Origin of the sequence: Paracoccus aminophilus JCM 7686, from assembly GCF_000444995.1 — a bacterium.
In the GTDB taxonomy this organism is placed as follows: domain Bacteria; phylum Pseudomonadota; class Alphaproteobacteria; order Rhodobacterales; family Rhodobacteraceae; genus Paracoccus; species Paracoccus aminophilus.
This window is the reverse complement of the sequence record NC_022050.1, coordinates 1-56073: the sequence shown is the minus strand read 5'-3', so window position 1 is coordinate 56073 and position 56073 is coordinate 1. Positions and strand designations below refer to the sequence as shown.

At 61.9% G+C, this 56073-nt stretch carries 55 protein-coding genes and 5 pseudogenes (1 of these 60 only partly in view); 28 read left to right on the top strand and 32 right to left on the bottom strand.

Annotated elements, in window-relative coordinates; genetic code table 11:
• From JCM7686_RS22540 to JCM7686_RS22510, 7 genes are all read left to right on the top strand, one after another.
• Positions 1–318 carry the final stretch of a hypothetical protein gene (locus JCM7686_RS22540; RefSeq protein WP_020952604.1) on the top strand. Its footprint begins 1023 nt before the window's first position, so 318 of the gene's 1341 nt are visible here — the last part of the coding sequence; its start codon lies beyond the left edge, outside the window; it ends in the stop codon at positions 316–318.
• On the top strand, positions 315–1970 hold the full coding sequence (locus JCM7686_RS22535; RefSeq protein ID WP_020952603.1) for a DUF6119 family protein: 1656 nt from the start codon (positions 315–317) through the stop codon (positions 1968–1970). The genes JCM7686_RS22540 and JCM7686_RS22535 overlap by 4 nt, the downstream gene beginning before the upstream one ends.
• Positions 1971–2491: 521 nt before the next feature.
• Positions 2492–2824: an EF-hand domain-containing protein gene (locus tag JCM7686_RS22530; protein WP_020952601.1), complete on the top strand. Its 333-nt coding sequence runs from the start codon at positions 2492–2494 to the stop codon at positions 2822–2824.
• 67 nt (positions 2825–2891) lie between these two features.
• The gene (locus JCM7686_RS22525; protein ID WP_041528415.1) at positions 2892–3383 is read left to right on the top strand and encodes a cytochrome b; all 492 of its coding nucleotides are present in this window, start codon (positions 2892–2894) and stop codon (positions 3381–3383) included.
• A 28-nt stretch (positions 3384–3411) separates the two neighbouring features.
• Entirely contained in the window at positions 3412–4629 is a 1218-nt protein-coding gene (locus JCM7686_RS22520; RefSeq protein WP_020952599.1) for an HlyD family efflux transporter periplasmic adaptor subunit, read from the top strand.
• Positions 4626–5798 carry an FtsX-like permease family protein gene (locus JCM7686_RS22515; protein ID WP_020952598.1) on the top strand — a complete coding sequence of 391 codons (1173 nt, stop codon included), beginning with the start codon at positions 4626–4628 and terminating at the stop codon, positions 5796–5798. The genes JCM7686_RS22520 and JCM7686_RS22515 overlap by 4 nt, the downstream gene beginning before the upstream one ends.
• A 12-nt stretch (positions 5799–5810) precedes the next feature.
• Entirely contained in the window at positions 5811–6506 is a 696-nt protein-coding gene (locus tag JCM7686_RS22510) for an ATP-binding cassette domain-containing protein (RefSeq protein ID WP_020952597.1), read from the top strand.
• Between the two features lie 404 nt (positions 6507–6910).
• On the opposite strand, the gene JCM7686_RS22505 is transcribed toward JCM7686_RS22510, so the two are convergent.
• The 4 genes from JCM7686_RS22505 to JCM7686_RS22490 are packed head-to-tail and all read right to left on the bottom strand — an operon-like array spanning position 6911 to position 12037.
• Positions 6911–7411: a GIY-YIG nuclease family protein gene (locus JCM7686_RS22505; protein ID WP_020952596.1), complete on the bottom strand. Its 501-nt coding sequence runs from the start codon at positions 7409–7411 to the stop codon at positions 6911–6913.
• Positions 7412–7446: 35 nt separating this feature from the next.
• Positions 7447–8385 carry a hypothetical protein gene (locus JCM7686_RS22500; RefSeq protein WP_020952595.1) on the bottom strand — a complete coding sequence of 313 codons (939 nt, stop codon included), beginning with the start codon at positions 8383–8385 and terminating at the stop codon, positions 7447–7449.
• On the bottom strand, positions 8378–9064 hold the full coding sequence (locus JCM7686_RS22495; RefSeq protein WP_020952594.1) for a TauD/TfdA family dioxygenase: 687 nt from the start codon (positions 9062–9064) through the stop codon (positions 8378–8380). Before JCM7686_RS22495 ends, JCM7686_RS22500 begins: the two co-directional genes overlap by 8 nt.
• A gap of 9 nt (positions 9065–9073) precedes the next feature.
• On the bottom strand, positions 9074–12037 hold the full coding sequence (locus tag JCM7686_RS22490) for a TrlF family AAA-like ATPase (protein ID WP_020952593.1): 2964 nt from the start codon (positions 12035–12037) through the stop codon (positions 9074–9076).
• Positions 12038–12539: 502 nt separating this feature from the next.
• On the opposite strand from JCM7686_RS22490, the gene JCM7686_RS22485 reads away from it, so the two are divergent.
• Complete coding sequence (locus JCM7686_RS22485) at positions 12540–12794, top strand: type II toxin-antitoxin system Phd/YefM family antitoxin (RefSeq protein WP_020952592.1); 255 nt, start codon at positions 12540–12542, stop codon at positions 12792–12794.
• Positions 12791–13216 (top strand): type II toxin-antitoxin system VapC family toxin, encoded by a 426-nt coding sequence (locus JCM7686_RS22480; RefSeq protein WP_084621310.1) that lies wholly within the window; start codon positions 12791–12793, stop codon positions 13214–13216. Before JCM7686_RS22485 ends, JCM7686_RS22480 begins: the two co-directional genes overlap by 4 nt.
• A gap of 296 nt (positions 13217–13512) precedes the next feature.
• Here the strand turns inward: JCM7686_RS22480 and JCM7686_RS22470 are convergent, their stop codons facing one another.
• From JCM7686_RS22470 to JCM7686_RS22405, 15 genes and pseudogenes are all read right to left on the bottom strand, one after another.
• On the bottom strand, positions 13513–13854 hold the full coding sequence (locus JCM7686_RS22470) for a single-stranded DNA-binding protein (RefSeq protein WP_020952590.1): 342 nt from the start codon (positions 13852–13854) through the stop codon (positions 13513–13515).
• A gap of 54 nt (positions 13855–13908) precedes the next feature.
• Positions 13909–14934 carry a type IV secretion system protein gene (locus JCM7686_RS22465; protein WP_020952589.1) on the bottom strand — a complete coding sequence of 342 codons (1026 nt, stop codon included), beginning with the start codon at positions 14932–14934 and terminating at the stop codon, positions 13909–13911.
• Positions 14934–15347 (bottom strand): hypothetical protein, encoded by a 414-nt coding sequence (locus tag JCM7686_RS22460; protein WP_041528413.1) that lies wholly within the window; start codon positions 15345–15347, stop codon positions 14934–14936. Before JCM7686_RS22460 ends, JCM7686_RS22465 begins: the two co-directional genes overlap by 1 nt.
• A 14-nt stretch (positions 15348–15361) precedes the next feature.
• Positions 15362–16366: an ATPase, T2SS/T4P/T4SS family gene (locus JCM7686_RS22455; RefSeq protein ID WP_020952587.1), complete on the bottom strand. Its 1005-nt coding sequence runs from the start codon at positions 16364–16366 to the stop codon at positions 15362–15364.
• Positions 16366–17678: pseudogene (locus JCM7686_RS22450) on the bottom strand (TrbI/VirB10 family protein). The gene JCM7686_RS22455 and the pseudogene JCM7686_RS22450 overlap by 1 nt, the downstream one beginning before the upstream one ends.
• The gene (locus tag JCM7686_RS22445) at positions 17675–18400 is read right to left on the bottom strand and encodes a TrbG/VirB9 family P-type conjugative transfer protein (RefSeq protein WP_020952584.1); all 726 of its coding nucleotides are present in this window, start codon (positions 18398–18400) and stop codon (positions 17675–17677) included. Before JCM7686_RS22445 ends, JCM7686_RS22450 begins: the two are co-directional and overlap by 4 nt.
• Positions 18397–19044, bottom strand: coding sequence for a type IV secretion system protein (locus tag JCM7686_RS22440; protein ID WP_041528445.1), 648 nt, complete (start codon positions 19042–19044; stop codon positions 18397–18399). Before JCM7686_RS22440 ends, JCM7686_RS22445 begins: the two co-directional genes overlap by 4 nt.
• Positions 19045–19058: 14 nt before the next feature.
• Entirely contained in the window at positions 19059–19829 is a 771-nt protein-coding gene (locus JCM7686_RS22435; RefSeq protein WP_020952582.1) for a type IV secretion system protein, read from the bottom strand.
• Positions 19826–20971, bottom strand: a complete 1146-nt coding sequence (locus tag JCM7686_RS22430) for a lytic transglycosylase domain-containing protein (RefSeq protein ID WP_020952581.1) — start codon at positions 20969–20971, stop codon at positions 19826–19828. Before JCM7686_RS22430 ends, JCM7686_RS22435 begins: the two co-directional genes overlap by 4 nt.
• A 4-nt stretch (positions 20972–20975) precedes the next feature.
• Positions 20976–21185, bottom strand: a complete 210-nt coding sequence (locus tag JCM7686_RS24580; protein WP_148292721.1) for a hypothetical protein — start codon at positions 21183–21185, stop codon at positions 20976–20978.
• The gene (locus tag JCM7686_RS22425) at positions 21185–23581 is read right to left on the bottom strand and encodes a VirB4 family type IV secretion/conjugal transfer ATPase (protein WP_020952579.1); all 2397 of its coding nucleotides are present in this window, start codon (positions 23579–23581) and stop codon (positions 21185–21187) included. The genes JCM7686_RS24580 and JCM7686_RS22425 overlap by 1 nt, the downstream gene beginning before the upstream one ends.
• Positions 23571–23849 (bottom strand): type IV secretion system protein VirB3, encoded by a 279-nt coding sequence (locus tag JCM7686_RS22420; RefSeq protein ID WP_020952578.1) that lies wholly within the window; start codon positions 23847–23849, stop codon positions 23571–23573. The genes JCM7686_RS22425 and JCM7686_RS22420 overlap by 11 nt, the downstream gene beginning before the upstream one ends.
• A gap of 12 nt (positions 23850–23861) precedes the next feature.
• Complete coding sequence (locus tag JCM7686_RS22415) at positions 23862–24149, bottom strand: TrbC/VirB2 family protein (RefSeq protein WP_020952577.1); 288 nt, start codon at positions 24147–24149, stop codon at positions 23862–23864.
• Entirely contained in the window at positions 24149–24730 is a 582-nt protein-coding gene (locus JCM7686_RS22410) for a lytic transglycosylase domain-containing protein (RefSeq protein WP_041528412.1), read from the bottom strand. The genes JCM7686_RS22415 and JCM7686_RS22410 overlap by 1 nt, the downstream gene beginning before the upstream one ends.
• A gap of 82 nt (positions 24731–24812) precedes the next feature.
• Positions 24813–25148, bottom strand: coding sequence for a hypothetical protein (locus JCM7686_RS22405; protein ID WP_020952575.1), 336 nt, complete (start codon positions 25146–25148; stop codon positions 24813–24815).
• 187 nt (positions 25149–25335) lie between these two features.
• On the opposite strand from JCM7686_RS22405, the gene JCM7686_RS22400 reads away from it, so the two are divergent.
• The 7 genes and pseudogenes from JCM7686_RS22400 (at position 25336) to JCM7686_RS25215 (ending at position 30056) form a co-directional block, all read left to right on the top strand.
• Positions 25336–25611 carry a hypothetical protein gene (locus JCM7686_RS22400; RefSeq protein WP_020952574.1) on the top strand — a complete coding sequence of 92 codons (276 nt, stop codon included), beginning with the start codon at positions 25336–25338 and terminating at the stop codon, positions 25609–25611.
• Positions 25612–25713: 102 nt separating this feature from the next.
• Positions 25714–26382: a hypothetical protein gene (locus JCM7686_RS22395; protein ID WP_020952573.1), complete on the top strand. Its 669-nt coding sequence runs from the start codon at positions 25714–25716 to the stop codon at positions 26380–26382.
• A 229-nt stretch (positions 26383–26611) separates the two neighbouring features.
• Positions 26612–27448: a hypothetical protein gene (locus tag JCM7686_RS22390; RefSeq protein WP_020952572.1), complete on the top strand. Its 837-nt coding sequence runs from the start codon at positions 26612–26614 to the stop codon at positions 27446–27448.
• Between the two features lie 339 nt (positions 27449–27787).
• Positions 27788–28096: a transposase gene (locus JCM7686_RS25090; RefSeq protein WP_407946447.1), complete on the top strand. Its 309-nt coding sequence runs from the start codon at positions 27788–27790 to the stop codon at positions 28094–28096.
• Positions 28093–28446, top strand: coding sequence for an IS66 family insertion sequence element accessory protein TnpB (tnpB, locus tag JCM7686_RS22380; RefSeq protein ID WP_020952570.1), 354 nt, complete (start codon positions 28093–28095; stop codon positions 28444–28446). Before JCM7686_RS25090 ends, tnpB begins: the two co-directional genes overlap by 4 nt.
• Before the next feature lie 222 nt (positions 28447–28668).
• A pseudogene (gene tnpC / locus JCM7686_RS22375) lies at positions 28669–29927 on the top strand (IS66 family transposase); the annotation flags it as partial.
• Positions 29922–30056, top strand: coding sequence for a transposase domain-containing protein (locus JCM7686_RS25215; RefSeq protein WP_407946448.1), 135 nt, complete (start codon positions 29922–29924; stop codon positions 30054–30056). The pseudogene tnpC and the gene JCM7686_RS25215, both read left to right, overlap by 6 nt.
• Positions 30057–30086: 30 nt before the next feature.
• On the opposite strand, the pseudogene JCM7686_RS22370 reads toward JCM7686_RS25215, so the two are convergent.
• Positions 30087–31061, bottom strand: a pseudogene (locus JCM7686_RS22370) (ISL3 family transposase); the annotation flags it as partial.
• 320 nt (positions 31062–31381) lie between these two features.
• Here JCM7686_RS22370 and JCM7686_RS22360 point away from each other — a divergent pair.
• Positions 31382–32571, top strand: a protein-coding gene (locus JCM7686_RS22360; protein ID WP_148292720.1) for an IS3 family transposase whose coding sequence is annotated in 2 segments (ribosomal slippage) — positions 31382–31634 and positions 31634–32571 — 1191 coding nt in all. Because the reading frame shifts where the segments join, the coding sequence is not laid out codon by codon here.
• Positions 32572–32737: 166 nt separating this feature from the next.
• Here JCM7686_RS22360 and JCM7686_RS22355 read toward each other — a convergent pair.
• The 9 genes from JCM7686_RS22355 to glpD all read right to left on the bottom strand — a co-directional run bounded on the left by JCM7686_RS22355 (position 32738) and on the right by glpD (position 43143).
• Positions 32738–33871 (bottom strand): iron-containing alcohol dehydrogenase, encoded by a 1134-nt coding sequence (locus tag JCM7686_RS22355; RefSeq protein ID WP_041528442.1) that lies wholly within the window; start codon positions 33869–33871, stop codon positions 32738–32740.
• The gene (gene glpK / locus JCM7686_RS22350) at positions 33871–35358 is read right to left on the bottom strand and encodes a glycerol kinase GlpK (protein ID WP_020952563.1); all 1488 of its coding nucleotides are present in this window, start codon (positions 35356–35358) and stop codon (positions 33871–33873) included. The genes JCM7686_RS22355 and glpK overlap by 1 nt, the downstream gene beginning before the upstream one ends.
• A gap of 68 nt (positions 35359–35426) precedes the next feature.
• Entirely contained in the window at positions 35427–37148 is a 1722-nt protein-coding gene (locus JCM7686_RS22345) for an ABC transporter substrate-binding protein (RefSeq protein WP_020952562.1), read from the bottom strand.
• A gap of 64 nt (positions 37149–37212) precedes the next feature.
• Positions 37213–37638, bottom strand: a complete 426-nt coding sequence (locus JCM7686_RS22340) for a DUF2160 domain-containing protein (RefSeq protein WP_020952561.1) — start codon at positions 37636–37638, stop codon at positions 37213–37215.
• The gene (locus tag JCM7686_RS22335) at positions 37638–38441 is read right to left on the bottom strand and encodes a carbohydrate ABC transporter permease (protein ID WP_020952560.1); all 804 of its coding nucleotides are present in this window, start codon (positions 38439–38441) and stop codon (positions 37638–37640) included. The genes JCM7686_RS22340 and JCM7686_RS22335 overlap by 1 nt, the downstream gene beginning before the upstream one ends.
• On the bottom strand, positions 38441–39310 hold the full coding sequence (locus tag JCM7686_RS22330) for a carbohydrate ABC transporter permease (RefSeq protein ID WP_020952559.1): 870 nt from the start codon (positions 39308–39310) through the stop codon (positions 38441–38443). The genes JCM7686_RS22335 and JCM7686_RS22330 overlap by 1 nt, the downstream gene beginning before the upstream one ends.
• A complete protein-coding gene (locus JCM7686_RS22325) occupies positions 39310–40395 on the bottom strand; it encodes an ABC transporter ATP-binding protein (protein ID WP_020952558.1) in 1086 nt (361 codons plus the stop codon). The genes JCM7686_RS22330 and JCM7686_RS22325 overlap by 1 nt, the downstream gene beginning before the upstream one ends.
• 3 nt (positions 40396–40398) lie before the next feature.
• The gene (locus JCM7686_RS22320) at positions 40399–41487 is read right to left on the bottom strand and encodes an ABC transporter ATP-binding protein (RefSeq protein ID WP_020952557.1); all 1089 of its coding nucleotides are present in this window, start codon (positions 41485–41487) and stop codon (positions 40399–40401) included.
• Between the two features lie 60 nt (positions 41488–41547).
• Entirely contained in the window at positions 41548–43143 is a 1596-nt protein-coding gene (gene glpD, locus JCM7686_RS22315; protein ID WP_020952556.1) for a glycerol-3-phosphate dehydrogenase, read from the bottom strand.
• A 257-nt stretch (positions 43144–43400) separates the two neighbouring features.
• Here glpD and JCM7686_RS22310 point away from each other — a divergent pair, with 257 nt between their 5' ends.
• From JCM7686_RS22310 to JCM7686_RS24210, 5 genes and pseudogenes are all read left to right on the top strand, one after another.
• On the top strand, positions 43401–44168 hold the full coding sequence (locus JCM7686_RS22310) for a DeoR/GlpR family DNA-binding transcription regulator (RefSeq protein ID WP_020952555.1): 768 nt from the start codon (positions 43401–43403) through the stop codon (positions 44166–44168).
• A 57-nt stretch (positions 44169–44225) separates the two neighbouring features.
• A pseudogene (locus JCM7686_RS24570) lies at positions 44226–44351 on the top strand (IS481 family transposase); the annotation flags it as partial.
• 51 nt (positions 44352–44402) lie between these two features.
• Positions 44403–45335 carry an IS5-like element ISPam2 family transposase gene (locus tag JCM7686_RS22305; protein WP_020952554.1) on the top strand — a complete coding sequence of 311 codons (933 nt, stop codon included), beginning with the start codon at positions 44403–44405 and terminating at the stop codon, positions 45333–45335.
• A gap of 56 nt (positions 45336–45391) precedes the next feature.
• A pseudogene (locus JCM7686_RS24215) lies at positions 45392–45514 on the top strand (transposase domain-containing protein); the annotation flags it as partial.
• Positions 45487–47235 carry a C-terminal helicase domain-containing protein gene (locus tag JCM7686_RS24210; protein WP_020952553.1) on the top strand — a complete coding sequence of 583 codons (1749 nt, stop codon included), beginning with the start codon at positions 45487–45489 and terminating at the stop codon, positions 47233–47235. The pseudogene JCM7686_RS24215 and the gene JCM7686_RS24210, both read left to right, overlap by 28 nt.
• Positions 47236–47264: 29 nt before the next feature.
• Here JCM7686_RS24210 and JCM7686_RS22295 read toward each other — a convergent pair whose 3' ends face one another.
• From JCM7686_RS22295 to JCM7686_RS22285, 3 genes are all read right to left on the bottom strand, one after another.
• Positions 47265–48368: a Fic family protein gene (locus JCM7686_RS22295; RefSeq protein WP_020952552.1), complete on the bottom strand. Its 1104-nt coding sequence runs from the start codon at positions 48366–48368 to the stop codon at positions 47265–47267.
• Between the two features lie 260 nt (positions 48369–48628).
• The gene (gene scpB / locus JCM7686_RS22290) at positions 48629–49264 is read right to left on the bottom strand and encodes an SMC-Scp complex subunit ScpB (RefSeq protein WP_020952551.1); all 636 of its coding nucleotides are present in this window, start codon (positions 49262–49264) and stop codon (positions 48629–48631) included.
• A gap of 2 nt (positions 49265–49266) precedes the next feature.
• Entirely contained in the window at positions 49267–50184 is a 918-nt protein-coding gene (locus tag JCM7686_RS22285) for a DUF1403 family protein (protein WP_020952550.1), read from the bottom strand.
• A gap of 264 nt (positions 50185–50448) precedes the next feature.
• Between JCM7686_RS22285 and JCM7686_RS22280 the strand changes: the two genes are divergently transcribed.
• The 6 genes from JCM7686_RS22280 to repC all read left to right on the top strand — a co-directional run bounded on the left by JCM7686_RS22280 (position 50449) and on the right by repC (position 56073).
• Entirely contained in the window at positions 50449–50721 is a 273-nt protein-coding gene (locus tag JCM7686_RS22280; RefSeq protein ID WP_020952549.1) for a ribbon-helix-helix domain-containing protein, read from the top strand.
• The gene (locus JCM7686_RS22275) at positions 50718–51077 is read left to right on the top strand and encodes a type II toxin-antitoxin system RelE/ParE family toxin (RefSeq protein ID WP_020952548.1); all 360 of its coding nucleotides are present in this window, start codon (positions 50718–50720) and stop codon (positions 51075–51077) included. The genes JCM7686_RS22280 and JCM7686_RS22275 overlap by 4 nt, the downstream gene beginning before the upstream one ends.
• Entirely contained in the window at positions 51067–52110 is a 1044-nt protein-coding gene (locus JCM7686_RS22270; protein WP_020952547.1) for a tyrosine-type recombinase/integrase, read from the top strand. The genes JCM7686_RS22275 and JCM7686_RS22270 overlap by 11 nt, the downstream gene beginning before the upstream one ends.
• 382 nt (positions 52111–52492) lie before the next feature.
• Entirely contained in the window at positions 52493–53677 is a 1185-nt protein-coding gene (gene repA, locus JCM7686_RS22265; RefSeq protein WP_020952546.1) for a plasmid partitioning protein RepA, read from the top strand.
• Entirely contained in the window at positions 53677–54660 is a 984-nt protein-coding gene (gene repB / locus JCM7686_RS22260) for a plasmid partitioning protein RepB (protein ID WP_020952545.1), read from the top strand. Before repA ends, repB begins: the two co-directional genes overlap by 1 nt.
• A 243-nt stretch (positions 54661–54903) precedes the next feature.
• Positions 54904–56073, top strand: coding sequence for a plasmid replication protein RepC (gene repC, locus JCM7686_RS22255; RefSeq protein WP_020952544.1), 1170 nt, complete (start codon positions 54904–54906; stop codon positions 56071–56073).

Genomic DNA, 56073 nt, shown 5'->3' with positions numbered 1-56073 from the left:
GTTGTCTTCAACCCGGACGACAAAGGGCTCTTCAAGGGTATCTATCTGCCTCTCGATTTATGGAAGCGGGCAGATGTCGCTGGTCTGTTCACGGGGCCGCGCGGGGGCAAGGTTCTGACCTTCAAGAACGTCGGTCGTCGAATCAACAATTCGGAGTTTGTCGGGCTCGTGGCCGGATCGTGGGTAGGCACTTCGATTGAGCAATCCGCTGTACTCAGCGAGATTGTCCGGCAGGTGCTGGAAACCGGGAAGACAGTCACGATCGCCATCAAGCACACCCCACCTCCCCATGTGACCGAAATGGAGGCCGCTAAATGAGCAATATCCAGAAGCTTTCGATTCGCCTCTTGAGAGATGGTCTCGCCCCCGCTGACGCAGTTCGCGACGGTGTTGATCTCGCATCGTGGGACAAGCTGGAAGGCGCTCTCATTTCATTGGCAACGCTTGGCGGCGGCGCGCCAAAATGGGCGCGCTTCCTCGAACTGTCGGAAGACGACAAGAAGAAAGTCTTCAACCATACAGCCTTCGGGCTCGTGTTCGTCCCAGCGTCAGGGCGATGGTTCGCCGTGTCTTTTGGCATGGGTCACGTCAAGCTCGATCCTGCGGCGTTCGAGCAGGATTTTGGGCTGCGCGTCGTCCTCAATGCTGTTGACCCGAAGCAATTGAAAAGCGCGGACGTTCGGACACCCGATGAGAATACTTTGTCCCGCCGCACGCAGACCAGCCGGGGCTCCGATCAGACTGCCTTCGCCATCGACATCGAGCGCGACCTCGTCCGCGGGTTGGCAGGGACACCCAAAGATGACGCGTTCGGTTCCTATGTGGCAGGGACCGACGGCCTAACGCTCAACCGAAAGCTTGAGATTGCGAAACTCGCCCAGGCCTGTGCGGACACGTATGCAATCTACCAGAAGACCAGCTACAAAGCCGACTTCGGCTGGATCGACCAGATTCGACACATCCGTGAGCAAGAATTGATCGACAAGCTGGACGCCAAGCTGGTCGGAGCTTTGGCGAAGGCGGTTGACGAAGGCGAGACAGACGGTATTCACCTCGCATTTCCGGTCATTTACGACCCTGAGAAGTCAAGCCTCATCCGCTACAAGGGTTTTCGAAGCTGGCAGCTCTATGCCGACCTCGACTTGCCCGGTTACCTGGACGCATTGAAGGAGCGCGAGAAAGCCGGTTACTCGGACGAGGACCTCCGCAATCACACTGTCCACGAAGTCGATGATGATGGTCACGACTGTGGTGGGAAGTGGAAGTTACGGGAATGCATAGTGTTCGAAACAGAATTCGATGGCCTGACCTACGTTTTCTCTGGAGGCCGCTGGTATCAGATTGACCAGGACCTAGCTAAAGCTGTGCAAGAGTTTTTCGACACGACAAGCAAGGTCGATATGCCTGCCGCTGAGGCTGACGAGACAGAAGAGACCTACAACAAGCGCGTCGCGGGCCTTGATGCGGACATGGTCTGCCTAGATCGTCGGCTTATCAAGCCGACAGGTGCTGCAAGTAAGATTGAAGCCTGCGACTTTCTAGGCCGTGGGCGTCAACTGATCCATGTTAAGGACAAGACGTCCTCCTCTCGACTCAGTCACCTTTTCAGTCAAGGAACCGTCTCCGCGCGTGTCCTTGCCACCGACCCGCCGTCACGCGACAGCGTTCGAAACGAAGTGATCGCGGTCCAGGCTGAAACCGGACAGACCGGTTACGAGGAGATCATCCCAAATTCCGGGACTGACTTCACCCGTGGTGATTTCACCGTCGTCTACAGCGTCATTGTTGCATCGGATAAGCCGAAACTTCCCTTCTTCAGCTTGGTGTCGTTCCGACAGGCAGCGCGCGAATTGCATGCTCTCGGCTACAAATGGGCTTTCGCATGGATCGAGAAGCCAAAGTCTGGCGCGAAGGCGAAAGCTAAACGATCCGCGAAGGGCGCTGGAGATGGTGCGGAGGTCATTGAATGAGCGAAAGACTTAACTACTACCCCGCCGCGGGAGGCAAGCAACCTCAGACAATCAGACGCAGCCCATGCGCAACTATTTTCAATGATTTTCATTCAAATGACAGCTTTCCAGCGCACTGTTGTCATTCGTGATACGCGCGGCGAACGTCCACCATTCACCGCGTGATAGGCAAAGGCGAGCAACCTGTGCTGCGGAGTGCATGAGTGACCACTATCCCAAGTTCGCCGCGGGCGCCAAGCTGCACTGCCGTCAGTCTGCTCTCCGCCCTTCTGAACGATTGGACTGCCACGTTATCGGGTCTCTATGGCATGGGTCTGATCCGGGAGTGAGGCGGCATTGGGCAGCGGGGGTAGATCGTGATCGAACAGCATCCGGATGAGGGGCGTGCGATCGATGCATTCATGAAGTTGGCTTGCACAAAGCAGCGACGTGCCTATGACGATGCTTCGGATCGGAGATGAAGGCCTTTAGGTGGTCTCGGATCTGTGACTTTCTGCGCCTTCTGTCATGGGGCGATGACCATGGGCCAGATGGGCATGGGCAACATGGCCGACAACCCGGTCTATCAGTCGTTTGACACGGATGGCGACGGCAAGGTGTCCACAGCGGAGATGGACACAGGTCTTGCCGCGCTGCTGGCTGAGCATGATGCCGACGGCAACGGCGCGCTGTCGCAGGATGAATTCTCGGGCCTTTTCGCGCGAATGACACGCGGCATGGCAGACCGCCCGTTTCGGATGCTGGACGCCGATCAGAATGGCGAAATCAGCGCCGAGGAAATGGCGTTCCCTGCGCAGATGATGGCCCGGATGCGTCTGATGCACGTCAATGACGCAGCCACTGACTCTGAATAAGGCTTGGGGAAAAAGGGCCGGACGCGGCATGCCGCGCCCGGCTGCTTCGCAAATAAACGGACAGACCATGAAACAGACAACCGGATACTCCGCCACTCAAATCGGCCTGCATTGGATTGTGGCCGTGCTTGTGGCGGGGCAATACATGTTCAAGGACGGAATTTCGTCCGCGTGGGATGCCTATTCCGAGGGACAGGAAATTGCCTTTTCGCCACTCGTTTTTGCCCATGTCGCGGGGGGTATGCTGATCTTGGCCTTCGTGCTTTGGCGCCTCGTGTTGCGGTTGACCCGTGGCGTGCCGCCCGCGCCGGAAAATGAGCCTGCCCCCCTCAAGACGCTGAGCCATGTCGCACATTGGGGCTTTTACGTGCTGCTTGCTGCCATGGCGGTCACCGGTGCGATGGCATGGTTTGGCGACATCGCGGCTGGCGCCGAGGCCCATAATGTGGTGAAGATCGCACTTCTTGCGCTGATCGTGCTGCACGTTCTTGCCGTGCTGTTCCACCGCATTGTTCTCAAAAATAATCTGATGCTGCGGATGATCCGCCCGGCTGATTGACGGCGCCGAATAGTGAAGGAAACCGGGCATGCCCCTGACTGATGACACCACCCTGCCCATTGATCTGGAACGTCCCGATGCCCCCCCGCCGCGTCGCCAGGTGTTTCACAAAAGATATTTGCTGGTTCTGCTGATCCCGGTGCTGATGTTCTCGGGCGGGGTACTCGGCATGTATTTCCAGCCGCCCGCATTGCAGCGTTTCTACGAAATGTCGGGCCTGCAACCGGGTGGCGGTTCCAACAGCCCGATCGCATTGCCGCCCGAAATCGTGCTCCCCGTGCAGCTGGCCGAGACGCTGTTGCCCTCCGATGTGGTGGGACTGGCGCGGATCATGCCGCGCGGGGACGTGGCCGTGGTTGCAGCACCTTATGGGGCGGGGGATGCGCGGGTGGCCGAGATTCTGGTCGCAATCGGTGACACGGTGGCGCGGGGGGATCCGCTGGCACGGTTGGACAATGCCCAGGCGCTGGAGGGGGCCGTGCTTCAGGCCGAAGCGAACCTTGCCGTGCGGCAGGCGACGCTGATGCAGACCCGGAGTTCCATCGAGGCCAGCCGTGCCGAAGCGCAGGCGACGCTTGACCAGACCCGCGCCGGTGCGGCTGAAGCGGCTGCAAGTCTTGAGCGGACACAGGCACTGAGCGAACGCGGGGTCGCCACAACGGCCACGCTCGATACTGCGCAATCGCGCGCGAGTGAGGCGGCGCAGGCCGTCGCCCGGGCCGAGGCGACGCTGGCACGCTTTGCCTCACTTGCGGTTGACGATCAGCCCGATGTTGTTGTCGCCGCCCGCAATGTTGCCGCCGCTGAAGCCGAACTGGAACGTGCCCGCATGGACCTTGGCCGGGCCGAGGTGCGCGCCCCCATCGACGGCACGATCCTGAATATCCACGCCACCCCCGGCCAGCGTCCGCCTGCCGAGGGGATCATGGAGATGGGCGACACCGGCCAGATGATGGCCGAAGTGGAAATCTGGCAGGACCGCATCGCCTCGGTGGCCCTTGGCCAGCCGGTCGAGATTGTCGCCGATGCGCTTGGGCGGTCCTTGCGTGGAACGGTGGACAGCATCGGCCTGACCGTTGGACGGCAGGGGCTGATCTCGGACGATGCCGCCGCAAATTCGGATGCGCGCGTCATCCGGGTGCTGGTCGTGCTGGAACCCGAGTCGTCCATCATCGCCGCACGATACACAAACCTCGAAGCCGTCGCCCGCATCGACACAGGCGCGCGGGCGCGGGTCGCGCCATGAGCCGCCTTTTGCAATGGGTCTTCGGGCGACTTCCCATCGGCTGGCTGCAACTGACCCACAAGCGCGGACGCTTTGCCGCTGCGCTGGCAGGTGTGGCTTTCGCCAATGTGCTGGTGTTCGTGCAGCTTGGGCTGATGAACTCGATGGCGACGGCGACGCTCAAACCCTATGGGTTTTTTCAGGCAGATGTCATGATCTCGGCCGGCAATGCGAATGCTCTGGCCGAGGGAAACAATGTCGCGCGTCAATGGATGTTGCAAGCTTTGGCCGACCCGGATGTGACCGAAGGGATGGGCCTGTTCGTGGGGAATGTGCCCTGGGACCGGGGCGGCAACGAGATTGTCTTCACCACATTCGGGATCGACCCGGCCCGACCCGCCTTTCTTGCGCCGACCATGTCGGACGGCCTGCATCTGTTGCAGGTGCAGGGCGTGGCTATCCTTGACCGGCTGGCACGCGGCCTGCCTGCGGATGAGGCCGCCGCGATCCGCCCGCAAACGCCGCTGCGGTTTGAAACCCTCGGGCGCACGCTGACCGCCCTGTCCACTTTTGCAGGTGGCGGCGGCTTTGGCGGCGACGGATTCATGCTGGTGTCGGATCAGACCTTTTTGTCGCTGTTCCCTTCGCGAACCTCCGCCGCGCCCGACCACATCCTGCTGCGCCTGCGCCTCGGCGCAGATGTCACCGCAACCGTGGCGCGGTTGCGCGGCGTGATCTCGGACAAGACCCTGCGTGTACGCAGCTATGCCGATGCCGCCCAAGAGGATCTGCGCTATCAGCAGACCCAGCGCCCGACCGGCGTGATCTTCGGCTTTGGTGTGTTGATCGGTGTGCTGGTGGGGCTGGTGATCGTCTATCAGGTGCTGTCGGCAGACGTGGCAGACCACATGCGCGAATACGCGACCTTCAAGGCAATGGGCTATGGCCCGCGCTTCTTTCTGGGCATCGTGCTGGAGGAAGCGCTGGTGCTGGGCCTGTTGGGCTTTCTTCCAGGGCTTGCGATCGGCACCGCGATCCTGACGCTGATGGCCAAGGTCACGACGTTGCCCTTGCTGATGACGCCGGGCATGGCTGTGACCGTTTTCGTGGGAACGGTCGTCTTTTCGGCGCTGTCGGGGGTGATTGCAACCCGGCGGCTTGCCGCGGCTGATCCCGCCGACCTGTTCTGAAAGGTGAAGACAATGACAGATGCGCCCATCGTTGCGGTAAAGGAACTCAACCACTGGTTCGGAACGGGTGACGCCCGCAAACAGGCCATGCTCGACATCACCCTCAGCCTGCCGCGCGGAAGTTTCACGGTGCTGATGGGCCCGTCGGGTTCGGGCAAGACCACGCTACTGACGCTGGTCGGGTGCCTGCGGGCCGTGCAGGACGGCTCCGTGCGGTTGCTTGGCCGCGAATTGCTGGGCGCAGGCGCGGACGAACTTACGCGGCAGCGTCAGCAACTCGGCTTCATCTTTCAGGCTCATAACCTACATGAAAGCCTGACCGCCGCGCAAAATGTCGTCATGGGGGCACAGGTGCGCCCCGGCGTGCCGGATGACATCGCACAAAAGGCAGCGGCGCGCGCGCTTGGTCTGGTCGGGCTGTCCGACCGGATGGATTACTTGCCCGCGAACCTGTCCGGCGGCCAGAAGCAGCGGGTGGCCGTGGCGCGTGCGCTGGTCGGAAACCCGGCGCTTGTGCTGGCAGATGAACCGACCGCTGCGTTGGACAAGGACAGCGCCGCCGATGTGGTGGACCTCCTAAAGCGGTTAGGCGCGGCGCGCGGCACAACAACACTGCTTGTGACCCACGATCCCAGGATCCTCGACCGCGCGGACCGGATCCTGACTCTGGAGGATGGGCGCATCGTGTCAGATTCCGGAAAGCAATGAGTGCTGGTAAGTTCTTTTGCACAGGTCCTGTGAGCAATTCATTTGGTGAATCCAGCGTGGTAGCTGTGGTACATTCGCAGACCGACACCCCCGGCCCAAGACCAGAAACCGGCCAGCCTGCAATGAAGCGCTCATCCTGGGCGACGGTGGCACAGAGGTGTTCTCTCACCATGCTGCACAGTGATCTGCCCGTGCCTTCGCGTCGTCGAACGATCATCCAAAGTGCTCTCAAGGGCCTGCGCCCAAGCAGCCTGATTGTCGAACTGATCGGCAGTCGGTGCGAACCAGTTTGGCCTCCGGAACTTGGTTGGTAATCGACCAAAACCCACCATCACTTGCCCACTACTTGATAACTATTATCAAGATCGCTAAGTTCGTCCTGATACAGGAGGAGCCAGTCAATCCTATGGCCCGTCGCGGTCATCCGGGGACAGTTCCGAGAAGTCGGTGAGCGTGTCGCACTGGATGCAGTAGTGCATCTGAGAGGCCTCCTGAAAATGCATTCCGCCCAGGCATCCGCAGAAGGGACAGCATTCGTCGATTTCGAGGTCAGCCCATTCCCACACACCGAGATATTCAGGAATGGCGTCGCGATCGTAGCCGGTGATCTCGAAGGCATCGGCGTTCTTTGCGACGAAACCGCGCTGTCCGACCTCCATCAGGAAAGGCAGGACATCGGCCGGCTCGATGTAGAACCACTCGCCGCGGCCGCGCCGGGATGCGAGGCGTCGATGCAGATCGCGCTCGGTCTCGAAATCGTCGGCCGATGTGATCCAGCCGAGTAGTTTGAGTTCGAGCGGATTGCCGGTCTGCAGGTCGCTCTTCCGCCGGCCAATGTCCTTGGCGACGCCGACCTTGATCGGCGAGCACCCGTTGTCATCCTCGCCTAAGAAGTAAACCGGCATAGGCCTTGCCCCGTTGCGCCTGTCCCCATTTGCGATCAGTCATTACCGTAGTCCGGCTCGTACTCCATTTCACGCTCTTGTTGGTCCTCGTGGATGTAGCTCAGCCCAGAGGCGTCGATTTCGTCGCTTCCCATCAGCGTCAAATCGCATGTCGGGCAGCGAAACTCTTCACCCACGAACTCGCGGTCGACGACTTCCCAGATCGCATGCTCATCGCGCTCCTCGCTGATGTCTTCGCCGGTTTGCTCGCCGGTCATGAAGGCTCGGCATTTGCAGGCCGGGCAGCTCTCCGACCAGATCTCGTCGTAGCGGCCCTTGAAGATTCCCATCTGGTGCTGCGGTTCGCGCAATTCTGCTTCGGCTGTCAGGCGCTCGCGCTCTGCCCTCTTCAACGCCTCGAATTGCTCGCGGGCGGCCTCGACGCGCAGCTTGACGGCCGCCGCGAGGGCCTTGGCGGCCTCATCGAGAAGCTGGCGGGGCGCTTTTGCATCGGCCGCGCCGAGCCATTGCTCCAGGGATGAACCCATCTCGTGCAAGATCGTGTCGCTCGCATGCCAATAGCGTGCCTCCCAAGCGTCGAGTCGCATCGTCCGGAACGGAAGATCGGCCGAGTGCAGCTCGGCGTTTCGACGCTCCGCGATGTCCTGGCAGAATTTCTGGACCGTCTTGTCGAAGCGCGGGACGAGATGGGCCAGGCGCTCGAACAAGGTCTTGGCGGTGATCGTCTTTACGTCTGTGGTGACGTTGATGCCGGCGGCGACGAACATCGACTGCCAGTGCATCGGATCGACCACGAGGCTCGGATGCTTGCGGGCGAGCGCGGCCTTGCCGAGCAGCTCAAGCGCAAGAGAGGCCCAGAGCTGATACTCGTCGAGATCGCCGGCGCTCTTCCGTGCCAGCGCGCGGCCGATGTAGACCTTCGATTTCGCGTGGAGCGCGTCGCCGTTTATGGCGATGAAGACGTCGTCAGGCATCGATGAGAATCCTTGCGAGGCGTCGGCCGGACCCTGGGCCCGACGGACTGCGCCCGTGAAGGACGCGCCAGTTGTCGATGATAAGGATGTCGCCCTGGCGCCAGTGATGGGCTTGGGGCGACGCGGCGGCGATCCGGTCCTCGATGAGCGCCAGGGCCATACGGCCGCGCTGGTCAACGGCTTCAAGGCAGCCGGGATCGTATCGCAGGAAGGCTCCTCCCGGCGCGAGGATCGTCGAGTAGAAGGAACGCCGACCGCTACGAACGAGCACCGGCGTGCCTTCGAGAAGGTCAAGCTCTTCCGACGAAAAGCCAAGCGTTCGCCAGTCGAGCAGCATCGTCGCCGCTGCTGGCGATCCTGGGTCGATACACCCGAGGAGAAGGTAGCGGCATGGTCTGGTGCGATGGCTGAGTTCTGTGTGGAACGGCAAGGCGTCTAGGCCGTAGCGGACGCTCAAGGATCGCGGATGCGCATTGTCGGCACCGTGAGGCTCGATGACTTCTTCGAGCGCGCCGGCGCGGCCTGCAACGCGAGTGCCGAGGCGATCACCGAACTTGCCCAGATCCTTCACTGTGGCGTCTGAGTCCATGCCTTCGCTGCAATGAAGAAACCAGCCGCGCTCTGCCAGCGGGCCGAGGGGCTGTCCCGTATCAGAGACGGCAATTTTGTGCGCAGCCATCTCGCTGTCCTATCTATCTAGGCGGACGCGAAGACGGCGGGCGCGCTCCTTGAAGGCGCGCTCGCCGCCTTCGAGGATATCGCAGACATGTTTGCGCATATCTGCGTTTTCGAGGCCACCCGACAAATAGCGGATGGGTGGCAGCTTGCCGGGCGTATGAGTGCCGGAGAACGCGACGATGACCTGATCGGCGTCCGTGTTGACGACGAGGTTCGCGTTGTGCGTCACCATAATGACCTGGCGTACGTTTTTCGCGGCGATGAATAGCTCTACCAACTCGTCGAAGATCGACTTCGGATCGAGGTTTTCCTCCGGCTGGTCGATGATCAGCGGGCGGTCATCGCTGTCGTCCAAGGCAAGATAGAGCAGCAGCAGGACGATGCCGCGCGTGCCCGGAGAGAGCTTGCGGATATCGACGGCTTCGTAGTCGATACTGTAGCTGATCTCGATATGGCTGGTGCCGTAAAGCCACTTGGCGAAGCGTCTCAGCCAGGAGCGATAATCCGCTTGCTGTGATCGCGGCACCTCGGAGAGATCGAGTAGTTCGGCCTGATGGGCCTGACGGAATCCCGCCATGGCCTCGGCAACGGCTTTTGGATCGCCCGATTCCCACGCCGGCTTCAGCAGCGCGTCGGCCCAGGCCTCCAGCGTGCCTACGCCCTTGAACGGGCCGGTGCGCCGTTTGTCGAACAGGCCTTCGCCCTCCGTCGCCCAGCGATGCACGTCCGCATGGCGCGACACCGAGAACGACAATTTGCGCAGTGTCCCGGACGCTTGCGCAAGCCGGTCCATGAGCGGTCGATACAGCGCGTGCAGCACTTGCTCTTCGGCGGCGATGGATTCGAAGACCCGCAAATAGGCCTTCTCTCGATCGGATTGGAGCTGGGTGGTCCGCGCCGCCGCGCCTTCGCAGTCGGCTAGGGAATCCTTCAGACGTTTCAGTGCGGCGTTCTCGTCCCCGATCTTGGTGGTGATCGTGCGCAAGCGATTGGCGGTGTCCGTATCAATGTTGATGAGGCGCTGAATGCGGCCGATCTCGGCCTCAAGTTCGCCGAGCGACAATTGCTTCAGCTCGGCGTCGTCAGCGACAAATGGCTCCTGGTCGCTCGCCTTACGCGGCAGCTCTTTACCCCGCCACCCCGCAGTCGCCTTCTCGGCCTTGGCCAGCCGCTCGGTCAATGTCCCGTCGACGTTGCCAGCGTAGGTCTGCCGGAATACCTCCCACGACGTGTCGTCGAGATGTGCACCAACGAAATTCTGCTTGGTCGTTCGCAGGGCCATCGGCGCGCGATTTGTTCGGAAATCCGATACGTCGTTCTGCAATGAGCGCAGAGCCTGGCTCTCCTGCGACCAAAGCCGAATCTGCGTCCGGACATAATCGGCCGCTTCAGTGAGCGCATTCAGCCGCGCGACGCGCTCCGCGCTGCCTGCGGTTACCAACTTGTCTCGGCTCTTGATATAGTCGGCGATCAGCGCGTCCTTCTGAGTGATCTGCGATTTGAGGCCCGCGATCTGGCTCTGCTTCTCGCGCTCGAGCCCGATTTGATCGGAGAGTGTCTCGATGGCCTCTTCGTCACGGTCGCGGTTGTCGCGCAACACGATCGTCCGCAACTCCAGCAGCTCGCCAAAATCCGTCGCTCCGTCGCGTTCCAGCGTGCTGTGCGCTTCAAAAATGACCCGTTCGATCTCGTTCAGCAATTCGTCGTTGAGGCCATCAGCCGAGCAAAGCTCCTCGACGAATTTCTGGGAAAGATACCGCGCTCGCGGGTAGAGCGACGGATCAAACGAGTCGTCGAGCAAGGGGCGCACCGACGGATCCCCGGTCTCCCAGCTCAGCCGGACACCCACCCCGTCGAGATGCTCACGCGCTCGCACGATAAATGACGCATTGCTCAATCGTCCATCCGTCGCGTCGCATCCCGCCGCGATCGCATCCGCAAGCGCGGTCTTGCCCGAGCCCCGGGCGCCAATGATGGCGACCAAACCGGGGTTGAGCGCGAGCTTGGGCGTCTGCGCCCAGTCGGCGCCGGTCAATTCAACCTCCGCGACAACGCGTGCTGGTGTCGCCCGAAATGGGGGATGAGGTCCGACATAAGCCCGTCCTGCGGGATCGATGTAGGCTTGGCGTAGCGCATCGAATTCCAGCGCGCCTTTAATCCAAGAATAGCGATTGCCATCGGGTTTGGCGACGGTCGTCTGCTCATGCGCATCGCTGCCATGCAAGCACGGTTTGCACCCGTCATATCGCTCGCGAAGCAGATCCTCTCCGACGCCGCTTTTCCGGCCGAGCCAGAAATCCCGCTGCGCCGGGCTACTGGCAAAAATGACGTGCGCGAACTTCTCGATCTCCTGACGCAGGGTCGCGTCATTGGCGTCGCGGATGCCGGACGTGCCATCGGTTTCGGCGCCGGCGACTGCGATCAAGATGTTCTCTTTCGCCCAATCGCTCCTGCCGTACTCCTCGCGCAACTTGCCAAAGTTGACCTTGAACTGTGAGGCGCCATGGCGAAACGCCGCCCGCTCATCCGTCAGCTCCGGCTTGGACTTCCGCGCTAGCTTAGCAAGATCCTCTCGCGTGCAGGCAAAGTTGTCACCAAAGGCTTCAAATCTCAGCCGGCTGAGAAATCGCTCAACCTCCGAGACATGCTTCGGATCGTCGGGGCAGACGAGAAGGTGAATGTTGGTCCAGCGTTCTTTCACCGTGGCGACGTCGAGCCGTAGCTCGACGTTGGGGAAGACAAGCGCGACCTCCGGTAGGCGGCCGTTTTCCTTCATTTCCCGCACGAAGTGCTGGTAGGTATCGGTGCAATAATAGTCGGTCACCGCGATCGCGCGGATTACCGGCGCTGCCTGTTCGAGACTAGTGAAGTAGTCGCTCCAGGCATTCGGACCTTTGAACTGATTGTTGAACAAGGTGCCGGGCGCATGGATATGCGGCTCCCAACGGTGCCATTCCGAACCTCGATTGATCATACGCCCCCCTAGTATCCTTCCTTCTGTTGTCCCGCTCCGTCGCCTGTGATGCAAGTGCACGGTAGCGCACCGCCATGCATTCCAAATAAGAGTGTTTCTGAAGTTAGCTCCGCGCAATATTGTGCCGCGCTATCCTCTACTTGTCCTCGGAAAAAGCCGCTGTTTTCCCGAGGGTATAGGCGAGCTGGCGAGGCGCGCCGACTAATGGGAGTTTCTGCTCTCTGTTCGGTCACGAATGACCGCAATTCTAGCCTAGCTGCGGGTGCCAAGCCGCACTGCCGCATGACCGCTTTCCGCCCTTTCGGCTGGATCAGTTGCGATCTCGCTGCGGGCTGTCCGAACGGTTGCTCCCGTAATGTTGCTGCGGACGCCATGCCGCACTGCCGTCAGGCGGCTCTCCGCCCTTCCCGCTCATCCGCAGAAGACTGATCGCCAAGATCCCCAGCCTTGACTTTCGTCGCAGGTTTCACATGTAGTAACGTAACCACAATCGGAGGCCGCGATGACGATTCATACGATCAGCAGCCGTGAACTGAACCAGGATCTGGCCCGGGCAAAACGTGCGGCGCTTGACGGTCCGGTGTTCATCACGGACAGAGGCCGGCCGGCCCATGTCCTTATGAGCTTTGCCCAGTATCAGCAGATGAGCGGCCAGCGCCGCAACATCATCGATGCTCTTGCGGTGCCAGGACTGTCTGACATCGAGTTCGAGCCGACAAAGGCTGAGATCATGTCCCGACCGGCCGATCTGTCCTGATGTTCCTGCTCGACACCAATGTGATTTCCGAGTTGCGCAAGGCGGGGGATGGCAGGGCCGATGCCAATGTCACCGCCTGGCTGGGCGGTCAGGATGCCGGGGCACTGTTCATCTCGGCAATTACCGTGATGGAGCTGGATATCGGTGTGCGCCGCATCGAGCGGCGCGATGCGGTGCAGGGAGCCATGCTGCGGGCATGGTTCGCAGAACGGGTCCTGCCGGAGTTCCAGGACCGGATTTTGCCGGTGGATACAAGCGTGGCGCTGCGATGCGCGGGTCTACATGTTCCTGATCCGAGATCAGAACGTGATGCGCTGATAGCGGCGACGGGGCTGGTCCACGGTTTCACGGTCGTGACCCGCAACACCGGTGGTTTCAGGGACACAGGGGTGATCTTGCTTAACCCTTGGGTCAGAGTGTGACTGACAGCCGGAAGACCCTGTTACAGAGCTTTGGGCCAGGCGCAGATCACTACGGCACCTGTTCAGAGGACGCCTTCTCCCGTTTCTCGGGCGAAAAGCAACCGGGATAGGGGTTGGCAGGTCCGTAGCCTATCCCGTTCTCGAGGAAGAAGCCCAACTGCCCGAGCAGCCACGCCCGATGCCAGCACGAGCCGGCCAGCAGCAGACGCAGCCAGCGTGGCGGCTGGCGGCCCGAATAGCCAGCGAGATACATCTGGTTCAGAAGACCGCTGCGAAGGCGGGTTGCAGTGCAACCCTTACCCATCTTTCCCGACCGGCACGACTGCAAAGCGATCAGCCGTGAGTGAGGTCTCATAGACGGTCTGCCCGTCTTTGGCGTAATTGCTCTCGCCGATCCGCCCCCTCACATGGACGAGGTCGCCGGGTTTCAGGTTCTCCTTCAGCCAGGCGAAACCCGCCGTGCTGCGCTCAAAAAGGGTGACGGTGTTCCAGTCAGTGCGCTCGCGCAACTCGCCGCTGTCCTTGTCCTTCCAGCTGTCGGTTGCGGCGATGCTGACCTTCAGGACCTTGCCGCCGCCAAGCTCGGTTCTACGGCCGACATAGCCCTGAATCTGGAATTCCGCGAAGGTGTACAGCATCTTATCTCTCCTCGTTACGGTACTAAACTTGAACGGTAGGTTCCCTGCGGTCGACTACTTCCCGAGCCGCCGCGCTCTCTCCGCGACCCGGACAACTTGCCCGCCGGCGGCCAGAGCGGCAGATTTCACGGCAGGTGCATTCTTAGCGATCTGGTGCCCAACCATTTCGCCGGTACTGAGATTTCCCATGCGCTCGCGCGCCTGCACGCCGCGCGTATTCAGCATGCCGCGGGTCATTGCCGCAGTCCCGGCTGCAACCGCTGGTCCCGCCACCACCATGAAATTCCCCGACAGCCCGCGCACAATCAGAGGCGTGGCCGCGACGAAGCCCTTCGCCAGGAAGATCATGACGAAGAAGGGGATGAGTGAGCCGATGTTGGTGGCGGATTCCGGGTCTCCAACCTGCGCAAGGAGGGCGTTTGCCATGCCCACCACAGTCGAGAACATCGCGGCGATCACCACCGGGTAGAACGCATAGCTGACGGTGGTCGAGACCCAGCGGTGGAAGAAGTCCTTGGTCGCATCGAAGAGCGACATGGCGATCATCACTGGCGCCAGGCCCAACATCAGCGAGAGCATCATCTTGGCGAAGATCAGAACGATCCCGGTCATGAAGCCGAGGATGCTGAGCAGAATGAGGCCGATGCCGCCGAGGATCGCGCCTGTCATCCACCCCAAGTTATTGCCGATGGCATTCAGATAGGCCGAGAACCGTTCGATCAGATTGTCGAACTCACCGGCAAAGTGGGTCGCGCCAGCCCCACCACCCCCAACCGATGCGACCAGCGCCCCTGCGATATAGTCCAGACCGCCGATCACCGCATTCGCGACCCCGTTGAAACGGGTCCAGTTGAAGGCGAAGAACCCGATCAGGGTCAGTTTCAGCAGATACCAGAAGAAGGTTGCGCCATCCATGCTGCGGTACTGGAAGGCCATGTTGATGCAGAGACCAATCAGGGAGAGCGTGACCATCAGCAGGGTGATCGTGCCGATATTGCTCGCCACCGCCCCGAACTGCGATTCCGCAGCCGAGGCGAGGAAGCTATCGGCTGAACCGACCATCCAGCTGACGACGCCCATTACCAGTTGCCCTGCGCTTCGCAGACAGTTTGAACTGCATGGCGCAAGTCATTGGCCTGGCGACGCAATACCCGTTGGGTTTGCGTGTGCTCAGCCTGCGGAAGGTCCGCGAAGCGCTCGGTATATTCAGCGTCTGCAACAGACCAATCCGGGAAACGTGTTTCGCAGGAACAATCGCCATTTGCCACGATGGTTTCCCACGAGCGCAATTCATAGAGGGCCATCACGGTCAGCGCCTTGTAGGCTTCGCGGGGAGGGACATTTTCAACCCATGCCGGGCGCTCGGGCCTGTCGTTGCAGATCCGGTACCGTTGCGGCTCAAGCGTAGGTGTCAGATCGTTGGTGACGGGCGTCTGGCCGATGGCCGGAAAGGCGGCGGCGCAAACAGCAGCGGCGAGAACAAGAACACGCATGGGGTTTCCTTTCATCATTCGGAGGCAAGGCGTGAGGGGACCTCATCAAGTCCAATGCCGGGCAGGTAGAATTCGGTGATGCCTCTCGCCCCCTCATGCCGGCCGGCCTGAATGATCACGTCGATCGAGCCTTCGATGTAAGTGATCATGTCGGCATAGGTCATCGGAAGGTCCGTCTTCAGGGCGGCAATGGCAAGGCGCCGGACGGCGAGCTGCGGTGTCTCGGCGTGAAGCGTCGTCAGAGATCCGCCATGGCCGGTATTGATCGCTTCGAGGAAGGTCATCGCCTCCTTCCCGCGCACCTCGCCCAGAACGATCCGGTCCGGCCGCATCCGCAGCGTCGAGGTCAGGAGCGCGTCGGCGCTGCGGGCGTCAGATTCTCTGTCCGAGATCAGCGTCACGACATTCGGCTGCTCGGGCCTGAGTTCGGCCGCTTCCTCAATGGTCAGGATACGCTCGTCATCCGGGATGAGGGAGATGATCTTGCGGGCGGCGACCGTCTTGCCGGTGGAGGTGCCGCCAGAGACGATCATGTTCAGCTTGTTTTCGACACAAAAGCGTAGAGCCGCATCGATCTCGCCCGAGGCCACCACCTTCCGAAGCGCGAGGTTGCGTTCCTTGCGCAGACCTTCAAGGCTACGTTCGCGGCCGTAGAGGAAGCCAAGCCTGATCTGCTCGAGCGGGAGCGTCGAGAAGAAGCGCAGCGAGATGGAAAATCCGCCCTCGACCGCAGGTGGTTGGATGACCTGAGCCCGGATCGGTCGATTCCCCCAAAGGATACTGACCGACACGATGGGCTTGCGGGCGCTCAGCGTCGTATTCGCCGCCGAGGCGATCTGGTTTCCGAGGTCGCGGATCTCGATCTGTGTGAGCGGCTGACCCAGGTCTCGCATGAAGTGATCGCCCTGGAACTCGCCCCAGACCCGGCCATCTGGGTTGATGCAGATCTCGATCACATAGGGACTGCGGATCGGATCCCCCAATCGAGACAAAGAGGCTTCGAGGTAACTTGCCGCCATCAGAGGATCTCCAGATCGCGGTCGACCATCACGGTGATGCGGGTGCCCTGTGGCACACGGATCACCGGGCGGATCGAGAGATAGTCCTGCATCACGCTGCGGCTGGCATCGCGCAGGTCCGTCGCCACATCGCTGGCCGCATCCGAGGTCGTGTCGTCGTCAATGCTCGCGGCGGCCGCTGCCGGGACCGCGCCGATGAGGGAAATGAGTGCCGCCGAGCCAAAGCGGGTGCCAAAGCGCTGTCGACATCTCCGGTGACACCGGAGCGGCCGAGTTCATCACCGCCAAAGGCGCTGATCTGGACAGTCTGGTTGTCGGGTAGGATGATCCGATCCCAGCCGACCATCACCCGGGATTGCGCGAGGGAGACCTCGGAGCGGTAGCGTCCAATCAACTGGGCACCGCGCGGGATCAGGATACGGGTGCCGTCAAAGGAATGTACATCTTCCGAGACGACCGCCCGGATCACGCCGGGTAGGGTGCTGTCCATCGCGGTTTCCAGGACGGCCTGGATCATCGTGCCTTGCACCACGGTATGACCGGGGTTCACGATGATCTCGGCGCGGGTCATGGGCGCCGCCGCCGCGCCACCCCGCACGAAGGCCTCGTCGGCGCTCAACCGGGCGGCTTCGACCTCGGTTTCTCCGTTCACTCCCCCACCCACACCGGACCAGGCCAGCATGGGGGAAGTGATGCGTGCCTCGCGCGCCGCTGCCTCAGCTGCCCGCCGTCGCTCGAGCTCCGCAAGCCTTGCATCTTCCTCGCCGTTGCCGGGCGCTCCTAGCCGGGCAATCTCGAGATCCATGCGGATCCGCTCCAACTCGCGGTCCCGCTCGACGAGCTGCCGCTCAAGAGCGCTGCGGGCTTCCGCGTTCGAGGCATCCAGAGCCGCCAGCTGTGCTGTCAGGTCCGCGATTGCCGCCTGCGCCGCTGGATCGCCGGTTTCGACGGGGCGCGCGCGCATTTCGGCCAGTTCGGCTTGCAATCTGCCAAGGGTTTCTCGCAGTTCGAGTTCTGCGGCACTTGGCCCTTCAGGAACCGGCGTGGGTGCCGGAGCAGGTTCTGAAACCGGCGTTACCGGGAATTCTCCGAAGCCCGACCCTGCGCTCTGGAACTCTTCAGCAGCAGCCGTTGGCAAGCTGGGCTCTGGCTTTGGCTGTAGGAGCAACCACCCCAGTCCACCGATCACCAGAATTGCGGCGCTGCCGAGCAGGGCCGCAAAGAGAGAGGGGCGTGCGGGCACCTTACGCTTTCCCGTCGAGGCCTCTATGGCTTTGAGGCGGGCAGAGAGATCGTCGGGAGCGCCGCTCATGACGATGCCCCGCCCTCAGAGCCTGACATGTCCTGGATGCAGATGACCTCCTCCCCGAGGCGCAACACCCATTGGCGGTGAACCCCGGAGACCCGGATCACACCCTCGTCCTGCGCGACCGAGTTCACGGTTCGCTCGCGGCCGCCGGTCCAGCGGAAGATCGCAGGCACAGGGGCGTTCCGCGGGAAGCGGAAATAGGTGAATGTGCCGTCATCCCAGACCGCTGTCGGTGTGAACTCGGTCTGGCTGCTGACAGCATAGTTGCTGTTCGGCGCACCTGCAGCGACGGCATTGACGGCAGGCGTGGCTGCATCAGGGTAGCGGAACTGCACGACATAATGTGGAGTCTCGCGCGCTTCGACGACATGGAAATAGTAGGAGCGCCGGTTGGTATAGACGGTGATGTTCGTCGCGACATTCGACGCCACCGGCTTGATCGCAAAGGCCCGGCCGCCGGGCACGCCGTCGAACTGGAATCCTGCGGTGTCTCCCGCGATGATCGAGCGGATGGTTTCCCCCTCTCCGAACTCGATCGAAGTGACGCGGGTCAGATTGGTGACCACGCGGTAGACCTGTCCCTCGGTCCAGGTGGCAACCCGCACCCGGCTGTCATGCGATCCGGGGCGCGGTGTGGTTTCTGCGAACGCGGGCAAGGCTGCGACGATCAGGACGGCGGACAGAAGCCGGGAAGGGAGGAGTAGGCGGGGCAGGGCAAGCTTCATTCCGACCGGTCCGATCTGATGGCATATTGGGTGACGGTGAAGCCGAAGGGGTTCTGCCAGACAGCGTCGATCGAGCGGGCACGCTCTGGGCGGAACTCGAACATCAGCGTCGCGGTGAAGAGCCCGACCTGTCCGCCCTGCGGGCTGGTCAGGCGCTTGCGCAGGCGAACCTGAGCGCGATTTTCGCCGATAAGGGTGATGCTGGCGATCTCGACCGCCATCTCGGATGTGGCGCCGTAGCGGGTCGGAGGGAAACTCTCCTGGCCGCTGGTCCACATGGCCCGCATGCTGGCCTCCGCCGCGCCGATGGATTGCGCCAGAACCCGGTTCACCCGCAGGTCGTTGTCGAGTTGGTTGTAGGTCTCGCGGTCAATGATGTAGCGATAGATCTGGGACTCGATGACCGCCGGGCGCTCGGACAGTCGCACTGCCTGAACAGTCGCGTTCGGCAAGGCGAGCCCGCTTTCGGGGTCATAAGGCACCACCACGGGCAGGGGAGGCTCGACAAGGATCGCGACGGCGGCCGCCGCGAGGCAGCCCAGAACCCCAAAGCCCGCTCCAGACAGACCGATCACCCGCCATTGGCGCTCCCGGCGCAGTGCGCCATAGACCAGTTCTTCCTCGACGACCTCCCGCACGGCCATATTCGCGCCCGCCGTCATTCGAGGCTCGGCATAGTGAAGTCCATGTAGCGCCGCTCTTCGGCAATAGTCGCGGCATCGACCACGCCTGCGTTGCCCGCGCCGATGGTCTGGATCGCCTCCAACTCCCACATCCGGGTCATGGCGATGGCGAGTTCTGCCGTGACACGGGTGTTATGGTCCATCGAGGCCTTGAGATCGTCCATATCGGGGATCATCGCGACGAGGCGCTCGACCCGCGCCAGAGACTGCGCCGCTTCCACATGACTGTTTTGTGCCGCTGCCGAGAGAACCGCGCCCGTGGTCGCCCGTGTGGCAATGCCCTCGGCCCCGGGGCTCCCGCTGGTGGCGATCTCACGAAGGGAATCCTCGTCGAAACCCGCGCTCGCCAGCGCTGCTTGCATCTGGGTGCGCATCGGCCCGGCGGTGCCCCCGAGCAGATTGCTCCAGTCGCCTTGCTGGATGCCGCGGATCAGGCCGGGGATGTCTTCGAACTTGGCCTCGAGAAGCTGATCGAGGTCGCCGCCCATGAGCAGGCCGAGGATTTCGCGCGGTCCGGTGAGGGACGCGTACATGCTCTGCAACTGGTCGAACTGCTGCTGCAACACGTCGAGTTGCTCAAGCGCATTCTCGAAAATGTCGCTCTGGATCCCGAAATCTTCCAGCATCTGCTGCAGCTGACGGATTTCCTGGGCGATGTTCTGAGTATCGACCGTCGGCACGCCCTGGGCCGAGGCGCCGCTGGCGAGACCGAGACAAAGTGCCGTGCTGATCAGAAACCGTCTCATCGCAAATCCTCCAATCGGAAATCCATGAACCGCCGCTCGGCCGCCTGTGCAGCGGCCAGCGCGATCTGTTCGTCACTCAAGGGTTGGGTCTGCGCCGCTTTGAGCCGGGTGCGGATGGCAACGATCCGGGCCAGCTCGGCACGCGCATAGGTGTTCAGGGCGATGGACGCCTGCACGTCTTCAGTCGCTCCGATAATCTGAATTATGTCATATAAGCGCTGTGCCGCAGCCTGAACCGACACCATGGAATAATCGCCATAGACACCGGATCCATGCGCCGAGAGGCTGAAGCTCGCATTGGCCAGCAGCACCGGATCGATGGTGCCGAGCGCATCGGGGCCGCCCACCATCGCGAGATAGCGATTGTACTGCGCCGGGATCACCACGACATAATTCTGGGTCTCGGCAAAGGGCGGCACGCCGCTGTATTGCTGCACACGGCCGGGCCCGGCATTATAGGCGGCCAGCGCATGGATGATGTTGCCGTCAAACATGCCGAGCATCTGCGCCAGATAACGTGCGCCGCCGGTCACCTGCAGGTAGGGATCCTCATAATAGGCCGGGTAGATCCCGAGATCGCCGGCGGTGCCCGGCATGATCTGCGTCAGGCCAAAGGCACCCACGCCGGACTGAGCGCCGATCTGGAAGCGGCTTTCCTGCCAAATCAGAGCCTGAAGGAGGCAGCGCCATTGCACCGGCGTCAGGCCAGCGCGCGACACGCCTGAGAGAGAGTAGGTGTCGCGGGCTCCGCGGATGATCAGCTCTTCGACCGTTTCGCGGGCGTCTCCGAACAGGCGGGTGGCGGCGGGGTTGCCGTCTTCGGTCGCATAGACTGACGATGCAGCCGTCTCTCCCACGTGCCCGGCCTCCAGCGCTGCGACGGTGGCACCGACTGAAGCGCTTGCGCCGGTGGTCATCGCGCCAAGAATGCTCTCCAATGAGGCCAGCTGCTGGCGCTCAATCTCGGCCAGTTCCTCTTCCCGGGCCAGCCGGTCGCGCTGCAACGCGATATCCAGATCTCGCTGTGCAATCGTCGCCGCCGTCCTGGCAAAGCCCTGAGCGTCAAAGGTCGGCACACCCTGCGCGCCCAAGGGCTGCGCAAGCGAAATGCCGATCATAACCTGTGGCAAGATCCGCGCCATGGCGTCAGTTCGCCGCGCCGATCAGGGTGAAAGCGCAAGGGTCTGCCGCTCGCGAGACCTCGCCGCCCATGGTCGAGACCGTGACGCGGGAAGGACGTTCGACAAAGCTGAAGCAATTGGCCCGTGGGGCCTGCCCGCCTGCACAAGCGGCAAGGAGCAGGAGACTGCCGAGGACGGGAAGATGAAGAAACCGGGCACCAGTTACACGAGACATCACGACTTCTCCTTCCAGAAATCAGGGCGGTCGCGGTAATCCGCCCCCACGAGTTGCTCGCCTTTCTCCATCCCGCCAAGGACGGTGACGAGAGGGCCGAGGGCTGAGAGATCGGCATCGATGACAACCGAGCCACGGTCGTCGCGCACCAGCGCCAGGCGCGATGCGGTACCCACACCCAGAAGGACATCGAGTTCCTTCCCGCTGAGACCGAGCATCGCGTAATCGGCCGCGCTGGCGCGGATATTTGGCAGCAGGATCTGGGTCGGCACCGCCTCGACGATGGTCTTGCCGGTGCGTGTGCGTTCGAGCTGGCTCGCGTATTGGGTCATCATCACAACGACCGCGTTCTGTTTGCGGGCCGTGACCAGCCAGTTGCTCAGACGATCCGCGAAATAGCCATTGTCGAGCGCCTTCCAGGCCTCGTCGATCAGGATCACCGTCGGGCGGCGATCCTCGATCACCCGCTCGACCCGGCGGAAAAGGTAAGAGAGCACGGCCATCCGCTCGCGCTCACTCTCGGAATCGAGGATGCCGGTCAGATCGAACCCGGATACTTCACCGCCGAGCGAGAAGCTGTCTTGCGGGTTGGCCCCGAAGATCCAGCCATAGCGGCCGGTCTCGGTCCATTCCTGCATCCGCTCGAAGAGATCGCCATCGTCATCGGTCGAGACCAGCAGTGAGGCAAAGTCCGACCAGTTGCGAAGTCCGGCATGGTCGGCACCGGCGTTCTGGCGCACAACCTCCTGCAGACGGTTGGTCTGAACAGGGGTCAGCGGCCGGTCGCGGCGTTCCAGCAGTGTCGCCAGCCAATCGGCCAGCCACGCCTGACCGCGATTGTCGATCTCGGTCTGAAGCGGGTTCAGCCCCGTGGGCTTGCCCGCACGTACCGTGGCATAGCTGCCGCCAAGAGCGCGGACGGCCATCTTCATTCCGGCGCGGTAATCAAAGATGAAAAGCCGCGCACCGGCCCGCCGTGCCATGGTCATCAGGAAAGCGGCCAACACCGACTTCCCGGAACCGGGGCGCCCGAGGATCAGGGTGTGCCCGCCGGTCGGTTCCTTGAGCGGCGAGCCCTGCTCATGGAAGCTGAACCGAAAGCCGCTTCGCTCCGGAGTCGGGAACACAGAGATTGGCACGCCCCAGGGCAGTTCCTCACCGGTCTTGCCGAGTGGCGTGCGGTGGAAGGTCGCGAGATCCGCGAAATTGTGGTTGGTGATCGCTGCTTTTCGGCTGCGAGCGCCGGTGTTCCCCGGGTGCTGCGCCATAAAATGCGCACGCGACCCAAAGCCTTCCGAGATCAGGTTGATGCCGGAACTGGCCGAGATGTTGCGGATCTCGGCGCAGATGTCGTCGAGATGGGCCCGGGATCTGGCATAGACCGCCACGGTCATATGGTGTTCGCCGAAGATCAGGCGCTTCGATTCCAGATCATCCTGCGCCAGTTCCAACTCCTGAGCGAGGCTGACCGCACCATCATTGGCGGCCTGCATCAGCCGCAACTGGCGTTTGATCCGGCCCGCCATGATGTTCGAATTGATCGGCACGAAGGAATGGGTGACCACCATATCGACCGGCAGATTCAGCTCATCGAGCATCAGGCTGTCGGTCTTGGCCGGGTAGTTCTTCACGGCAAAGATTGCCCCGAACTTCTCGCCCACGGCGCCATCAGTCAGGTGGATCTCCGGGCCGCGGAAGGTGACGCGGGTATTGGCAACGTCCTCGGCGAGGATGCCGAGGCGCGAGGTCGGGAAGAGCGGGTGTTCCTCCCCAGTGTTCAGGCTGCCGAGGAAGCCGAGCAACTCGCCGCTTTCGGCCGTCAGCAGGCGGGGCTTCAGATCGGAGAAGCTGGAGAGCATGAAGCCGACGACCTCATCAAGCTTCCGCAGCCTCCGCGTGGTATCGGCGGCAAGTCGGGCGCGCGAAGCCGCGGCGATGAAGGGGGTCCGGCTGCCCGGGGCGGGGCGTTTCAGGATTGATAGCGTCAGGGTCTTGTCGCGCAGCCAGCTCTTCGCAAGCTGCGCCTGCCAGCGCGTATCGACCGCAGCGGCAAACCCGTCGCCCGGTATCGGCGGCAGATTGGTGTCCACCGCCTTCGATACCTTGTGCAGATAGAACGAAAACTCCGTCCCGACCTGCGCCACCACACCCGCAAGCAATGCCCCGATCCGGTCAAGATGGCTGTCCTCGGAGGTTGTGCTGTTCACTCCCTCCAGCCGGATGCATTGCATCAGCTCATTGCCCCGGGTGCGGATCGTGTTTCCAGCGACCAGGCTGACATAGGGCAGCATATGTGCGAGCCGCTTCTCCTTCCCGGCCCAGGTCGGCAGCGCCGAGATCGGATCGGAGCCAATTGCTGACTCATCCATTGCAGCGGTCACGGCATCACGGGGCATAGCTGTCTCCCCCGTGATGCTTGCGATTCCGTGTCGGCGGGGTCTCCTGCAGCGTGATCACCAGCACGTCGAGGAAGTTCGGATCCCAGTCCGCCGCCTTCCATAAGAGCGGCCAGGCAATCCCGGCCGCCACGACGATGATCCAGCTCTGGGCCCAGAGGAACAGCATCGACGAGCCGAAGAGCCAGACCATGGAATACATGATCGGCAGTCCCATCAGCTTGGGGGGCCGCAAGAGGCCGATGAAGACGCGCGACTGTTCCGCCATGGCTCTGCGACCTCAGGTGGTCCAGATCGCGGCAACGATGGTCGGCGCGGCGGCAATGCCGGCGATTGCCACCAGTACCCAGAGAGCCTGACGGAAGTCGAGAATCCCGAACAGCCAGGACAGGAAGACCCCGATCAGCGCCAGCGTGCCGATCACGATGCCCAGGGGGCCGGTGATGGCATCAACGATGCCTTGCAGCAGGGTCTGCACCGGCGAGAGGTCGATGCTCTGTGCCAGCGCGGGACCGGCCAGGACCACAAAGGCCATCGTCATGATGCCGGTGACGGAAGGGGACTTCATCAACTCGTTCCTTTCAGCCGCGTATAAACGGCCTGCACACGGGCCACGTGGCCCTGGGTCTCAACATAAGGGGGGATGCCACCGTGGCGGCTGACGGCCTCGGGTCCGGCGTTATAGGCGGCCAGCGCCAGCTCCGGCGTGCCGAATGTCTCAAGCATCAGGAGGAGATAGCGGGCCGATCCGTCGAGATTCTGCCGCCAGTCGTTCGGATCGACCCCGAGAAAGCTGGCGGTATCGGGCATCAGCTGGCCGAGGCCGATGGCTCCGGCATGGCTGAGCGCAGAAGGGTTATAGGCGCTCTCGACCTCGATATTGGCGCGGTAGAACAGCGTCCAGTCAGTAACAGACAGCCCCGCCCGCCTCAGCGCGGCATGGCCACCATAGCGCAAGGCGGTGTCTTCGATGCCTTGCAGAATCTCGGGGCTGGCAGAAACAGGCTGCGGCGCAACGGCGCTGGCACTAGCGCCCGGTTCGTCCTGCGGTGTCGTGAAGAGGAAGAGACGATCCGGCGTCTCGGCACCGAACTGGCGCATGAAGCCCGTGTCGGATGACACCGAGGCCAGTTGGCCATCCAGCGCCACCCGAAACACAAAACCCTCTGCGCTCGCATCGACCGGATTGAACCCGGCAAGGACGCAAAGGGCCAGAAGAAGGGATGAAGCCTCAGCCCTGCTGCGCGGGCGCGGGCTCCGGCAGTTGGTGGAGAGAGCGTCCCCCTTCTTCGAGCGGAATATGCGCCGTGCGCATTCCGATATCCGAGAGGAAGCTGACAAGCCCGGCGACGGTCTTGAACTCGCGCGCCTTGATGTAATTGCGGCTGGTGACGACGATCTTCTCATCGCCGCCAGCGGGCCCGATGGCCCGCACATACCAGGAGCCGTACCAGGCGTTGAGGCGCTTCTCGGCTGCGGTCCGACAGACCACTTCGGCCGAATAGCCCTGGGCGAGCAGCTGTCGCAATCCGTCTTCTGTAACCACATTCGGGGCGTCTTCTAGCATGGTCTCCCCGCGGCTCCTCTCCATAGAATGGGTCAGGCCATGGGGAATCAAATCACCATAGCCGTATCATTACACCATTATTGATAGCAATGATTATTTGTCGTATTGACGGCAGATCATCGCTCCATAAGGGTGGATAGCCCAAGACTGTGACAAATCAAAGCAATGACGGGGTCTCGTCCGAAACATGGTGAAGCTGCGCCTGCTACCCTGCCTTGTCGCGATCATGGTGAGTTGCTCCGCCGCCTCAGCGTCATGCGATCCTCCCGAACGGCCATGGTTGCCAAGCGACCCGGCCGATGTACGGGCCTATGCCGATCTGATCCGGGAGGACTTCGAGGGCTACATCTCCGCAGTGCAGGACTACTTCCGCTGCCTCGATGCCGAGCGTGCCCGCGCCTTCTCTGAGGCACAGGAGGTCAGTCAGGATTTCGGTCGCTTCCAGAGCGTGGTGGGGCACTGAGGCGAAAACCGGACGCGCAGGCCATACGATAAGCAATGCAAGAATGTTGCATTCAATAATGGTGTATCGTAGCGATAGGGGGTAACTGAGCGAGTCGCCTCCATGTACCCTGCCCTTCGAACCACCGTTTTGTCAGCCTCTCTGGCCCTGACCGCCGCAGTATCGAGCCCTGCCCCCGTCCAGGCACAGACCTACCAGATCGACTGCGCCATCCTTCTGTGCCTCGCTGGCGGCTGGCCAGCCTCCGTCCCCTGCGCCCGGGCCCGCGCTGAGTTCATTCGCCGCATCACGCCCTGGCCGGTTGAACCGCCCCTGCAGATCTGGCGCTGCCCGATGGGCGCATCCGTCAGTGGCGGTGCGCCGCTCAGCCCGATGGAGCGACTCTATGACATCGCGTTCCGCGAGCCGCCTGTAAGCACTCGGCCGACCCCTATCGAAGTGCCGGGACTTATCCTCGCGCAGGCCCTGGAGCAGGCCGATATCGACATCTCCGGCGATGCTTTCGACTTCGTGCGCAGCATCCGGGTTTACCACATCCAGTTCAGCCAGCATCAGAACCGGGATGGAGACTGTATCCGCAGCGATTCCACCCGTCTCGGATCTTATGGCACGCAAGGCGACTATGGCTGGGCCAGATCCTCGGTTGCAGCTGTCCCGGAGGCATCGAGCCTCGCGGTCCCGGAGCATTGCCGCAGCTATTCCTGGCGCTCGGTCTTCGTGGATTGGCGTGACCATGCCGGAAACTATGGATCGGAAGAGGTCCGCTATTGAAAAGCCGCCGGAGCCTTGCGGCCCCGGCGGCTTTCTGTGTCGGGGACGTTCGATCCCCTTTTTTGAAGAAGACGCCAGACCAAAGGTCCAACACCAAAACCTCAAAGAACACTCACCTAGCCAGAGTGTTCTAGCACATCCTTTGAGGTTGCGCAACCAATAATGCTCTATTGTTTGCGATGGTGATGTATTGCTGTGAGCCTGGCGCGTCGTATCGGAGACGACGATCATGGAACTCACCACTGGCGCCATCCTTCGCCGCATCACCCACACCGACCTCTCCTGCGCCGCACACAAGCTTGCGACCCTCATTCTCGACGGCATCGCCTGGAAGGAGGGCTACAACGGCCTGCCCCATGGCACCGCCGCCTTTACCCTGAGCGATCTCGCCGAACGGATGGAGGTCTCGCGCCAGCATCTGCACAGCCTGCTGACGGAACTGGCGGCTTCCGGGCTGCGGCTTCTGCGCCGTCGCGGCAGGGGCAGGTTCGCGCCCTGGCTCTTCCGGTTCGGCTGCTGCGATGAGACGGATGCAGTGGATGAGGTGTCAACCACAGACGACACTTCGCCTTATATAAGAGATTCAAACAAAAATGTATTTCACGGAACAATCATGGTGGATCGTGAAAAGCCTGAAGCGGCAGCACGCTGGCTGGCGCTGATCGGGCAGGCCAAGACCACCCTGCCCTGCAGTGTGGCGGACAGCCGGCACATCTGGGAGCGGTTCCGGGAGTTCAACCGGCGGCGTGGGCGTGAGGCTGTGCCGGCGGGGTATCTGCTCGGGTTCATGCGGAAGTGGCGAGGCGGCGATGGTGAAATTCGGCCGGGCCCGCCTCCACAAGCTGCCAAGTCGATTTCGCCAGTGGCCAGCCAGTTGCAACGTCTGATGGCGCCAGCCCCGTTCATCAACCGATATTTCCACGAGCGCGATTTGAAACGGGCGATCGGAGCTGAGGCTTACGCAGCGCGCGTTACAGAAATTCGGATCCGATTTGGATGCTCGGGATTACAGGCGCAGTTGGCCGCACACGGCATTGCAGTCTCGACAGGCAAGATTCAACGATGAAACACCTCTTCGCCTCTAACCTCATCAAAATGTAAAGCCGGCCAAACATCAACGTCGCCCAGGAACTCAATGGTTGGCATTTTCAGGTGGAGGTCCGCATATTAGCCCTGACAATGGGTGAGAATTGCCACTCCCTGCCTGCGCCAATTACCGGACCTTACGCATATATTCGTAAGCGGCGGCTGGACCGCACCTTCCAGGCTTTGACCTGATTGTCGCATTGGATGTTCGTGATGATCAGGACGGAGTTTCTCCATGGAGACTACATTGGAGGTTCTCCCGGTTGGCGGCCGTGGCCGTCGGAACCGGAAGTGGCCGGATGAGGTGAAGGCTCGGGTCGTGGCGGAAACGCTGGAGCCTGGCGCATCGGTGAACGAGGTGGCGCGACGGCACGGAGTGCCTGCAAACCATGTATCATCGTGGCGAACGCTGGCGCGGAAGGGGCGGCTGGTTCTGCCCGCGCCGGAAGACCCCGAAGAGTTCGCGATGTTGATGCTGGGCCCGGTCGAGGAGCCGCCCGCTTTCGTCGTGCGGCCTGTGGCGGAGCGGGCCGAGGTCGTTGTCGGTGCAGTGACTATCCGCCTGGAAGCCGGGGCCTCGGCAGATCGGATAGCATCGGTGGCCCGCGCGCTGACGGCTGGCGCATGATCTTCCCGTCGAACCCGGTTCGGATCATGGTCGCGACGAAGGCGATCGACTTCCGGAAAGGGCATGATGGTTTGGCGGCGCTGGTGTCGTCGGTGCTGCGCAAGGATCCGTTCACCGGCACGGTCTTTGTGTTCCGCTCGCGCCGCGCTGATCGATTGAAGCTGCTCTATTGGGACGGCACTGGTCTGGTGCTGGCCTACAAGCGACTGGAAGGGGGAGGCTTCACTTGGCCTGCTATCAAAGATGGGCTGATCGCGCTGAACCATGCCCCGTTCGAGGCGCTGTTTGCCGGACTGGACTGGCGCAAGGTTAAGGCGTTGGAGGCACGCCCGCCAGCTGCGGCGGAGTGAATCAACGGGTTGGTTTTGCGTGTTTTTGCTGGGGTTTGGTGATAGCTTCAGGCCATGCAGGCCGTCCCCGCTCTTGATCTGTCCACCATCCCGTCTGCGCAACGCGCGGCGGTGCAGGCGTTGATGGAAACGGTGGCGGCGCTGACGGAAATCACCCGGCGGCAGGAGCATCTGATCGCTGAGTTGAACCATGCCCTGCATGGCAAACGGTCGGAAAAGCTGTCCGAGGACGAGCGGCAGCTGGCCTTCGAGGACCTGTCTATCGCGCTGGCCGAGGTCGAGGCCGAGAAAGAAACCCGTTCCTCCAAAGGGGGCGACGGGACAACCAGGCCCGCGCCAAAGCGCACCATCGGCAACCTGCCGGCTGCATTGCCGCGCATCGAGGAAATCATCGAGCCTGACAGCCTGATCTGCCCCTGTGGTTGCGGTGTCATGCACAAGATCGGCGAGGACCGCAGCGAACGGCTGGACATCGTGCCGGCCCAGTTGCGGGTCATTGTTACGGTGCGGCCGAAATACGCCTGCCGGACCTGCACTGACGGGGTGACCCAGGCCCCGGCACCCAGCCACCTGATCATGGGCGGCCTGCCGACCGAGGCGACGCTCGCCCATGTGCTGGTCAGCAAATATGCTGATCATTTGCCCTTGTATCGCCAGAGCCAGATCCTCGCGCGGGCGGGTCTTGATCTGCACCGCTCTGTGCTGGCCGACTGGGTCGGCCGTGCCGCGTTCCATCTGAAACCGGTGGTGGACCGGCTGGCCGGGCACCTGAAACGATCCGGCAAGCTGTTCATGGACGAAACCACTGCCCCGGTGCTGGACCCAGGGCGGGGACCACAAAGACCGGATATCTCTAGGCCTTGGCCCGCGATGACCGACCATGGGGCGGGGACGATCCGCCCGGCGTGGTCTACTTCTATGCCCCCGGGCGTGCGGGCGAGAATGCCGAAACCTTCCTCACCGGCTTCGACGGTATCCTGCAAGTCGATGGCTACACCGGCTACAACCGCCTGACCAAACTCTCGCGCAAGGGCGGCGCCCCCATTCGGGTGGCGCACTGTTGGGCGCATGCCAGACGCAAGCTGAAGGAGGTCTTCGACCGCGATGGCTCGGAGATTGCCGCCGAGGGCCTGCGTCAGATCGCCGAAATCTATGCCGTCGAGGCCGACATCCGCGGTATCTCGCCCGGCCAGCGCCTGTCCGCCCGTCAGGCTCGCACCGTGCCGCTGGTGGCAGCCTTCGGTGAATGGCTTCAGGCACAGCGCCGGAAAATCTCCTCCAAATCCCGGCTGGGCGAGAAGCTCTCCTACATCCATAACCAATGGGATGGGTTGCAGACCTTCCTGACCGATGGCCGCGTTGAGATCGACTCCAACAGGGTTGAAAATCTGATCCGTCCCATCGCCCTCAATCGCAAGAACGCCCTCTTCGCCGGCCACGACGAAGGCGGCACCGCTTGGGGGCGCATCGCCTCATTGATCGAGACCTGCAAAATCAACGGCATCGAGCCCTTCGCCTACCTCGAGGCAACCCTCGCAGCCATCGCCAGTGGTCACCCGCAAAGCGGCATCGACGACCTGCTGCACTGGAACTTCAGGCCGTCAAGCTAAGCTGACAGTGCCGCCCAGAGACCGTTTACAGACATCTTCGCGCTCGCCACGCAGGATCTGGCGAACGAGCTTGCGGCTGAGGCCGGTCGAGCGGACGATACGCTTGATGGGCAGGCCCTCACCGGCCATCGTCCTCACCATCCGATTGGTTTGCTGGCGACGTCGAAAGCCTTCGTATTGCAGCCTTTCCGCTGCCGTCAGCAGCGCGGGATCGAGCGTCTTCGCCCCGATCGCCCTGCGGAAGACGGGCATGCTGCGCTGCACGGCCGCCAAGAATGCGGCACTCGCGTTCTCAAGCAGATGCCAACGATCGGCGACCTGAACTGCCTGTGGCATGGCACGGGTGGCGGCACCGCCATAGCCGCCGTTGCGGTCGCGGGCGATGATCCGGATGCCGGGATTTGCGCGGAGCCACGCTTCCACGGTGCCAGGCTCGCGATCGGGCAGCAGGTCGATCACCTGCCGCCGTTCCAGGTCGCAGATCATCGTGCCGTAACGCTGCCCCTTGCGCCATGCCCACTCATCGATGCCGATGACACGCGGTGGTTCGGAGACGAGGCCCATCAGGCTCCGCGCCCCACGCAAGAACGTGTCTTTGCTTGCAGGCACGAGAAGGCGCCGGGCAAGCGCCTGAGCAAGTCGTCCGCCGAGGGCAACACCGAGGTGACGCACAAGATCCTGCAAGCGCGAGGTGCGTCGCATATGCGGTCGGGTGACGCCGGGCGGAAACCGTTCGGCGAAAATCCGGGCCGGACAGCCGGGCGCGCGGCAGCGAAAGCGACGAACCTGCAAGACGATTTCCACGGCTCGCCCATGCGCAGGAACATCGGCCGGGCGACGTCGATACCGACTGTGGACATGCTCCGAAATGCTCCCGCAGTGTGGACAGGCGGCCGCGGCCGCCGAAGAGCGGGCATGGATACGGATGGTATTGCCATCGAGCTCGATCTGATCGGCCGTAAGCCCTGCCGGCAGAAAATCTCGGCGTGAAAACCATGACGCCATCGGTAACCTCCCTGAAAGAAGGTCAAAATGTAGCGAGGTTGAAGTTCAACTGCACCAAATCTGCGTCAGACCCAAAATTGGGTGCCGATACCCCCGCCTAAGGGGCCAAGATTGCATGCCGAAACACAGCTAATACGATAGAGCCAAAATTTGCAACGCCGGAGCGGCCCAGCAAGCTTGATCCCTATGCCGAGAAGCTGGCCGGTTGGCTGAAGACCGAGGCTGGAAAGTCGCGTACCCGCGGCTTGCGGCGGCAGTGACCTGCCACGGGATTTTTCCTCCATCTGGGATTAGAGTCCGGCCCATGGAGAGGACGGACGATGAAGAAGGCACGACTGACGGAAGAGCAGATCATTGGCATCCTGCAGGAGCATGAGGCGGGCGCGAAGTGTGCCGATCTTTGCCGTAAGCACGGGATGTCGGAAGGCACGTTCTATGCCTGGAAGGCGAAGTATTCCGGGATGACGGTTTCGGAAGCCAAGCGGCTGAAGTCACTGGAGGATGAGAATGCCAGGCTGAAGAAGCTGCTGGCCGAGCAGATGCTCGACATGGCGGCGATGCGAGAGCTTCTCCAAAAAAAATGGTGACGCCCGTCGCGAAGCGCGAGGCTGTCGCGCATCTGAAGGCCCATCTCGGGTTGTCGGAGCGGCGGGCGTGTCAGATTGCCGGGGCGGACCGTAAGATGGTGCGCTACCAGTCGCAGCGAACGCCAGAGACGGCGCTGCGCGGGCGGTTGCGTGATCTGGCCAATGAGAGGCGCAGGTTCGGCTACCGACGGCTCTTCGTGCTGCTCAGGCGGGAGGGCGAGGCGTCTGGGATCAACCGGATTTACCGGCTCTACCGCGAGGAAGGGTTAACGATGCGTAAACGCAAAGCACGGCGCAAAGCCATTGGCACAAGGGCCCCGATCCTGATCGAGGCGCGGGCCAATGCGCGATGGTCCCTCGACTTCGTCCATGACCAGTTCGCCTGCGGGCGACGATTCCGGGTGCTTAACGTGGTCGATGACGTCACGCGCGAGTGCCTCACGGCGATCCCGGACACGTCCATCTCCGGTCGTCGCGTGGCGCGGGAACTGGCGGCGCTGATCGAACGCCGCGGCAAGCCCGGCATGATCGTCAGCGATAACGGGACGGAACTGACCTCGAACGCGATCCTGAAGTGGTGCGACGAACACAAGGTCGAATGGCACTACATCGCGCCGGGCAAGCCAATGCAAAACGGCTTTGTGGAAAGCTTCAATGGCAGGATTCGAGACGAATTTCTCAACGAGACGCTGTTCCGCAACCTCGCTCATGCCCGCGATCTGATCGCGGCCTGGGTCACCGACTACAACACCGAAAGGCCCCATTCGGCCCTCGGCTACCAGACCCCCGCAGGCTTCGCCCTGCATCTGACCACCGCAATCGCCCGTCCCGCTGCACGCGATGAGGGTTCCGCGCGCCGGGCGATTGCTCAACCCACGCTGAAAGGCGTAAATCAACTACCGGCTCCGGTCGCAGCTGGGTGAAAGATCAGTGGCAGGTCAGCAGGACTGATGCATAGCAGTCGGCTACGGAATGATCAGATCGACACATCCCGTTCTGGTTGAGAACTGCGATGGGACGAGTCACCCGATTGGAACAATGCCTCAGAGCGAGGAAATATAATGCAGTTTTGACCGGTGCTTGCGGCGTTCAGAACGCTTCCGCCAGAACCTCTTGAAGATCCACAGTCGTCAACGTGACGGGGTTGCCCCTGAAGGAACTGCTCTGGAGCGAACCCCTTGCCACATCAGCAAAGGATTCTGGCAACAGCCCATGGGCTTGCAATCCGGGAAGCCCCGCTTCGCGCGCCCATGTGATCAGTGCCCGGGGGGCATCGTCAGCAGATACGCCAAGGCCTGCGGCCAGAATATCACAGACGGTGTCGAGCCGGGCCGCGATCTTACCCGTTGCCTTTGCCCGATTTGCCGCAATCACCGGCCCGAGCAACGCGCCGCAGACTGCACCATGCGCCGCCGTCGTCATTCCGCCGATGACACCGGCAAGGCCATGCACCGCGCCCAGCCCGGCATTGGCCAGCGCGATCCCGCCTGTGAGGCTGACCCAGGCCATCTCGTCGCGGGCCGCAGGATCCTCGCCCCGCATCAGGCTTTGCAGGGCGGCAAGACCGCGCCCGATGGCCGGCAGCGTCAGCGCATCGGTGAAGGGGGTCGCCTTGTTCGAGACATAGGGCTCGATGACCTGGGCCAGCGCATCCAACCCCGAGGCCAGCGTCACTCCGCGCGGACAGTCATCGGTCAACGCGGGATCTACGATCGCAATGCGCGGCAACATGCCTCGGTCGCGCAGCGAGACCTTGCGCCCATGGTCGGGCAATCCAAGCACAGCGTTCCTTGTTGCCTCGGCCCCGGTACCGGCTGTCGTCGGCAGGGCGATGACAGGTAACGCCGGCAGCGCCAGTGGTAGGCCGCGCCCGACCACTTCCAGATGGTCCATCGGGCCCCCCGGTGCCGGGATCAGCGCCGCCAGCGCCTTGGCCATGTCAAGCACCGCCCCCCCGCCGATCCCGACCACAACATCGGGCCGGAACCCTGCAAGCTCTCCCAGGGCGGCCTCGATCATGGCAAGGGTCGGCTCAGCGGCGCAGCGCATCGTGCGGATTTCACTGCCGGCAAGCTCCGCAAGCAACCAGCCGACGCGCGCGGCGTCGCGGCCATGCACCACCAGCACCTTTTCGCCAAAGCTGCGGGTCAGGGCCGGAGCCTTTGTGGCCTCGCCACGGCCAAACAGGACTTGCCCGGGCAACGCTACGGAGAAAGCGGGCATCATGCGGCGGCCATCGTGGCCGCGACCGCACGTTTCCAGGCGGCATATTTCTTCTCTCGCAGGCCGGGGTCCATGCCAGGCACAAAGCGCCGCTCAAGCGCCCAGTTGTTTGCGAAATCTTCGGGCGGGGGTTGCAGGCCGGCCTGCAGGCCCGCCAGATAGGCCACGCCAAGCGCCGTAGTCTCCGTGACCGAAGGCCGGTCCACCGGCGCGCCGAGAATATCGGAGAGGAACTGCATCGCCCAGTCGCTGGCCACCATACCGCCATCGACCCGCAGCACTCCGTCGCCCGCAGCGCCCCAGTCGGCGCGCATCGCCTCCAGCAGATCGCGGGTCTGGTAGCCGACGCTTTGAAGCGCCGCGCGGGCAAATTCGGCGGGGCCGGAATTGCGAGTCAGACCGTAGATCGCGCCCCGCACTTCCGGTCGCCACCAGGGCGCGCCGAGGCCAGTGAAGGCCGGAACCAGGATCACCTCCTGCGCAGGATCGGCGCGTTCCGCGAGGCCCTGTGTCTCAGCGGCGGAGCGGATGATCTGCAGCCCGTCGCGCAGCCATTGCACCACCGCCCCTGCGATGAAGATCGAGCCTTCCAGCGCATAGGTCGTCTGCCCGTTCAGTCGATAGGCGATGGTGGTCAACAGACGGTTCTGCGACGGCACCATCTGATCGCCGGTATTAAGAAGCGCAAAGCATCCGGTGCCATAGGTGGATTTCATCATGCTGGGATGGAAACAGGCCTGACCCACGGTCGCCGCCTGCTGATCGCCCGCGACGCCCAGGATCGGGATCTCGCGCCCGAAAAGATCGGCCCGCGTCACCCCGAAATCGGCGGCGCAATCCCTCACCTCGGGCAAGAGCGCGGCCGGGATGTCGAGAAGCGCAAGGATTTCGTCATCCCAGCGGTTTTCGGCGATGTTGTATAGCATGGTGCGGGCCGCATTGGTGGCATCCGTCGCATGCACGCGCCCGCCGGTCAGGTTCCACATCAGCCAGGTGTCGACCGTGCCAAAGGCCAGCTCGCCACGCCGCGCGCGGTCGCGGGCGCCCCCAACCGTGTCGAGCAGCCATTTTAGTTTGGTCCCCGAGAAATAGGGGTCGAGCAGCAGGCCGGTGCGGGCGGTGATCATCGGCTCATGCCCGGCCTCTTTCAGCGCGGTGCAGAGGCTCGCGGTGCGGCGGTCCTGCCAGACAATCGCATTGTGAAGCGGTTGGCCGGTGGACCGGTCCCAGAGCAGGGTGGTCTCGCGCTGATTGGTGATGCCGATGGCGGCGATATCCTCCGCGCCGATACCGGCGCGCTCGATCGCGGCGCGGGCGGTGCCGGCGACGGTGGCCCAGAGATCGGCGGGATCATGTTCGACCCAGCCCGAAGCCGGGTAGTACTGGGGGAATTCCTCCTGCGCCGAGGTAACAGGCTTCAGCGCCTGATCGAAGAGGATTGCCCGCGACGAAGTCGTCCCCTGATCTATGGCAAGAATATGGGACATCGCTCGGGATTCCTCGATTGCGGAAGAAAGGCCGGGCGGCAAGTTACGCCGCCCGGCCACAGGTCAGTTTACTGCCAGGACTTGATCAGCTCATCATAGGAAACCGTCTCGCCCGCAGGCTTTTCGTTTTCCAGCTTCGCCACCGGCGCGCCCGGGGCATCAAGCCATTCCTGCGGGTCCTTCGGTTCGTTCATCTTCGGGCCCAGATCGCCCTGGACACCGGCTCGCTCGAGGCGTTCCAGCACACGTTCCTGTTCGGCGCAGAGGCTGTCGAGGGCTTCCTGCGGCGTTTTCGCGCCCGACATCGCATCGCCGATATTCTGCCACCACAGCTGAGCCAGCTTCGGATAGTCAGGAATATTGGTGCCAGTGGGCGACCATGCCACACGGGCCGGGCTGCGATAGAACTCGATCAGGCCACCGAGTTGCGGAGCCCGCTCGGTGAAGCTTTCGTCCAGGATCGTGGATTCACGGATGAAGGTCAAACCGACATGCGATTTTTTCACATCGACCGTCTTCGAGTTGACGAATTGTGCATAGAGCCAGGCGGCCTGTGCCCGGTCAACCGGGGTGGATTCCATCAGCGTCCAGGAGCCCACATCCTGGTAGCCGATCTTGGTGCCTTCAGACCAATAGGCGCCATGCGGGCTGGGGGCCATACGCCATTTCGGCGTGCCATCCTCATTCATCACCGGGGTGCCGGGTTTGACCATGTCGGCGGTGAAAGCGGTGTACCAGAACATCTGCTGTGCGATGTCACCACGCGCAGGAACCGGGCCGGCCTCACCGAAGGTCATGCCTTGCGCTTCCGGCGGAGTGTATTTCTGCAGCCATTCAACCGCTTTGGTCACAGCATAGACTGCTGCGGCGTCATTGGTCGCACCACCGCGGGCCACGCAAGAACCGACCGGACGGCTGTTTTCGTCGACCCGAATACCCCATTCATCGACCGGCAATCCGTTCGGCTCGCCCTTGTCGCCGCCGCCGGCCATCGAGAGCCAGGCATCGGTGTAACGCCAGCCGAGGCTCGGGTCTTTCTTGCCGTAGTCCATATTGCCCCAGGCCTTGGCGGGGCCGCCCTCGATATAGGACATATCGCGGCCGGTAAAGAATTCGGCGATGTCTTCATAGGCCGACCAGTTGACCGGAACGCCCAGATCATAGCCGTATTTGGCCTTGAAATCGTCTTTTGTTTTCTGATCGTTGAACCAGTCATAGCGGAACCAGTAGAGGTTGGCGAATTGCTGGTCGGGCAGCTGATACAGCTCCCCATCCGGGGCGGTGGTGAATTTGATCCCGATGAAGTCGTTCAGATCAAGCCCTGGGTTGGTAAAGGCCTTGCCGTCGCCCTCCATCCATTTCGTCAGGCTGCGGGCCTGCTTGTAGCGCCAGTGGGTGCCGATCAGGTCCGAGTCATTGATATAGCCGTCATAGATGTTTTCGCCGGTCTGCATCTGGGTCTGCAGCTTTTCGACGACATCACCCTCGCCGATCAGGTCATGGGTGATCTTGATCCCGGTGATCGCGGTGAAAGCCGGGGCAAGCACCTTCGCTTCATATTCATGGGTGGTGATGGTTTCCGAGACGACCTTGATTTCCATCCCGGCCAGCGGTTTGGCGGCGTCGATGAACCATTGCATCTCGGCCTCCTGATCGGCGCGGGAGAGCGACGACAAATCGCCGATCTCGGCGTCGAGGAACTTCTTTGCGGCGTCCATGTCCGCCCAGGCGGGTGCGCCGAAGACCATCAGCGCAAGCGCCATGGCGGTGGTTGTGTTTTTCAGTCTCATGCTTCTCCTCCCTGAGAATGCTTGTCAGTTTGCCCGGCCCGGATCATTCCGGGAGACGGGGTACTCAGACCCAGCGGAACACCGCTGCGGCGTAGAAAGGGCAAAGGACCAGGGCCCACCACACGGGTGTCCCCAGGAAGAACAGCCAGATCAGGCAGATGAAAGCCGAACCCAGCAGGGTAATGAACAGCCGGTCGCCGCGCGTGGTCTCGATCTGCAGAAACCCTTTGCGCGGGGTTTCCGGGAAACGGATCGCGAGGATGGTGAAGGTCACGAGCAGGCTCGCGATGCACCAGAAGAAGAGCGCCACCGGGAAGGTCCAGGCCATCCAGCCGCCCCGGATCATCGGGTCGGTCCAGGCCTTTGCACCGTCGCGCACCGGCGTGGCCCAGATCAGGAAAGCCAGCGCGGCACCCAGGAGCAGGACGACGGTCAGCGTGATCAGGGTCCAGTTGGCGCGGCGCGGCGCGAATTGGGTAGCGGTGCTCATCAGACCCTCCCCAGGGCAAAGCCCTTGGCGATGTAGTTGCGGACAAACCAGATCACCAAAGCGCCCGGAACGATGGTCAGTACCCCGGCGGCGGCGAGCACGCCCCAGTCCATCCCCGAGGCGGAAACCGTGCGCGTCATGGTCGCAGCGATGGGTTTGGCGTTCACCGAAGTCAGGGTGCGAGACAGCAAAAGCTCTACCCAGGAGAACATGAAGCAGAAGAAAGCCGCGACCCCGATGCCCGACGCGATCAGAGGCATGAAGATCTTCACGAAGAAGCGCGGGAAGGAATAGCCGTCGATATAGGCAGTTTCGTCGATTTCTTTCGGCACGCCGCGCATGAAGCCCTCAAGAATCCAGACCGCTAGCGGGACATTGAAGAGGCAATGCGCTAGTGCCACTGCGATATGGGTGTCGAACAGCCCGACCGAGGAATAGAGCTGGAAGAATGGCAGCGCGAAAACCGCAGGCGGCGCCATCCGGTTCGTCAGCAGCCAGAAGAATAGATGCTTGTCGCCCATGAAGCTGTAGCGCGAGAAGGCATAGGCCGCCGGCAGCGCCACCGAGATCGAGATCGCGGTATTCATCACCACATAGATGATCGAATTGACGTAACCCATATACCAGCTCGGGTCGGTCAGGATCACCGTGTAATTGCGGAGCGTGAAGTCCGCTGGGAACAGGGTGAAGGCGCCGGTGATCTCGGCATTTGTTTTGAAGCTCATGTTCACGAGCCAGTAGATCGGGATCAGCAAGAAGAGCAGATAAAGCGCCATGACGATTGCAGAGGATTTGATCCGCATTACTTCGCCTCCTTGTCCATATTGGTCATCACGGTGTAGAACACCCAGGAGACGAGCAGGATCACGAGGAAATACATCAGGCTGAAGGCCGCAGCCGGGCCGAGGTCGAACTGCCCCACCGCCATCTTCACGAGGTCAATCGACAGGAAGGTGGTCGAATTGCCCGGGCCGCCGCCGGTGACAACGAAGGGCTCGGTATAGATCATGAAACTGTCCATGAACCTGAGCAGCACCGCGATCAGCAGCACGCCCTGCATCTTGGGGAGTTCGATGTAGCGGAACACCGCCCAGCGGGAGGCCTGGTCAATCTTTGCCGCCTGGTAATAGGCCTGCGGAATGGATTGCAGCCCGGCATAGCACAGCAGTGCAACGAGCGAGGTCCAGTGCCAGACATCCATCACGATGACCGTGGCCCAGGCGTCGATCGGGTCATTGGTGTAATTGTAGTCGACGCCCAGTCCAGCCAGCGTCCTGCCCAGAAGGCCGATATCCACCCGGCCGAAGATCTGCCAGATCGTACCGACCACGTTGAACGGGATCAGCAGCGGCAGCGCCATCAGCACGAGGCAAAACGAGGCCCAGAATCCCTTTTTCGGCATGTTCAGCGCGACGAAAATCCCCAGAGGCACCTCAATCGCCAGGATGATCGCCGAGAACATCGCCTGACGGCCAAGCGCGCCGTGCAGGCGTTCGGAATGGATCATCTCGTCGAACCATTCCAGACCCGCCCAGAAGAAATCATTGTTCCCGAACGTATCGTTGAAGGCGTAGTTCACCACCGTCATCAGCGGGATCACCGCCGAAAAGGCGACCAGCACCAGAACCGGGATCACCAAGAACCAGGCGCGGTTGTTCTGCGTCTTTTCCATCAGGCCGCCCTTTCCGCAGGACCACGCGGAGCAACCCGCCATTCATTCGCATAGATATTGATCTTGTCCGGGGCGAAGGCGACGCGCGGCAAAGCAGCAACCGCCTGGCCTTCGGGCACCACCACATTCAGCGGTTTACCCAGAACCTCGCCGCGGATCAGGCGGTGACGGCCGACATCTTCGATCCTGTGGATGGTCAGCGGCAGCCCGCCCTCATCCGTCAGCCCGACATATTCCGGCCGGATGCCGATCTGGCCAGAGATCGGCGCGTAATCGGCGCCGAGCGCAATCATAGTGCCGTCCGGCAGCGTGGCGCGATTGCCCGAGACCTCGGCATCGAAGAAGTTCATCCCCGGCGAGCCGATGAAGTAACCCACGAAAGTATGGGCCGGCGCCTCGTACAGCTCTTCCGGCGTGCCCATCTGCACGACGCGGCCGTCGTACATGATCACCACCTTATCGGCGAAGGTCAGCGCCTCGGTCTGGTCATGGGTGACATAGATCATCGTATGGCCGAACTCGCGGTGCAGCTGTTTCAGCTGGGTGCGCAGCTCCCATTTCATATGTGGGTCGATCACCGTCAGCGGCTCGTCAAACAGGATCGCGTTCACGTCTTCGCGCACCATACCCCGGCCAAGACTGATCTTCTGTTTCGCATCGGCGCCCAGACCGCGCGCCTTTTTCGACAGCATCGCCTCCATACCGATCATCTGCGCGATCTGATCGACGCGGGCTTTGATGTAACCCGCATCCATGCCGCGATTGCGCAGCGGGAAAGCCAGGTTGTCGCGCACGGTCATGGTGTCGTAGACGACCGGAAACTGGAACACTTGCGCGATATTGCGCTCGGCGGTGGCGGCATCGGTCACATCGCGCCCGCCAAACAGCACCCTTCCATGGCTGGGGCGGATCAGCCCCGAGATGATGTTCAGAAGCGTGGTCTTGCCGCAGCCCGAGGACCCGAGCAGCGCATAGGCGCCGCCATCCTGCCAGATATGATCCATCTCTTTCAGCGCGTAATCCGCATCCGAGGTCGGGTTGGCAAGATAGCTGTGTGCCAGATTTTTCAGCGTGATCTCTGCCATGGGTCAGGCCGCCTTTGCATAGGCCGCAGGCGCGGCGAGCCGACCTTCGGTGTCGAACAGATATACATGGGCGGGGTCGAGCCAGACCTGCAGATCGGTCCCGGGTTCCAGATTCTGGACGCCCTCGACCAGGCCGACCCAGCGATCAGAGCCATTGTCGAGATGAAGGAAGGTCTCCGATCCGGTGATCTCAGACACCGCAAGGCGCGCGGTCAGGCCGACCGATGATGCGGAATGCCGGCGCAGAAACAGATGATCGGCGCGGAAACCCGCCATGTAGTTCCCGTCGGGCAGTGTGGCCAGACCTCCGTCGACCGGGGCATGGGCGGTTTCGCCGAAGGTCAGCCGGTTGCCTTGTTTTACCACCGGCAGGAAATTCATCGGCGGATCGGAAAAGACCCGTGCCGTGGTGGCATCGACCGGCTGGCGATAGACCTGCGGCGTCGGACCGAACTGGGTGACACGGCCTTCCCACATGGTCGCGGTATGCCCCCCCAGAAGCAGCGCCTCTTCGGGTTCCGTGGTAGCATAGACAAAGATCGCACCCGAAGCCTCGAAAATACGGGGGATCTCGACGCGCAGCTCCTCGCGCAGCTTGTAGTCGAGGTTCGCCAGCGGCTCGTCGAGCAAGACTAGTCCCGCGCCCTTGACCAGAGCGCGCGCCAGTGCGCAGCGCTGCTGCTGGCCGCCCGAAAGCTCGAGCGGCTTGCGGCCCAGCATCGGCGTCAAGCGCAGCATGGCGGCGGTTTCCTGCACCTGGCGGTCGATCTCGGCCTTTGGCCGGCCCAGGATGCGCAGCGGCGAGGCGATGTTCTCGTAAACCGTCAGGCCGGGATAGTTGATGAACTGCTGATAGACCATCGCCACGCCGCGATCCTGGACGCGCTGGCCGGTCACATCCTGGCCGTTCCACAGAATGCGTCCGGCATCTGGGCGATCCAGCCCCGCCATCAACCGCATCAGGCTGGTCTTGCCCGAAAGCGTCGGCCCCAGCAGGACATTCATCGTGCCCTTTTGCAATGTCAGGCTGGTGGGGTGGATATGGATCCGCCCGCCCACCTGCCGCGACATGCCTTGCAGTTCCAGTGTCATCCATCCTCCCCTTCAGGCCAGCGGTCGCCCCTCTTCCGGCTTCCGCGCCCGATCCCTTTCTCAGGCCGCCGGAACTTCCCGACGTTTCGCGCGCTCCATCCAGGATGCAAGCGCCGCGACATCTTCTTCATTCATATGCAGTCCAAGCCGCGTGCGGCGCCAAAGCACATCCTCGGCGCTCCGGGCAAATTCGCGGCGCATCAGCCAGTCGACCTCTGCCCCGGTCAGGCCGGCGCCGAAATCAGGGCCCAGATCCGCCCATGCCTTCGCTTCGCCCAGAAGGGCGAAACTGTCGGTCCCATACGTGCGGACCAGCCGTATGACCTGCGCGCCGGTCAGGAACGGATAGGCGCTGCCAAGCCTGAGCCGCAGATCTGCCACGCCGTCATGTGGGAAATCCCCGCCCGGCAGCGCCACGCCCGCCGTCCAGTTTGCGCCGGCCTGCGGAAAATGACCGGCGAGCTTTGCCAGCGCGTTCTCGGCCAGGCGGCGATAGGTGGTGATCTTGCCACCGAACACATTCAGCAGCGGCGCCTCGTCATGGCCGGCACCATCATCCAGGCTGAGCACATATTCCCGCGTCGCCGCCGTCGCCGATTTCGCCCCGTCATTGTAAAGCGGGCGGACGCCGGAATAGCTCCAGACCACATCCTCCGCCGTGACCGGCTTCGCGAAATATTGGCTGGCAAAGGCACAGAGGTAATCGCGTTCCTCATCGGTGCAGCGGGCGTCAAGCGGGCTGCCCTGATGGTCCTTGTCGGTGGTGCCGATCAAGGTAAAATCGTCCTCGTAAGGAATGGCGAAAATGATCCGCCCGTCGCTGCCCTGAAAGAAATAACAGCGGTCATGATCGTAAAGCCTGCGGGTGACGATATGACTGCCCCGCACCAGCCGCACCCCTTCGGTCGAGGGCACACAGGCCACGTTGCGGATGATATCCTCGACCCAGGGTCCGCCCGCATTCACTAGGCCACGGGCGCGCCAGGTCTTCCGCCCGCCCTCGCCTTCGGTGACGATGTCCCAGTACCTGCCGTTGCGCGTGGCCGAGACCACCCGTGTCCGGGTCAGGATCGTTGCGCCACGCGCCTCGGCATCGCGGGCATTAAGCACGACAAGCCGGGAATCCTGCACCCAGCAATCGGAATATTCCCAGGCAAGGCCGAAGCCCGGCTTCAGCCAACGCCCGGCTGGATCGGTGTTCAGATCAAGCTTGCTAGTGCCCGGCAGGATTTTACGCCCACCCAGCGTGTCATAGAGGAACAGGCCAAGCCGGATCAGCCAGGCCGGGCGGCGCCCCTTCATCCAGGGCATCACCACCCCCAGCAGCCGCGAGGTCGGCGTTTCACTTTCGAACCGCATCCCCGGGCTGTAGGGCAGCACGAACCGCATCGGCCAGCTGATATGCGGCATGGCGGCCAGCAGCGTCTCGCGCTCTTTCAGCGCCTCGCGCACCAGATGGAATTCGAAATATTCCAGATAGCGCAGCCCGCCATGGAACATCTTGGTCGAGGCCGAAGAGGTCGCCTGGGCAAGATCGCCCTGCTCGGCCAGAATAACCGAAAGCCCGCGCCCGGCCGCATCGCGGGAAATCCCGCAGCCATTGATGCCGCCGCCGATGACGAAGAGATCTGCCATGTCAGACTCTGTCGATGCCATGCGACCCCTCCCTTCGCTTTGCGTCTTCCGTGCTTTCTTACGAGTAACAGCTTCGCGAGGTCGGTCAAGAACGATTTTCGTTTAGCTTTCGTTATTATGAAAAACGAATGCTTGGTTCTGCAATGCGGCAAGAAAGCGAACCAAATCCAAAGAAAGTGAGGGAAATTGCCGCCTTGCATGCGCGGGCTCGTTGCGTAAAATCCGCAGGAAACCGAGCAAAAGCGAACATGACGCGAACCCGCACGGGAGAGGAAGCCATGATCCCCAGCGTCCGCCAGAACCAGATTCTCGAACTTGCCCGTGCCGAAGGCAGGGTTCTTGTCGAAGACCTCGCCCACCGATTCGAGGTGACATTGCAGACCATCCGCCGTGATCTCGGCGAATTGGCTGAGGCCGGCCTGCTTGAACGCGTGCATGGTGGTGCTGTGCCCCGGACCGGCATGGTCAATCTGGGCTATGAGGCGCGAAGGAAGATGAATTCCGAGGCAAAGGCAGCAATCGCCACCGCCTGTGCCGCAGCGATACCTGAGAATTCCAGCCTGATCCTGAATCTCGGCACGACGACCGAGGCCGTGGCGCGCGCGCTGATTCATCACCAGAACATCACGGTGATTACGAACAACATGAATGTTGCCAATATTCTTGCGGACAATCCGGGCTGTGAGATCATGGTAGCCGGCGGAGCTCTGCGACGCTCGGATGGCGGGCTGGTGGGAGAGTTGGCCACCCAGTTCATTGAGCAATTCAAGGTCGATTACGCGGTGATCGGCACGTCTGCGATGGACCTGGACGGTGATCTTCTTGACTATGATCTGGCCGAGGTCAGGGTAAGCCGTGCCATTCTGAAACAGGCAAGACAGGCTTTTCTGGTGACCGATTACAGCAAGCTTGGCCGCTCCGCACCGGCGCGAATCGCCAGCCTGGCGGAGATCGACATATTGTTCTGCGATCATGCGCTGCCCGAGCCGCTGAGCGAGCGTTGTGCAGAGTGGAGAACCAGTGTTCGAATCTGCGATCACGGCTAGGTGTTTGATCCCACGGTTTGATGGTGCGATCCTTTCTCTGGAATGGAAGGACGCCCTATGGGACAAATTCGTCATGGCAGCGCCACGACCACGCACGCCGTCAGAGCAGCAATACAGCGATCGCAAGCTTCGCTCGCGCAGTTGAGCCGTGAGTTGGGCATCAATCCGGCTTTGTTGCAGAAGTCCCCAGGGAGCAGGATTCACACGGGGAATCCATGGGGTTAATGGTCTGAGATGACGAGACCTGATCCTGCCCGCTATCGGACGAATAACTGGAAGAGTTACAACGAGGCCCTGAAGCGGCGCGGTTCCCTGCTGATCTGGTTGGACAAAGACATGACGTGGCTTGCGCCGAAGGCCGGTGGCAATGGCCGACCGCCGGTGTTCAGCGATGCATCTGTCCAGTTTTGTTTGATGGTGAAGGTTCTGTTCGGGCTCCCACTTCGCCAGACGACCGGGATGGTGGCAAGCATTCTGTCGATGGCCGGTCTGGACTGGCCGGTGCCTGACTTTTCGACCCTGAGCCGTCGGCAGAAGCGCATCACGGTGCAAATATCGAACCGCCGTGCGTCCGGTCCGCTCAACCTGCTTGTTGACAGCACCGGAATAAAGTTCCTCGGGGATGGGGAGTGGCTTGCGCGTAAGCACGGCACGCAGCGTCGGCGCCAATATCGCAAGGTTCATTTGGCGATGGATACGGCCACCGGCGACATCCGTGCAGTAGAGTTCACCTCGAGCGACAAGGGCGACAGCCCCGTTCTGCCCCACCTGCTGGACCAGATCCCTGCCGATGAACAGATCGGCACCGTGACCGGCGATGGCGCTTTTGACACAAGGCGATGCCATAGCGCGATCCTCGAGCGCGGTGGAACGGCGATCATACCCATCCGCAAGAACGGGCGGCGATGGCGGGAGAACTGTCCCGCCGCCAGGGCCCGCAACGAGATCCTCAAGGCGACACAACGCCTGGGGCGGGCAGTCTGGAAACGCTGGTCAGGATATCACGCCCGAAGCCGGATCGAGGCCAAGATGAGGTGTCTCAAGTCGTTCGGGGAACGCATTGCATCACGCGACCCGGATCGCCAAACCGCCGAGGTCCAGATCCGCGTAGCACTCATGAACCGCTTCAATGCACTCGGCACTGCCGAGATTGAACGCGTGGCCTGAACCCAACGGGGAAAGGGGCGCGTCTGGCCGCAGCCGGACTTCTGCAACAATGCCCATGCAAGCTGAACAACGTCGACCCCGAAGCATGGCTCACATCGGTCCTCCAGCGCTTGCCTGATCACAAGATCAATCGCATCGATGAACTCATGCCGTGGAACTGGCAGGCCGAGAAGGCCTGAAACCGCACCGACACCGGACGGATACTCTGCGCGCGGGGGCAGCTGACAAGAAAGCAAAGTCCTGTGGCAAGGAATCAGAGCAGTTCCTGGCGGCGGCAAAGGCCGTCCAGCTTTTGCCCGGCCCGGCAACCGCAGATGCATTCAGGATCGCTGCAGAGGAATTCCAGAAGCAGCTTTCGCCTTGGGTGCTACGCCGTCGCAAGGCTGTTGCCGGCAATGACAGCGTCCTTGAACGCTTTATCCGCGACCATGGGCCGGATTACCGGGACCGCAGTCAAAGGATCACCGCCGAGGTGGCTGGCAAGGAGTGGTCAGTTGCCATGATGGCCGTCGAAGCCCTGTCTCTCATGCCCGCAACCGGGCTCGCGCCGCAGAAGCGTTTGCGGCTCGCGCTCGCGCGTGGATTTTCGCTCGCATCCGCGTTTAATGCGGCGGAGAAGCCGGAGAAAGGCGATTGGCGGGACAGCGACGAACAAACACTGTCTGCCCCCGGCCGTGACCCGGTCATCAACCAGCAGGAAAAACGGCGGCGCGAACGGGCCGGGTTCTGGCTCGACAGACTGAAACCGGCAGCTGCCAATCCTTACGCGCATCCTGCACTGCTTGCCGCCGTCAGGGCGATCGAAGAGATCACGACACATGCGGAGGCCCCGGAAAAGGTTCTGGTTTTCGGCATTTTCACGCAGGCAATGCGCCGCCTGACGGATCTGTTGAACGCCCGGGAAATGATCCGGCGCCTGATGGTCTTTTCGTGCAACCCGGATGCCCCGTTCAAAACCTGGCACTGGCCCGGAGAAACCATCCCCGTGGATGCCCATTTCCGCGAGGCGCTGGCGGCAGCCCTTCAAATGGCCGATATGCGTAACCTTGTGGGCAATCACGATATTGCCACGCTGTCGGGCCTGATGCAGCGACAATACGACAAATACCGCTCGCAGCGCGCAAGAGCCCTCGACGAGGTGAGATCTTATGTCACCGAAACGCTCGGGCCACAGATAGGGTTGGCCGCGCAAGACGAAAAGCTCGTCCTGCAGCTGACACAGGCGCTGATCGAAATCATGGATGATCAGCAAAGCCGACAGGGGCGCTCGGACCCTGCCGAGGCCTGGGAGGAGTTTCAAAAGGAAAACCTGCCCCGCTACGAAGAGGACGAAGACGGAACCGCGGATTCAGTAAAGGATCTGTCGTCAGAGATCAGGCTGGCTTTGAGTGATTTCGATGGTCGCAGCGGATTTTTTGCCCGTCGGCTGGCTGGCGGTATGGGGCCCGCAGCAAAGCAACACCTGCAAACGGCATTCAACCGGCGTGCAAGCTGGCCTATGGTTCTCGTCGCGCAATCCAGTGTTGGCCGTGAGGGCCTGAACCTTCACAAATCCTGCCGCACCGTGGTGCTGTTCCAGCCGGAATGGAACCCGGGCGTCGTCGAGCAGCAGATCGGGCGGGTCGACCGGATCGGCTCGCTCTGGGAAGAGATGGTCTCGCAGCACCGGGGCAACACTGAACCGCCGAAGATCCGGATCTTGCCCGTCGAACTCCCCGGCTCTTACGACGAGCATAATTGGGAGGTTCTAAACGAGAGATGGGACAGCTATCGCGCCCAGATGAACGGCGAAGTCTTCGCTTCGGCAAAGTCCAGGAGCCAGCCGTCAAGCGAAGTGGTGGCAGTCGTTCGCAACGCAACTCCCGACTTCTCTCCGCTGCCCGGCGCTCCAGAAACATGACCTCGAGACGGGCTCACAGCCAAGGCCCCTCAGGCGTTCAGCAACCAATACCGGGTATGACGCCGCTCGCCTGTTCGCGTCAGGGCACCCATCTCCACGAGGTCCTGAAGATCTCGAGTCGCTGTCGCCCGTGACGTGCCAGTGATGGAGATATAGTTCTCGGCACTGAGCCCCCCTCGGAAACCTTCCGGCCCTTCACGGAACATGCGCTCGGCCACTTTCGCCTGCCGCACGTTCAACCTGCCCCGCAGCCGGTCATAGAATCTTGCCTTGGAAATGAAAAACGCGACACGCTCCAGCGTTGCTTGCTGCGCCTTGAGGACTGTCTCGCCGAACCAGAGAAGCCATGGCGTCACGTCCAAAGTCTTCTGATGGGTTTCAAGCTGCTCGTAATAGGCCCTTCGATCGCGTTCGATCGTATAGGCGAGCGCGATCAGGCTGGGCTGACCGATGTTCTGAGCCAGCGACTTCTCCGCCAGAGCGCGGCCAAGACGACCGTTGCCATCCTCAAAGGGGTGAATGCTTTCGAACCACAGATGCCCAAGTGCAGCCCGGGTCAGCGCCGCGACAGGTGCCGCTCCTTCTGGAGCGGATGCGTTGAACCAGGCAACGAACCTGTCCATCTCGGCAGGCACCTGAGCGGATGGCGGTGCCTCAAAATGCACGCGCTGCCGGTCGATACGGCCGGACACGATCTGCATCGCGTCGCTGTGTTTGCGAAAGGCTCCGACGATTTCAAGGTGTCGGTCATGGGACAAGAGCATCCCATGCCAGCGGCAAAGCGTGTCGTGATCCAACGGTTCGGCATAGCGCGAGTAGACATCGACCATCATCTCGGCGATGCCCTCTTCACGTGCCTTCACAAGCGTGCCATTGATCGCCAGCCCGAACTGGCGCCGCAGCGAGGATTGGACGCTTGAACGGTCCAAGACCTCGCCCTCGATCGCGCTTGTCCGCATAGCCTCTTCGCTCAGAAGCTCGATCCGCAGGCGATCCCGATCATCGCCCGTGACATGGCGAACAGCGCCGACGATCTCGCCAGACGAGATCAGGAACTTCTCCTCAAGAGGCTTGACTGCCTCGTCGTCATATCGAAAACGCGGCCAGTCTTTCTGGGTCCAGTTCCAGCGCATGAGTTATAGAGTCTCCATCTATCACTCAAGTTATAGGAGTTTTGTGAGTTATAGAAGGCTGATCTATGCGTCATCTTACATCACCCGAGCTGCCGCGCGCGTTGCGCAGACACATCAGCTTTGTCTTCTGCGAACCCTGAACCGGTGTCATGCTACAAATCCTCCACTCAATCTTGATGTGCGCAGAGGTTTTGCCAATCGTTATCGCGGGGCATCCGCCACCCCGAACTGATCACCCATACCAACGCGGGGAAGAAAAGTTACTTGACCTCGCCCGCAATCGGCAGATCCAGCACGATATCGCCCGCAGGCTTCAGCAGCCCTGCATCCTGCAACGCCTCGAGGTCCGGCAGATCGCGCAGGGTTTCCAGCCCGAACTGCACCAGAAACCCCGGCGTGGTGACATAAGTGTAGGGCGCACCGGGTTCGGGGCTGTGCGGGCCGCGAGCTATCAGGGCCTGGCGGTGCAGCCGTGCGATCAGATCACGGCTAACCTCGCGGCCGGTCAGTCGCGAGATCGCACCACGTGTCACCGGCTGCATATAGGCGATTATGGTCAAGACGAGCGCTTCATTCTTCGTGAGATCTCGGACAGCGTCACCCTCACCGCGCGCAGTTCGGATCGCCGCCGCGTGTTGCGGCCGCGTGCGGAACTGCCAGCCGCCTGCGATGCGGGCAATCTCATACGGACGCCCCACGAGTTCGGCAGCAATGTCCTCGATCAGCAGATCGAGCGCACAGTCACGACCGACCACCCGCGCCAGCACATCCCGACCCACCGGCTCGGAGGCGGCGAACAGCACCGCCTCGACCCGCGCCATCCATTCCCGCCAGCGCAGCGCCTGCGGCAACTCGGCGATTTCGGCGTCCAGTGGCTCGGCGGTTCTCGGGGCCATTGTCACAACCCGTAAAGCCGAAAGGTCGGCCGTCCGGTCAGCTCACGCACCAGACCGAGCGAGGTCAGCCGATCAAACAACCGCCGCGCCGCGCGGTCACTGGCCTCGGCCCCGGCCTGGGCCGCCAGCGCATCCTCAGTCAGGAGTGCGGTGAGGATGGCGGCGGTGTCCTTTCCCGGCCGCCGCAGATGTGCCGCGCGCAGAGCAGTCGCGCGGCGGGTCAGATCGATGTGCAGATCACAGGCCGCAACCGCCCCCCTTCCCAAGGCGCTCGCGCAGGCCGCAACCCAAGCCTCGCCCTCCAGCCGGAACGCCGCGCGCGGAAGATGCGATGCGAGCAGCGGCGCCGGCCGATCCCAGCCAAGCGCCCGGGCCAAAAGCGCATCCGCCAACCAGAGCGCTAAGCCGCGATAGGCCGGGCCGAGGACGAGAACCTCGCGCGCGGCCTCGGCGGCAAAGCGCAAAGGCAAGGCGCGACCAACAAACCGCGCGCCGAGGTCACGCAAAATCTCCGCGCCCGGCCCAGGCGACAGATCGAAGAAGCCAGGCAAGCGCACCGGCCAGTCGGTTGATCTCAGCGCCCGTGCCTCGCCTAAGGCGCGCCAGCCGATCAGCACACGCCCGCCAGGGCCGGGATCATCACCGGGTCTGCGCAGGGCGAAGACGTCGCGCAACTGCGCCTCGCCTTCCCGGCGCCCTTCCAACTGGGAAACTGCCACCGCCGCAGCGAGCGCGAGCCGCTTGCGCCAGAGGATGCCAAGCGGGTCCTCGGACCGGGCTATCGGGTCCAGCACAGCAAGGGCTGCTCCGGCGAAAAACATCGCTGTTTCAAGATCATCGCGGCCAGCGCCCTGCCGGATCCAGCGCGGTAATGCCGGAGGATTTGAGGGAGGCAGGGGAGATTTTGCGGCAATTTTCATGGCGGGACGCTAACAAGTATCGGCGTATCATGCTAGTTTTACTTGCAATATCCGCCGCGCCTGTCATTCCTGAATAATATCCAATAAGATTGCATTATCGGATGTTTTGCTCTTTTATAGAAAGATGAGCGTTCTGACAGCCAAAATGGCTGGAATTCGGGCCCGGGGACGCCTCAGCGGCGCCCTGCTTTGCTGTGGTCTCCGCGGGAAAGCTTGACGGGCATACCACCCAGTCATACCATTGAGGGCGCAAGGAGCAGTGCCATGACCGTGAAATCCTCGATCTCGCTCAGCGACGAACATCATGCCTTTGCCCGCGCGCAGGTGCAGGATGGGCGCTTCACTTCGGTTAGCGCCGTCGTGCAGCATGGGCTCGATCTGCTGCGGCAGAAGGCCGAAGATGAGCGTCTGGAACGGGCAGCCCTAAGAGCTCTGCTGGAGGAACGCCTCGCCGGGCCCTTCATCAGCAACGACGAGATGCGCCGCCGTATCGGCGTGTTCGCTGCATCCCGGTCTGGCGACCCCGCGGCGCAATGACCTGGCGCATCGAGTTCGCTTCGGCGGCTGAGCGCGACTTTGCCCTGATCCGCGACCATCTGATCGAGAGCTACCTCTCGTTCGGCGACAGCCCAGCCGAGGCGGCAAAGCGGACCGGGCAGCGCCTGATCGAGATATTCGACGACACGCAGCGTGTCGCAACAGCCCCGCATCGCGGCAGCCAGTACGATGATCTGCTGCCAGGGTTGCGGCAATTGACCCTTGGCAAGGCCAGCTTCTGGTTCACCACGGACGACGACGCAGGGCTGATCCGCGTTCTGGCGGTATTCTTCGGCGCGCAGGACCAACAGCGCCGAATGTTGATACGCCTGCTGGAGCCGCGCCATGGCCAGTGACCCGACAGGAACCTTGCGGCCCTCCCCTGCCCTGCCCGATCACCAGCCCCCTGCCCTGCGCGACCTGGCCGAGCGGGCGCGCAGCTATGCCGAGGCGGCGAGTTCGGCCAATACCCGCAAGGCCTATGCCGCCGACTGGAAGCATTTTGCCGGCTGGTGTCGGCGCGAGGGATTGGATGCGTCCGTGCCCGATCCGCAGGCGGTCGGCCTTTACATCACCGCCTGCGCCAGCGGTGCGAAATCGGTCGGTGGCCGCAAGAACGCAGTCTCGACCATCGAACGGCGGCTGTCGGCGCTCGTCTGGGCCTATACGCAGCGCGGCCTGAGCCTCGCCCGGCGCGACCGCCACATCGCTACGGTCCTGGCCGGGATCCGCAATAGCCATGCAGCCCCGCCCCGACAGAAGGAGGCGATCCTGCCAGAGGATCTGCTAGCGATGCTCGAAACCTGTGCTCGCGGCACTCTTCGCGGATTGCGCGACCGGGCGATGCTGCTGGTCGGCTTTGCCGGCGGGTTGCGGCGCTCCGAGATCACCGGGCTGGATGCCGGCCGTGGCCAGACCGAAGACGGACGCGGTTGGATCGAGGTGCTGCCCGCCGGCCTGCTGGTGACCCTTCGCGGCAAGACCGGTTGGCGCGAGGTCGAGATCGGGCGCGGATCATCGGCCGCGACCTGTCCTGTCGCTGCACTCGAAACCTGGCTGAAACTCGCGCGCATCAGCCAAGGCCCGCTGTTCCGCCGCATCACGGGACAGGGGAAGGAGCCTGGGCCGCTGCGTCTGAACGACCGCGAGGTCGCGCGACTTGTAAAGCGTGCCGCCGATGCCGCCGGGCTCCGCGGTGATCTGCCCGAAAAGGACCGCCCTGCCCTGTTCTCGGGCCACTCGCTCCGGGCCGGTCTCGCCTCCTCTGCAGAGGTCGATGAGCGATTTGTACAGAAGCAGCTTGGTCATGCGAGCGCGGAAATGACACGCCGGTATCAGCGGCGACGCGACAGGTTCAGGGTCAACCTGACAAAGGCCGCAGGGTTATAGTGCGCGCAGGCAAAGACGACCGATTCGGCCAAGGCGCAGTAAGCTACCGAACGGTGAGGATCGCTGTCGACCGGCTGCTGGCTGGTACCTTAGATCGCTACGATCACCAAAACCGCAAGCAATCTCAAGAAAAACCACGTGTTATCAATTTCTTAAGTTTCGCATCTAGTGCTCGGCACGAAGTCGGCCGCAAAATAGACGGCCAAGCGCGATGGTCGGCCCTATATGTAGTGCAAGAAAATGCTTGCGCGAGCCGGCACCGCGGTGGCATTAGTCGGAAGTGAAACGCTTCTGTGCGCTTAGTCGCATTTTTGCGTTACGGCGACCCCGGCAAGAGGGTCGGAGAGCAGAAACCTCGCAAGTGCGAGGAAGAGGGGCAACTATGCGCGAATCCGTTCGCATCGATCAGGCGATCCGCGAGAATGCTGACATTCTTGACGCGGCGCTTGAGTCGCACCTTCGGAAGACCTTCCTTCCAGATTCCCGCAAAACGCTACGCACCTTCAGCTCTGCGGAAGCCGCTGAACTTCTTGGCCTCTCTCAGTCGCATCTTCGCAAACTGCATTTTGACGGAAAGCTGCCAGCCATTGAGGCAGACGGCCGAGCTCGTCGTCAGTATCGCGCAGAGGATCTCCTCGAAATGCGGGACGCTTTAGCAGCCGCTGCAAAATCTGGCACTTCAGCCCGCTTTCTACCTGGGCGTCGTCCTGGCGACAAATTGCAGGTAATTGCCATCGCCAACTACAAGGGCGGCTCTAGCAAGACAACCGCGAGTATTCATCTTGCTCAACGCTTGGCCCTGCGCGGGTATCGGGTCCTGGCTATCGACATCGACCCTCAGGCGAGTCTGACCTCGATGTTCGGATATCGTGCAGAAATTGAGTTCGCCAGTGGTGGTACGATATACGACGCCATCAGATACGCGGATCCTGTCCCTTTGCGGAACGTGATCATCAAGACCTACTTTCCTAACTTGGATCTCGCTCCCGCGGGCTTGAGACTGGCCGATTTCGAGCACGAGACACCTATAGCCATCCGGCAGCAGGTCGATCCTCCCTTCTACCTCAGATTGCCAATGGCGCTGCAGCAGGTTGATGCCGATTACGATGTGGTAATCATCGACTGCCCGCCTCAGCTGGGGTTCCTCACACTTTCGGCGATGGTTTCGGCGACAACGATGCTGATTACAGTCATCCCGAGTATGCTTGATGTCGCTTCGATGTCTCAGTTTCTGCAGATGGCATCAGGCCTTCTGGCAGTCGTCGCAAAGTACGATGTGGATATGTCTTACGACTTCCTCCGCTTCATGATCACACGCTACGAACCGTCCGACGGACCGCAAACCCAGATGGCCGCGCTGCTCAGGTCACTTTTTGGGAAGCAAGTGATGGTCGAAACCTTCCTGAAAAGCACGGCAATTTCGGACGCCGGCTTGACCCAGCAAACTCTCTACGAGGTCGATCGCGCCCAGTTTCACCGAAACACCTATGACCGTGCTGTCGAGTCGATCAACGGAGTAGCGAACGAACTCGAAACCATGATCCAATCCGCTTGGGGGAGAACCTGATGGCCCGCAAGAATGTCTTTTCATCTGTCATCGAGGAAAGCCTGAGGGATAGAGCCCTCACAGACTCCTCGGAGCGCAAGGGTGCGTTGCAGAAGAACTTCAGCGGCGGTGCGCTCGGCTCCATGGATGGCTCGCTCGCAGACCTTCACTCCCGCTCGATCCGGGAAATCGATCCCGATCTCATTGATGATGCTGGCCTGCGTGATCGGCTTGAACACGATGACGCGTCTGACGAAGAGTTACGGTCCAGTATCGAGCGCTACGGGCAGCTTAGTCCAGTGGTAGTCCGCCCGCATCCGGAGCACGACGGGCGCTACCAGATCGTTTTCGGACGTCGCCGGCTGAGAAGTCTTCGGAAGCTCAAGATCCCGGCAAAGGCCCTCGTCAGGACGCTTGACGACCAAGAACTCGTACTCGCACAGGGTCAGGAGAACAGTGTTCGCAAGGACCCCTCTTTCATCGAAAAGGCAGTGTTCGTCGGTGAGCTCAGGGCAGCTGGCTACAAGACGCCCGTCATTCTCGATGCGCTCAACATCGACAAAACAAGGCTCTCCAGAATGGAGGGCGTCATTGCGTCGATTCCGTTTACAAGCATCCAACTGATCGGTCCTGCTCACGCGATCGGTTGGCGTCGTTGGGTCGCCGCGGCGAAGCAGGTTAAAGACTTGGATGTGAATACCGAAGATCTTCTCGAGTCTCTTCCATTGAGTGACTTGGATTCTGATGCTCGTTTCGAAGCTTTTGCAGAGGCTGTGAGCCAGTGGAACCAGCCAAGCGTCGAACCTCCTGCCGACAGATCACGTAGCACAGAGGTTCGTCTGCAAGATGGTTCTATCCTCGCAAAAGTTACCCCGACGGCTTCCACACTGACACTTCGGGTGGACGCCAAACAGCATGCAGCCTTCGCGCGATGGCTAGAGGACAATCTCTCGGACGAGATCCTCGAACTCCACAAGCGGTGGTCAAAAGACAACCCCGGCTGAAGCACGCTTCAGCTCTCACGCAACCCAAAAGAAAGGAGGCACGACCGAAGGCCAAAAGAAAAGCCCCCCAGGACATCATATCCCGAAGGGCCCATCTGTTGTGTGGTAACTCAGATGTAGCATCCTTCAATCACATGTCAACAGCAACCGAATCGGTTGAACGGTAAAGTTTTGCCTGTTGGCATCCAGGACCTGTTTTCAGCAGGTTCTCCTCGGGGATCGGCCTTCCCGTGACGATGAGGCATGGCATTTTACTCCCTGAAAGCCCACGGATATACCCCCGATGGGATCGAGACCTATGTGCATGAAGACGGCTTGCGCCAGTCACCTGCCCATCTCCCTGCCTCTCGCTGGCAGCTTCTGCGATCACTCGTCCTCGCGAAAGATCACTTTGGACTGACTGACCGCGATCTCACTGTCTTGCAGGCGCTCCTATCTTGCCTCCCCGGCGATGACCGTCGGTTCATGACAGCTTTCGCGTCAAATGCCACCCTGTCCAGCCGCACCCAGGGCATGCACGAACGAACGCTTCGCCGACACCTGGCCGCATTGATAGATGCGGGCATCATTGTGCGCCGGGACTCCCCCAACCGCAAACGCTACGCTCGTCGCAGTCTAGATGGAGAGATCCAGTCACCGTTCGGTTTCGACCTCACTCCGCTGTTCGCTCGACACGCTGAAATCGAGGATGCCGCTCGAACCGAAGAGGCCAGCAGAGTCCGTATCAAGACACTGCGCGAAGAGCTGTCGTTGATCCGCAATGAGATCAAAGCTGACCCTAACCAACTCGTCATCGCTGACGCAATCCGGAAAGCCCTGAAGCGCAAGCTGACCGAAGCAGAACTCATCGCCCTCCGCGACAAGCTAGGGATCCTGTTAGCCCGCCCGAACAGTGCGTCTGCCTTGCATTCAACAGAAGAAATGTCCGGCGCTGCCGGCCAGAATGTCCGGCACATACAGGAATCACAAGATTACCTAAATGAATCTGAAGGCGAACTTCTCACGAAATCGGCACAGTTCAGCAACCCGGTCACAACACAGCAAGCTTCAGAAGGGGAACATACGGATAGCTCCTCCGACGCGATCCTCCCTACCCTAGGAAGAGTTTGCGAGGCCTGCCCATCTGCTATGGAGCTAGCTCAAGCACCGATCCACAACTGGTACGAACTGGAACGATTCAGTTGGGCGCTAGCTCCAATGATAGGTGTAACTCACGAACTCATGGGCTTTGCCGAAAGAAATCTCGGCAGACATGCAAGGAGTGTTGTGATCCTCTACATCGTAGAGCGCATATCAAGAATCCGCTCCCCGGGCGCATATTTGCGTAGCCTGTGCAAGAAAGCACAAGCCGGCTTGCTCTCACCGTCCCGTCTTATCGCAGGGCTAACTCGCGAGCATATCGTCCCAGCGTAA

Bases quoted from the DNA above. Each gene is read 5' to 3' on its own strand.
- JCM7686_RS22535 (WP_020952603.1), top strand. From the start codon at position 315: ATGAGCAATATCCAGAAGCTTTCGATTCGCCTCTTGAGAGATGGTCTC.
- JCM7686_RS22530 (WP_020952601.1), top strand. From the start codon at position 2,492: ATGGGCCAGATGGGCATGGGCAACATGGCCGACAACCCGGTCTATCAG.
- JCM7686_RS22525 (WP_041528415.1), top strand. From the start codon at position 2,892: ATGAAACAGACAACCGGATACTCCGCCACTCAAATCGGCCTGCATTGG.
- JCM7686_RS22520 (WP_020952599.1), top strand. From the start codon at position 3,412: ATGCCCCTGACTGATGACACCACCCTGCCCATTGATCTGGAACGTCCC.
- JCM7686_RS22515 (WP_020952598.1), top strand. From the start codon at position 4,626: ATGAGCCGCCTTTTGCAATGGGTCTTCGGGCGACTTCCCATCGGCTGG.
- JCM7686_RS22510 (WP_020952597.1), top strand. From the start codon at position 5,811: ATGACAGATGCGCCCATCGTTGCGGTAAAGGAACTCAACCACTGGTTC.
- JCM7686_RS22505 (WP_020952596.1), bottom strand. From the start codon at position 7,411: ATGCCGGTTTACTTCTTAGGCGAGGATGACAACGGGTGCTCGCCGATC.
- JCM7686_RS22500 (WP_020952595.1), bottom strand. From the start codon at position 8,385: ATGCCTGACGACGTCTTCATCGCCATAAACGGCGACGCGCTCCACGCG.
- JCM7686_RS22495 (WP_020952594.1), bottom strand. From the start codon at position 9,064: ATGGCTGCGCACAAAATTGCCGTCTCTGATACGGGACAGCCCCTCGGC.
- JCM7686_RS22490 (WP_020952593.1), bottom strand. From the start codon at position 12,037: ATGATCAATCGAGGTTCGGAATGGCACCGTTGGGAGCCGCATATCCAT.
- JCM7686_RS22485 (WP_020952592.1), top strand. From the start codon at position 12,540: ATGACGATTCATACGATCAGCAGCCGTGAACTGAACCAGGATCTGGCC.
- JCM7686_RS22470 (WP_020952590.1), bottom strand. From the start codon at position 13,854: ATGCTGTACACCTTCGCGGAATTCCAGATTCAGGGCTATGTCGGCCGT.
- JCM7686_RS22465 (WP_020952589.1), bottom strand. From the start codon at position 14,934: ATGGGCGTCGTCAGCTGGATGGTCGGTTCAGCCGATAGCTTCCTCGCC.
- JCM7686_RS22460 (WP_041528413.1), bottom strand. From the start codon at position 15,347: ATGCGTGTTCTTGTTCTCGCCGCTGCTGTTTGCGCCGCCGCCTTTCCG.
- JCM7686_RS22455 (WP_020952587.1), bottom strand. From the start codon at position 16,366: ATGGCGGCAAGTTACCTCGAAGCCTCTTTGTCTCGATTGGGGGATCCG.
- JCM7686_RS22445 (WP_020952584.1), bottom strand. From the start codon at position 18,400: ATGAAGCTTGCCCTGCCCCGCCTACTCCTCCCTTCCCGGCTTCTGTCC.
- JCM7686_RS22440 (WP_041528445.1), bottom strand. From the start codon at position 19,044: ATGGCCGTGCGGGAGGTCGTCGAGGAAGAACTGGTCTATGGCGCACTG.
- JCM7686_RS22435 (WP_020952582.1), bottom strand. From the start codon at position 19,829: ATGAGACGGTTTCTGATCAGCACGGCACTTTGTCTCGGTCTCGCCAGC.
- JCM7686_RS22430 (WP_020952581.1), bottom strand. From the start codon at position 20,971: ATGGCGCGGATCTTGCCACAGGTTATGATCGGCATTTCGCTTGCGCAG.
- JCM7686_RS24580 (WP_148292721.1), bottom strand. From the start codon at position 21,185: ATGTCTCGTGTAACTGGTGCCCGGTTTCTTCATCTTCCCGTCCTCGGC.
- JCM7686_RS22425 (WP_020952579.1), bottom strand. From the start codon at position 23,581: ATGCCCCGTGATGCCGTGACCGCTGCAATGGATGAGTCAGCAATTGGC.
- JCM7686_RS22420 (WP_020952578.1), bottom strand. From the start codon at position 23,849: ATGGCGGAACAGTCGCGCGTCTTCATCGGCCTCTTGCGGCCCCCCAAG.
- JCM7686_RS22415 (WP_020952577.1), bottom strand. From the start codon at position 24,149: ATGAAGTCCCCTTCCGTCACCGGCATCATGACGATGGCCTTTGTGGTC.
- JCM7686_RS22405 (WP_020952575.1), bottom strand. From the start codon at position 25,148: ATGCTAGAAGACGCCCCGAATGTGGTTACAGAAGACGGATTGCGACAG.
- JCM7686_RS22400 (WP_020952574.1), top strand. From the start codon at position 25,336: ATGGTGAAGCTGCGCCTGCTACCCTGCCTTGTCGCGATCATGGTGAGT.
- JCM7686_RS22395 (WP_020952573.1), top strand. From the start codon at position 25,714: ATGTACCCTGCCCTTCGAACCACCGTTTTGTCAGCCTCTCTGGCCCTG.
- JCM7686_RS22390 (WP_020952572.1), top strand. From the start codon at position 26,612: ATGGAACTCACCACTGGCGCCATCCTTCGCCGCATCACCCACACCGAC.
- tnpB (WP_020952570.1), top strand. From the start codon at position 28,093: ATGATCTTCCCGTCGAACCCGGTTCGGATCATGGTCGCGACGAAGGCG.
- JCM7686_RS22355 (WP_041528442.1), bottom strand. From the start codon at position 33,871: ATGCCCGCTTTCTCCGTAGCGTTGCCCGGGCAAGTCCTGTTTGGCCGT.
- glpK (WP_020952563.1), bottom strand. From the start codon at position 35,358: ATGTCCCATATTCTTGCCATAGATCAGGGGACGACTTCGTCGCGGGCA.
- JCM7686_RS22345 (WP_020952562.1), bottom strand. From the start codon at position 37,148: ATGAGACTGAAAAACACAACCACCGCCATGGCGCTTGCGCTGATGGTC.
- JCM7686_RS22340 (WP_020952561.1), bottom strand. From the start codon at position 37,638: ATGAGCACCGCTACCCAATTCGCGCCGCGCCGCGCCAACTGGACCCTG.
- JCM7686_RS22335 (WP_020952560.1), bottom strand. From the start codon at position 38,441: ATGCGGATCAAATCCTCTGCAATCGTCATGGCGCTTTATCTGCTCTTC.
- JCM7686_RS22330 (WP_020952559.1), bottom strand. From the start codon at position 39,310: ATGGAAAAGACGCAGAACAACCGCGCCTGGTTCTTGGTGATCCCGGTT.
- JCM7686_RS22325 (WP_020952558.1), bottom strand. From the start codon at position 40,395: ATGGCAGAGATCACGCTGAAAAATCTGGCACACAGCTATCTTGCCAAC.
- JCM7686_RS22320 (WP_020952557.1), bottom strand. From the start codon at position 41,487: ATGACACTGGAACTGCAAGGCATGTCGCGGCAGGTGGGCGGGCGGATC.
- glpD (WP_020952556.1), bottom strand. From the start codon at position 43,143: ATGGCATCGACAGAGTCTGACATGGCAGATCTCTTCGTCATCGGCGGC.
- JCM7686_RS22310 (WP_020952555.1), top strand. From the start codon at position 43,401: ATGATCCCCAGCGTCCGCCAGAACCAGATTCTCGAACTTGCCCGTGCC.
- JCM7686_RS22305 (WP_020952554.1), top strand. From the start codon at position 44,403: ATGACGAGACCTGATCCTGCCCGCTATCGGACGAATAACTGGAAGAGT.
- JCM7686_RS22295 (WP_020952552.1), bottom strand. From the start codon at position 48,368: ATGCGCTGGAACTGGACCCAGAAAGACTGGCCGCGTTTTCGATATGAC.
- scpB (WP_020952551.1), bottom strand. From the start codon at position 49,264: ATGGCCCCGAGAACCGCCGAGCCACTGGACGCCGAAATCGCCGAGTTG.
- JCM7686_RS22285 (WP_020952550.1), bottom strand. From the start codon at position 50,184: ATGAAAATTGCCGCAAAATCTCCCCTGCCTCCCTCAAATCCTCCGGCA.
- JCM7686_RS22280 (WP_020952549.1), top strand. From the start codon at position 50,449: ATGACCGTGAAATCCTCGATCTCGCTCAGCGACGAACATCATGCCTTT.
- JCM7686_RS22275 (WP_020952548.1), top strand. From the start codon at position 50,718: ATGACCTGGCGCATCGAGTTCGCTTCGGCGGCTGAGCGCGACTTTGCC.
- JCM7686_RS22270 (WP_020952547.1), top strand. From the start codon at position 51,067: ATGGCCAGTGACCCGACAGGAACCTTGCGGCCCTCCCCTGCCCTGCCC.
- repA (WP_020952546.1), top strand. From the start codon at position 52,493: ATGCGCGAATCCGTTCGCATCGATCAGGCGATCCGCGAGAATGCTGAC.
- repB (WP_020952545.1), top strand. From the start codon at position 53,677: ATGGCCCGCAAGAATGTCTTTTCATCTGTCATCGAGGAAAGCCTGAGG.
- repC (WP_020952544.1), top strand. From the start codon at position 54,904: ATGGCATTTTACTCCCTGAAAGCCCACGGATATACCCCCGATGGGATC.